Raw genomic sequence first — 54990 nt, 5'->3', positions numbered from 1 at the left:
GAGAACCGGCCGGTGACCCTCGACGAGATCCCGAGCCTGTGAAGGGATGGACCCCGTGACCCCCGCAACCCCCTCCTCCGACACCCCCGACACGCACACCTCGCCCGGGGGCGCGGGGCCGCGCGTGCCGGCATACGACGTCGTCGCCATCGGGCGCACCGGCGTCGACATCTACCCGCTCCAGCACGGCGTGGGCCTCGAGAAGGTGCGCACCTTCGAGAAGTTCCTCGGTGGCAGCGCGACGAACGTCGCCGTCGCGGCCGCCCGGCACGGGCACCGCGTCGCCCTCGTGACGCGCACGGGGCAGGACGCGTTCGGTCGCTACGTCCACGAGGCGCTGCGTGACTTCGGCGTCGACGACGCCTTCGTCTCCGCCGTGACCGGCCCGCCGACGCCCGTCACGTTCTGCGAGGTCTTCCCGCCCGACGACTTCCCGCTGTGGTTCTACCGCTACCCGACCGCGCCCGACCTCATGATCGAGGCCGACGAGATGCCGCTCGACGCCGTGCGCGACGCGGGCGTCTACTGGTCCACCGTCACCGGCCTCTCGCAGGAGCCCAGCCGCGCGGCGCACTTCCGCGGCTGGGAGGCGCGCGGTCGCCGCCGTCACACGGTGCTCGACCTCGACTACCGGCCGATGTTCTGGTCCGACCCCGCCGAGGCGAGCAAGCAGGTCTCGCGGGCGCTCGAGCTCGTCACGGTCGCCGTCGGCAACCGCGAGGAGTGCGAGGTCGCCGTCGGCGAGACCGACCCGCAGCGGGCCGCCGACGCGCTGCTCGACCGCGGCGTCGAGCTCGCCGTCGTCAAGCAGGGCCCGAAGGGCGTCCTCGCGGCCACCCGCGACGAACGCGTCGAGGTGCCGCCCTTCCCGGTCGAGGTCGTCAACGGCCTCGGGGCGGGCGACGCCTTCGGTGGCGCGCTGTGCCACGGCCTCCTCGAGGGGTGGGGCCTGCGCCGCGTCCTCGAGTTCGCCAACGTCGCCGGCGCCATCGTCGCGAGCAGGCTCGAGTGCTCGACCGCCATGCCGACCTCGGCGGAGGTCGAGCAGCGCCTCGCGGACGGCCGCGCCGCCGACCCGTCCGCACCCGTCGCCGAGGAGGCACGATGACCACCACGCCCGTCAGCACGCCCACCGTCCGGGTCGCCGACCTCACCGAGATCCGGGTGCGCGAGCCCGAGCGCATCGCGGCAGCCTGGGCGGCCCGCCGCCGACGCCCGCTCGTGCACGGCGACGGCCGGATGCTGCTCGTCGCGGCCGACCACCCGGCCCGCGGCGCCCTCGGCGTCCGCGGTGCGGGCGCCGCCATGGCGAGCCGCAGCGACCTGCTCGACCGGCTCGTCACGGCCCTGCAGCGCCCCGGCGTCGACGGCGTGCTCGGCACGCCCGACATCCTCGACGACCTGCTCCTGCTCGGGGTGCTCGACGACAAGGTCGCCATCGGCTCGATGAACCGCGGTGGCCTCCAGGGCGCCAGCTTCGAGCTCGACGACCGCTTCACCGCCTACACGGCCGCCGAGATCGCGGCGCGCGGCATCGACGGCGGCAAGATGCTGACCCGGATCTGCCTCGACGACCCCGGCACCGTGGCCACGCTCGAGGCGAGCGCCCGAGCCGTCACCGAGCTCGCCGAGCACCGGGTCATGGCCATGGTCGAGCCCTTCCTGTCGACGCGCGAAGGGGGCCGGGTCGTCAACCAGCTCGACCCGGACGGCGTCATCAAGTCGGTCCACATCGCGGCCGGTCTCGGCGCCTCGAGCGCCTACACGTGGCTCAAGCTCCCCGTCGTCGACGAGCTCGACCGCGTCATGGACGCGACGACCCTGCCGACGCTCCTCCTCGGCGGTGACCCCCAGGGCGACCCGCAGGACACGTACGCCTCGTGGGGCCGCGCGCTCGACCTGCCCGCGGTGCGCGGCCTCGTCGTCGGACGCGCGCTGCTCTTCCCGCCCGACGGCGACGTCGCCGCCGCGGTCGACGTCGCAGCCGGGCTCGTGCACGGCGGGAGCGCCGCATGACGTGGCACCGCCCCGTCGGCACGACGGCCCGCGACGGCTGGGACGTCGTCGTCGAACCCGACGCCGCGGGGTGGGAGCACACGGGCCTCTATGCCGGCCGGCTCGCCGACGGGGACGCCCGCGCGCTGGCGGCGGGCCCGCGGGAGCACGTCGTCGTCCCGCTGTCGGGCTCGGTCGTCGTCAGCGTGGACGGGCCGTCGGGCGCCCACGAGGCGAAGCTCGCCGGACGGTCCTCGGTGTTCACCGGACCGACCGACGTGGCCTACGTCCCGGCCGGCTCGGCCCTCACGGTCACCGCGGTCGGCGACGCCCGGGTCGCGGTCTGCTTCGCCGTGACCGAGGCGGCCGAGCCCCGCTTCCCGTTCCGCCACGTGGCCTCCGACGAGGTGCCGGTGGAGCTGCGCGGCGCGGGCACCGCCTCCCGCGAGGTGCGCAACTTCGGCATCCCCGGCGTGCTCGACGCCGACTCGATCATCGCCTGCGAGGTCGTCACCCCCGCCGGCAACTGGAGCTCGTGGCCGCCGCACAAGCACGACGAGGAGCGGCCGGGGCAGGAGACCCAGCTCGAGGAGATCTACTACTTCGAGGTGGCGCCCGAGGCGGGCTCCCCGGAGGCCGCCGGCGCCGACCCGGTCGGCTACCAGCGCGTCTACGGCACCGAGCACCGACCCATCGAGGTGCTCGCCGAGGTGCGACCGGGCGACGTCGTGCTCGTGCCGCACGGCTGGCACGGGCCCGCCATGGCGGCCCCCGGCTACGACCTGTACTACCTCAACGTCATGGCCGGTCCCGGTGAGGAGCGCGCCTGGCTCATCTGCGACGACCCGGCGCACGGCTGGGTGCGCGACACGTGGTCCGACCAGCCGGTCGACCCCCGACTCCCCCTTGGAGGTGCTCGATGACGAGCGACACGCACGCGGCCACGACGGTGCGCCTCACGGTGGCCCAGGCCGTGGTCCGCTTCCTCGCCCACCAGTGGAGCGAGCGTGACGGCGAGCGGCAGAAGCTCTTCGCCGGCTGCTTCGGCATCTTCGGCCACGGCAACGTCGCGGGCATCGGCCAGGCGCTGCTGCAGAACGAGCTCGCCGACGGCGAGGAGCACCTTCCCTACGTGCTCGCGCGCAACGAGCAGGCGATGGTCCACACCTCCGTCGCCTACGCCCGGCAGAAGGACCGCCTCCAGACGTGGGCGTGCACGGCGTCCGTCGGCCCCGGCTCGACGAACATGCTCACCGGCGCTGCGCTCGCGACGATCAACCGGATCCCCGTGCTGCTGCTGCCGTCGGGCACGTTCGCGACGCGCGTCAGCGCGCCGGTGCTCCAGGAGCTCGAGCAGCCGTATGCCGGCGACGTGACGGTCAACGACGCCTTCCGCCCGCTGTCGAGGTTCTTCGACCGGGTCAGCCGCCCGGAGCAGCTGCCCTCGGCCCTCCTCGGCGCGATGCGGGTGCTCACCGACCCCGTCGAGACGGGCGCCGTGACGATCTCGCTGCCGCAGGACGTGCAGGCCGAGGCGCACGACTGGCCCGTCGAGCTCTTCGCGCCGCGGGTGTGGCGCGTGGCGCGACCGCTGCCCGAGGCCGTCGACGTCGAGGACGCCGCCGCGATCATCCGGTCGGCGAGGCGCCCGATGGTCGTCGCCGGTGGTGGCGTGCACTACTCGGGCGCCGAGTCGGCGCTGCAGGCGTTCTGCGAGGCGACCGGCATCCCCGTCGGGGAGTCGCAGGCCGGCAAGGGCTCGCTGCCGCACGGCCACCCGCAGCAGATGGGCGCCGTCGGGTCGACGGGCACGACGGCGGCCAACGCGCTCGCCGCCGAGGCGGACGTCGTCATCGGTGTCGGCACCCGCTGGAGCGACTTCACCACCGCGTCGCGAACGGCCTTCCGTGCCGAGGGGGTCCGCTTCGTCAACATCAACGTGGCGCGGTTCGACGCCGGCAAGCACGCGGGGCTGTCGGTCGTCGCCGACGCCCGCGAGGCCCTCACGGCCCTGACGGCGGCGCTGCAGGGGTATGCCGTCGACGACGCCCACCGGTCGCGCCAGGCCGCGCTCTGGTCGGCGTGGGACGCCGCGGTCGAGGGAGCCTTCCACCCGTCGACCGACGTCACCGACCGGCTCGCCGACGGGCTGCTCACGCAGGGCCAGGTGCTCGGCGCCGTCAACGAGCTGAGCGACCCGCGCGACGTCGTGCTCTGCGCGGCCGGCTCGATGCCCGGCGACATCCACAAGCTGTGGCGGGTGCGCGACCGCAAGGGCTACCACGTCGAGTACGGCTACTCCTGCATGGGCTACGAGGTGCCGGCGTCGATCGGCATCCGTCTCGCCGACGAGTCGCGCGACGTCTTCGCGATGGTCGGGGACGGCGGCTACCTGATGATGCCGACCGAGCTGGTCACGGCGGTGCAGGAGCGCGTCAAGGTCGTCGTCGTGCTCGTGCAGAACCACGGCTTCCACTCCATCGGCTCGCTGTCGGAGTCGCTGGGGTCGCAGCGGTTCGGGACGTCGTACCGGTTCCGGGGCGAGTCCTCCGGGCGGCTCGACGGCGACGTGCTGCCCGTCGACCTCGCGGCCAACGCCCGCTCGCTCGGCGCCCACGTCATCGAGGTGCACTCGCTCGACGAGCTGCACCAGGCGATCAAGGAGGCCAAGGCCTGGCCGGCCGACGGCGGACCCGTCGTCATCCACGTCGAGACCGACCCCCTCGTGCACGCGCCGGACAGCGCGTCGTGGTGGGACGTCCCGGTCTCGGAGGTCAGCGACCTCGACACGACGCGGACGGCATACGCCGAGTACCGCGACCACAAGACCACACAGCGACCGCTCGTCGCACCGACCCGACCGAACCCCTCTGAGTCAGCGGAGTCCACCTCATGAAGCTCGCCCTCGACCCGTACATGTTCCGTGGGACGCCCCTGCTCGAGCTGCCCTCCGTCGTGGCCGAGCTCGGCTACGAGTGGATCGAGCTGTCGCCACGCGACGACTTCATCCCGTTCTTCAACCACCCGCGCGTCGACGACGCGGGCGTGGCGGCGTTCCGCACCGCCCTGCGGTCGGCGGGTGTCGGGGTCTCGTCGGTGCTGCCGCTCTTCCGCTGGAGCGGGCCCGACGAGGAGGACCGCAAGGCGGCGGTGCGCTACTGGACGCGGGCCATCCGGATCGCCTCGCTCCTCGGCGTCGACACGATGAACTCCGAGCTCAACGGCAACCCGCGTGAGGCTGCGGTCTGCGAGCGGATGTTCTGGCGGTCGATGGAGGAGCTGCTGCCCGTCTTCGAGAAGGAGGGCATCCGGCTCGTGCTCGAGCCGCACCCCGACGACTGGGAGGAGGACGGCAAGCGCGCCGTCGACATCATCAAGGGGATCAACAGCCCGAACGTCAGCTTCCTCTACTGCGCCCCGCACACCTTCCACCAGGGCAACGACTGCGACGGGATCCTCGACAAGGCAGGCGATCTCGTGACGATGGTCCACGTCGCCGACGCCTACGACCACACGGCCTCGTCGGGGTTGCGCTACATCGTCAACCCTCCGGGCTCGCAGGTCACGGTGCACCAGCACCTCGACATCGGCCAGGGCGAGGTGGACTTCGACCAGCTCTTCGCCGGTCTCGAACGCATCGGCTTCGACGGCATCGTCACCTCCTGCGTCTTCGCCTGGGAGGACCGGGCCCGCGAGTCGAGCACCTTCATGCGCGACAGCATCCGCTCGCACCTCGGCCGGTGGTCCGCCCCGCCCACCCTCGTCTCCCCCTGAACCCGAAGGACAACGCCATGAGCACGCCCACCCGCATCACCCACCTCATCGACGGCCGGCCGTGGGCCGGCACCGCCGAGCGCACGTCCCCCGTCTTCAACCCGGCCACGGGCGAGCAGACCGGTGTGCTCGACCTCGCCTCGGCCGCGCTCGTCGACGAGGTCGTCAAGTCCGCCGCCGCTGCGTGGGACGAGTGGGCCGACGCCTCGCTCGCCCGGCGCTCGGGTGTGCTCTTCGCCTTCCGCGAGCTGCTCAACGAGCGCAAGGAGGAGGTCGCGGCGCTCATCACGGCCGAGCACGGCAAGGTGCTCTCCGACGCGCTCGGCGAGGTGACGCGCGGCCTCGAGGTCGCCGAGTTCGCCTGCGGCATCCCGCACCTGCTGCGGGGCGGCTTCTCGGAGAACGCCTCGACGAACGTCGACGTCTACTCGATCCGCCAGCCCCTGGGGGTCGTCGCCGTCATCTCGCCGTTCAACTTCCCGGCCATGGTGCCGATGTGGTTCATCCCGGTCGCCATCGCGTGCGGCAACGCCGTCGTGCTCAAGCCCTCGGAGAAGGACCCGTCGGCGGCGTTGGCGGTGGCGGCGCTGTGGAAGGAGGCCGGCCTGCCCGACGGCGTCATGCAGGTCGTCAACGGCGACAAGGAGGCGGTCGACGCGCTGCTCGAGCACCCCGACGTCAGGTCGGTCTCGTTCGTCGGCTCGACGCCCATCGCGAAGTACGTCTACGAGACGGGCACCGCGCACGGCAAGCGGGTGCAGGCGCTCGGCGGAGCCAAGAACCACATGCTCGTGCTGCCCGACGCCGACCTCGACCTGGCGGCCGACGCGGCGGTGAACGCCGGTTTCGGCTCAGCGGGGGAGCGCTGCATGGCGATCTCGGCGCTCGTCGCGGTCGAGCCCATCGCCGACGAGCTCGTCGGCAAGATCAAGGACCGCATGGGCAAGCTCGTCACCGGTGACGGCACCCGCAGCTGCGACATGGGCCCGCTCGTGACCGCTCAGCACCGCGACAAGGTCACCTCCTACCTCGACGCCGGGGTGGCCGAGGGGGCGACGCTCGTGGTCGACGGGCGACAGGACTCCTACGACTCCGACGGCGAGGGCTACTTCCTCGCGCCCACCCTCTTCGACGACGTCAAGCCGGGCATGTCGCTCTACGACGACGAGATCTTCGGTCCGGTGCTGTCGGTCGTGCGGGTCCACTCCTACGACGAGGGGCTGGAGCTCATCAACAGCAACCCCTACGGCAACGGCACGGCCATCTTCACCAACGACGGTGGCGCGGCCCGCACGTTCCAGCGCAACGTCGAGGTCGGCATGGTCGGCGTCAACGTGCCGATCCCCGTCCCGGTGTCGTACTACTCCTTCGGCGGGTGGAAGAACTCGCTCTTCGGTGACACCCACGCCCACGGCCTGGAGGGCGTGCACTTCTTCACCCGCGGCAAGGTCGTCACCTCGCGCTGGCTCGACCCCAGTCACGGCGGCCTCAACCTCGGCTTCCCCCAGAACGACTGACCGCTCCCGACCCACCACCCTCCCGAGAGGAACGACCGACGATGGCCGAGTCCAAGGCCCGCAACACCGACGAGCGCTACAGCAAGCTGACGATCGGAGTCTGTCCTGACCAGTGGGGCGTGTGGTTCCCCGAGGACGACAAGCAGATCCACTGGGAGACCGCCCTCGACGAGATGGCCGAGGCCGGCTTCTCGGTGATGGAGACGGGGCCCTTCGGCTACTTCCCGAAGGACCCGAAGCGCCTGCAGGAGGAGATGGACCGGCGCGGCTTCCGGGTGGTCGCCGGCACCGGCTGGGGCATCCTGCACAAGCCGGAGGCGTGGGCCGACACGGAGAAGACGTTCCGCGAGATCGCCGAGACGCACGCCGCCGTCGGTGCCGAGTACATCGTGCACCTGCCCCCGCTCTTCCGCGACGACAAGACGTGGGAGTTCACGGACGACCGCGTCCTGTCCACCGAGGCCTGGAACACCTACATCCGCAACGCCGATCGGCTCGGACGCATCATGAAGGAGGACTACGGCCTCAGGATGGTGCTGCACCCCCACGGCGACAGCCACATCGAGACGCCCGAGGACATCGACCGCGTCTTCTCGGCCACCGACCCCGACTACGTCGGCTTCTGCCTCGACACCGGCCACATCGTCTACGGAGGCGGCGACCCGATGGAGCTCTGCCGCACGTACCCCGAGCGCATCTCCTACGTCCACATCAAGGCGATGGACGAGGGTCTGGTCAAGCAGGCCCACGACGAGGACTGGCCGTTCGGCCTGGCCGTCGCCAAGGGCTGCTCGGTCGCGCCGCCTGCCGGTGCCCCCGACATGCCGGCCTTCGTCGAGGCCCTCACCGACCTCGACAAGGAGCTCTACGTCGTCTGCGAGCAGGACATGTACCCGTGCGACCCGTCCTACCCGCTGCCCAACGCCATCCAGACCCGCGAGTACCTCGCCTCCATCGGCCTCGGCCTCAAGTGACGAAGGAGTCACACGACATGACTGTTCGCATCGGGATGATCGGGCCGGGCGGCATGGGCCAGGCGCACATCGACCGCATCCACACGGTCATCGCCGGCGGCCGCGTCGTCGCGGTCTCGGACGTCGACCCGGCCCGCGCGGCCGAGGTGGCGGCGCGGATCGACGGCACGGCCTACGCCACCTCGGCGGAGCTCATCGCGGCCGACGACGTCGACGCCGTGATGATCTGCAGCTACGGGCCGGCCCACGAGGTCGACGTCCTGGCCGCGATCGAAGCCGGCAAGCCGGTGTTCTGCGAGAAGCCGCTGACGCCGACCGCCGAGGCGGCGTTGCGCATCATGGAGGCCGAGCAGGCCGGAGGGCGACGCCTGGTCACCGTCGGCTTCATGCGCCGCTTCGACCGCAGCTACCGCCAGATGAAGGCGCTGCTCGACTCCGGTGAGCTCGGCGAGACGCTCATGGTGCACTGCGCGCACCGCAACCCGACCGTGCCCGAGCACTACACGTGGGACATGGCCATCAACGACACCGCGATCCACGAGATCGACACGATGCGATGGCTGCTCGGCGAGGAGTTCGTGTCGGCGCGCGTCGACAAGCCGAAGCGGACGTCGCTCCGCTTCGAGCACCTGCAGGACCCGCTCGTCCTCGTCCTCGAGACGGAGTCGGGGGTCCGCGTCGACGACGAGATCTTCGTCAACTGCCAGTTCGGCTACGACATCCGGTGCGAGGCCGTGGCCGAGAAGGGCACGGTGAGCCTCGCGGACCAGAACGCCGTGGAGGTGCGTGACGGCTCGGGCCACCGCAACTCGGTCGCACGGGACCACAACGACCGCTTCTGGGGCGCCTTCGTCACCGAGGTGCAGGAGTGGATCTCGGCCGTCGCGCGCGGTGAGCACACGGGCTCGACCGCGTGGGACGGGTATGCCGCCGCGTGCGTCTGCGACGCAGGTGTCCGCGCGCTGACCGACGAGGGTGTCGTCAAGGTCGAGATGATCGCCAAGCCCGACTTCTACGCCTGAGCGACACTGCGCCCGGCGGCGCCCCGCGCCCGGGCAGGCACGGGACGCCGGGCCCTCTGCATTGCGTCGTCCGGTGACGCAGCTCCCGATCGGAAGGCTGCGTCAGCCGGGGACGCAATGCAGATCGTCGAGGGGCATACCTGCTGGCGGCTCAGTCGGCGGTCTGGAGCGCCTTCACCTCGTCGCGGGCGGCGACGACGGCAGCGTGCTGGCGGCTGACGACCTCGCGGAAGCCGGCGCTCAGGTCCTGCTCGAGGCCCTTCTCGTACTCCGACACGGCGTGGTCCTCGCCCGTGGCGGCCGCGCCGAGCACGCTCCCCGCGTCGTCGCCGGTCAGGGCGTCCTTGAGGGAGATCCAGCCGCGGTGCAGGGTCGCCGCGACGGAGCCGCTCTCGTCGACGTCGTCGCCGTACTCGTGGCCCATCTCGACGATCTCGCGGCGGAACCCGGCGCGCTGCTCGGCGAGCCGCTGCAGGGTGGTGGCCCACTCGGCACGGTCGCTGTCACGCAGCTTCTCCGCGGCCGAGGTGAAACCGCGCTCACCGTCCTTGAGGGTCTCGACGAGCTCCTTGGCGACCTTCGCGTCGTCCGACATGTGCACTCCTTCGATCCAGGGTCTTCGGTCCCCGTGCTCCTACCCGGCGCGGCCCGGCCGGCAACGCCGCGACCCCGCCGCAGGGCTGGCGTAGCGTGGCGAGCATGAGCGACTGGAACGACAAGGTCATCGCCGAGTTCCGGGCGAACGGGGGCCGGGTCGGGGGCAACTTCGAGGGGGCGCCGCTGCTGCTGCTCCACACGACCGGCGCGAGGTCGGGCGAGGCGCGCATCAGTCCGATGATGTACCAGGCCGTCGACGGGGGGTGGGCCGTCTTCGCCTCCTACGCCGGCCTCGACGTCAACCCGGCCTGGTTCCACAACCTCCGGGCCCACCCCGACGTCGCCGTCGAGATCGGGGTGGACGGTGTCGTCGAGACGATCGACGTGCGCGCCCGCACCCTGTCGCCCGAGGAGCGCGAACCGGTCTGGCAGGAGCAGAAGCGCCGCTACCCGGGATTCGCCGAGTACGAGAGGAAGACCGACCGGGTCATCCCCGTCGTGCTGCTGACGCGCCGCTGAACCCGCGCGGGCCCGGTCTCAGGCGGCGAAGCGGACGTCGCCGAGCCACGGCTCGAAGCCGTCGGACGGCCGGTTCCACGACGGTCCGTGCGGGCCGAGCTCGGCGTCGGTGAGCAGGCTCCGCTCGAAGGCCGACCGGATCGCGTCGCGCTCGGCCTCGCTCGTCAGCGAGCAGAGCCCGGTGACGACGAGTCGGGTGTGCACGCGCGAACGACCCCACGAGCCGAGGGCGCCGATGCTGACCTGCCCACCGGCGCCGTCCCAGCCGAACGCCTGCCCCGGCCGGGTGGGCAGCCAGAAGCAGCCACGGGAGCGGTGCGGACCGTTGCCGATCAGGGCGAGGTGCGCGTGGAGCCGGTCGGGATGGAACGGCCGGTTCGACCGGAGGTCGAGCCGCCACACGGCGGGTGAGGCGGTCGGTGGCAGGGCGGCGGACCGGGTCTCGGACACCCACGCCTCCGTCTCCCGGTGGTCGTGCAGGCCGTCCACGAGGAGGGCCGTCGGCACGGCCTCGCCGTCGGCCGCGACCACGGCGGAGGGCCTGGCGAGCGCCCGCACCAGGTCGAGCGCCTCGTCGTCGGCGTCGCCGTGCACCGTCACCACGTCGGCATACTCCACCAGGGCGCCGGCGGTCTCGGCGAGCCCGCGGCGGTCGTCCTCCGCAGTGTGCCGCCCCAGCTCGGCGAGCAGCGCGTCGCTCGTGAGCGTCCCGACGAGAGAAGGGCCGTCGAGCGCAGCGATCACCGCCGCCACGCGCACCGCCGCGCCGACCGGGCCGTCATCGTCGAGCCCGACGGCGCGGCACACCTGCAGCGCCTCGGTGGTCAGCGGAAGGTGCGCGACGATCGCTGCCCAACGGTCGAGCTCGGCCAGCCGGCGGAGGGTCGGCACGATGTCCTCCCGGATCGCGCAGCTGGTGCACGCGTGCGCGAGGTCGAGCGACTCGCGCTCGAGCACGCCCGTCACGTCGCTGATGACACGGTGCAGGCGCCGGGTCCCGATCTCGATGCGGTGCGAGACGACGACGGCGTCGGGCAGGTCCCACTGCAGAGCGATCGTCGCCGCCGCCGCCGTGGCGACCTCGTCGACACCGGTCACGAGGTAGGTGCGCGTGCCGGCTGGAGCCGTCATGGGCAGTCCTTCGTTCTCGATACCGATAACCGTTCTCAGTATGGCGTGAGGTCCGCCCGCCGGCAAGCGGCGCCCACCCACCCGTATCTGCGGTCGCCCCCGACGCACCTATGAGGGTGACGCGACCGCGCCACCCACGCGGGCCGATCCGGCCCACGACGGCACCACCGAAGGGCGAGCACGATGTCTTCCATCCTTTCCTCCACCATGTCCCGCACGAAGAAGCGCGCCATCGGCGCGGGGGCCGTCCTCGCGGTCGCCGCGGGCGTCTCGGCCACGATGCTGGCGCCGGCCCAGGCCATCCCCGGCGTGCAGAAGGCCTGCGCCTTCGACGTGTCGACGAACACGGCCGTCAACGGCTGGCGTCCGGTGAACTCGGTCGTCAGCGTCAACGACGGGCCCACGTCGCGCTACATCCTCGTCAACTTCAACGCCGACGCCGGGGTCGACACCCTCGCCGAGATCCGAGTGGGCTACAGCATCGACGGGGGGCCGGTGCAGATCTTCGGTGCGCAGAACTTCGCCAACCACACCGAGTACTGGCAGACCCGCCACAACATGGTCGTCATGGTGGTGCCGTCGGGCACCCACACCATCCGGCCCTACTGGCGGATCAGCGGATCGGTCGGCAAGAACGGCGTCATGGGCGCTCGCTGCCTGACGGCGGAGGCGTACACCTCCTGAGCCCCGCCGCCGCGTAGACGGCGTCGACGAGCTCGGCGTTGCCGACGGCCCAGCCGGCGTCGGTCGTGACGGCGCGGCCGTTGCGGACGGCGCTGGCCAGGGCCTCGAGCTGGTAGGTGTAGCTCGTCCGGGTGCCGAGGTGCTCGACCACCTCGGGCTCGCCGTGGCGCCGGATGACGAGGGAGTCGTCCTCGTGCGGCACCGGGAACATCGGCACGACGATCTGACCCCGGGAACCCGTCACGGTCAGTGCCATGTCGCGCTCGGGGGCGTCCATGTCGCTGCCTCCCGCGCAGGTCGCCCCATCGGGGTAGACGGCGTCGAAGAACAGCCGTTCGTCGACCCCGGGGTGGCCGGACCGCTCGGCGCCGCGCGCCGCGACGACGCGCGGCTCGCCGCCGACGAAGCGGCCCAGCAGCCGGAGCGCAGCGATGCTGTAGCACCCGAGGTCCATGGTGGCGCCGCCCCCGAGCGCCCCGGACCAGCGCGGGTCGCCGTCGGGGGGTGCCGGCATCCGCAGCACCGCCTCGACATGGCGGACCTCGCCCACGGCGGACTGGTCGAGCAGCGCGCACAACCGTCGCACGAGCGGGTGGTACGGGAAGTGGAACGCCTCCATGAAGACGACGCCGGATGCCGCCACGGCATCGCGAACGCGGCGCGCGTCGGCCGGGTCGGTCGCGGACGGCTTCTCGGCGAGCACGTGCTTGCCCGCCTCCGCTGCGCGGGCGTTCCACTCCGCGTGGAGCGAGTTGGGCAAGGGGTTGTAGACGACCTCGACGTCGGGATCCGCCAGGACGGCGGCATACGACTCGACGACGCGCTCGACGCCGTGCTCGTCGGCGAAGCGCCGGGCCCGGGCGACGTCGCGCGCCGCGACCGCCACGAGGCGGTGCCCCGTGGCCGCCGCCGGCTCGACGACGCTGAGGGGCGCGATGCGGGCGGCGCCGAGGATGCCGATGCGGAGCGGCTGCGTCACCACCGTCGCCATGCGCTCAGATGCCCCTCTCGGCCTCGATGAGGGTGTCGGCGGCGAAGCGCAGGCCCTCGAGCTGGTCGAGCTCCTGGTCCTCGTGCTCGATGTTGACCGGCATGTCGGGGTCGACCTCGTGCAGCGCGCGGAGGAACTCCGTCCAGTAGGCGGTGTCGTGGCCGCGGCCGACCGCGACGAAGTCCCACGACGGGCTCTTCGGCCAGCCGCTCAGGGTCGTGCCCCCGCCGAGCGGGAGGTAGCCCTTCTCTCCCTCGGCGACACGGTGGAAGCTGTCGTCGATGACGCCGTTGACCTTCGCGGCCTCGTTGATCCGCGTGTCCTTGGCGGCGGCGACGAAGACGAGCTCGCCGAGGTCGGCGACGGCCAGCACGGGGTCGATGCCCTGCCAGAACAGGTGGCTCGGGTCCATCTCGGCGCCGACGTGGGTGGCGCCCGTCTCCTCGACGAGCCGGTGCAGGGTGCGCGGGTTGAAGACGATGTTGCCGGGGTGCATCTCGATGGCGACGCGGACGTCTGCGGCCGCGGCGCGGGCCTGCACGTCCTTCCAGTAGGGCACGGCCACGCTCCACTGGTGGTCCTGGACGTCGAGGAACGGGCTCCACCAGGGGAGCGGGTTCCACACGGGGACGGACGTGCCGGGCTCGCCACCGGGGGCGCCGGACATGGTGATGACGCGAGGCACGCCGAGCAGGGCTGCGAGCTCGATGGACTCGAGGAGGTCCTGCGAGTGCGGGAAGCCGGCCGCGGGATGCAGCGGGTTGCCGTTGCAGTTGAGGGCCGTGAGGGTGAGGCCGCGCGAGCTGAACTCCCCGAGATAGTCCTGCCGGGCCTGCTCGCTCGCGCGGAGGTCGATGACGGGCAGGTGGATGGGCGGCAGGAAGCCGCCGGAGTTGATCTCGACACTCGTCAGGCCGAGGCCCTTGATGATGTCGAGGGCCTCGCCGAGCGGCCTGTCTCCGAGGCAGGCGTTGTAGGCACCGAGCTGCATGGGATCGTTCCTTCTTCGTCGGGACGTGCTTGGGGTGGTGGGGAACTCAGCTGAGGAGCACTCGGGCGCCGTCGGCCGCGGCAGACCGCGCGACGGCGTCGATGACGGTGAGGTCGCGCACCCCGTCGTCGAACGCAGCGACCTTGGGCAGGCCGCCCTCGATGCCGGCGACCTGCTCGAGGAAGGCGCGCGCCTGGTAGCCGAAGAGATCACCGACGCCGTAGGAGCAGCCCGGGAAGTCCATCGGCAGACCGCCTTTCACGTAGGGATGGGCCGGGCCGGCGAGCACCTGGTTGTAGCCGTCGAGCCCGTCGTCGCGCAGCTGCCGGATGACGGAGAACTCCGCGGGCCGGTCCATGTCCCACTTGGCGGCGCCGTGCTCGGCCATGAGGTCGAAGGCGAGGGAGTTCGCGTGGCCGGGAGCGATGCGCGAGATGGAGAAGGTGCCGACGGCGCCCGACGCGAAGTGCGCCGTGAAGGTGGCGACGTCGTCGTTCTCGACCGGCTCACGCACGTCGGACAGCTCCGCCTTCGCGTGACCGTAGGTCGTGCCGAGGGGCACGGCCCGCTCGGTCACCTTCGTGGTGAACGCCCCTCCGCTGACGGAGGTCATCGGGCCGCAGACGAACTCGGCGAGGTCTATGAGGTGGCTGCCGATGTCGGCGAGGGCCCCGGTGCCGGGGCCGCCCTTGTAGCGCCAGGCCATCGGGGTCTCGGCGCTGCGCGCGTAGTCGCACCAGTAGCGCCCGTTGAAGTGCGAGACCTCACCGAGCTCGCCGACGACGAGGTCGCGGATGGCGGCCACCGCGGGCTGGCGGCGGTAGACGAAGCCGACGCCGCTGACGAGCTCGGGGTGGGCCTCGGCCGCGGCGACCATCGCGCGGGCGTCCTCGAGGCTCGCGGCGAGCGGCTTCTCGCACAGCACGTGCTTGCCGGCGGCGAGCAGCGCCTCGACGATCTCGCGGTGCAGGTGGTTGGCGACGACGACGCTGACGACCTGGACGTCGTCGGCATCGAGCAGCTCGCGCCAGTCGGTGCCGTGCCGCTCGTAGCCGTAGCGGCCGGCCGCGTCCTTCGCGACGTCCTCGTTCGCGTCGATGACGGCGACGTGGCGGACGGGCGGCAGCGGCGGGTCGAAGAGCGTGGGGGCGGTGCGGTAGCCGGCGCAGTGCGCGCGGCCGGCCATGCCGGCGCCGACGACGGCGACGCCGATGGGTGGCTGCGTCATGGGATGTGCCTCTCTGGACATCTCGGTGGGGTCGCAGCCGTGTCTTAAAGCGCTTCAAGGCTACGATGGTCCCAGTGTGCGGATCCGCATCCCCCGCTGTCAACACTTTGTCCTGACAAACTCTCGAAAGCATTCACGAGGAGCCCCGTGCCGCCCCGCCCCCCGCGCCCCCGCCTCGACGACGTCGCCGCGCGGGCAGGCGTGAGCACGGCGTCGGTGTCGCTCGTGCTGCGGGGGCGGCCGGGCCCCAGCGCGGCGACGAGGGAGGCGGTGCTCGAGGCGGCGCGCGACCTCGGCTATCGCGCCGACCGCACGGCGAGCCTGCTCGCCCGACGCCGCACCCAGCTGCTCGGCGTGACGATGGACGTGCGCAGCACGTTCCACGCCGAGCTGCTCGAGGACCTGCAGGCCGCGGCCGACGAGCGCGGCTACGACCTCGTCGTGAGCCCACTGACCCGCACGCGCGACGAGCGCCGGGCCGTCGAGACGCTGCTCGACTTCCGCTGCGAGGCCCTCCTGCTGCTCGGCCCGCGCCTGACCGACCCCGAGCTGTCGGCCCTCGCCGAGGAGCACCACGTCGTGGCCATCGGCCGGCGCGCCCGAGCCGCCGGGGTCGACGTCGTGCGCGCCGCCGACGACGTCGGGGTCGTCCTCGCCGTCGAACACCTTGCCGGCCTCGGCCATCAGGAGATCGCCTTCGTCGACGGACCAACCGGACCGATCGCCACGCTGCGCCGCCAGGGCTACCGCCGGGCCCTGCGCCGCTTCGGTCTCGCCGATGGCGCCGACGTCGTCGCGGGCGGCGACGACGAGGAGTCGGGCGTCGCCGCGGCCGAGTCCCTCCGAGCCCGCCGGACCCCGATGCGCATGCCGTCCGCGGTCGTCGCGTTCAACGACCGCGTCGCGCTCGGGCTGCTCGACCGGCTGCGCCGCGACGGGCTCGACGTGCCGGCCGACGTCGCGGTCGTCGGCTACGACGACAGCCCCGTCGCCCGTCTCGCCACCGTCGACCTGACGAGCGTCAGCCAGGCCCCTCAGGCCATGGCGGTCGCCGCCGTCGAGGCGGCGACCCAGCGTCTCGACGACGGGCGCACGGATGCCGTCGACGTCGTCCTCGAGCCCCACCTCGTCGTGCGTGGCACGACGGCACCGCGCGGGCCACGCGACCCGGGATGACGGCATGCGCGAGCGGCGACGGGCTGCCGTCCGTCGGCGCGGCGGGCTACGGTCGGGCCATGGCCGACAAGCTCTCCCGTCGGGCGGCGTCCGACGCCCTGCCCGCGTGGCGGTTCCTGCTCCAACGCCTGCACCTCACGGTTCGCGCGCCCGATGCGGCGGCCGCCTTAGGGTTCGTCGGGCGGGTCGGGGAGGTGGCCGCCGCGCTCGGTCGCGGTCCGGACGTCGACGTGCGCGGTGACGTCGTGCACCTGGCGGTGTCGACCGCGTCCGTGGGAGGTGTCACCGACGACGACGTCGCGGTCGGGCGCGCCGTGGACGCCGTCGTCGCGGAGCTGGGACTCGCGTCGGAGCCGGGCACGCTCACGGTCGTCGAGATCGCGATCGACGCCATGGACATCGACGCGGTGCGGCCCTTCTGGGACGCCGTGCTCGGTTGGGACGTCGTGGCCCGCGACGACCTCCAGGACCCGCTGCGGCTCGGCCCGGCGGTGTGGTTCCAGCAGATGGACGAGCCACGGCCGCAACGCAACCGGATCCACCTCGACGTCACCGTCGCCCACGACGAGGCGCCGGGCCGCATCGAGCGGGCCCTGGCCGCGGGCGGGCGCCTCGTGTCCGACGACAGCGCCCGGCCTTCTGGATCCTCGCCGACCCCGAGGGCAACGAGGCGTGCGTCTGCACGTGGCAGGGGCGCGACCCCGCCCCGGCGGACTGAGGCCCGGCGTCACGCCCCGGATCGCGTCGCGTCGTCGGCGGCGAGGACGACGAGGTCGGCGACCGCGTCGGGGTGGGTGAAGAGGTTGTTGTGCGACCCGCCGAGCAGCGAGGTGCGCACGGCCGGGGCGCGGCGGGCCGAGCGGGCCAGGCGGTCCAGCCACGAGACCGGCACGAAGGCGTCGTGCACCCCTGCGGTCACCGTCAGCGGCACCGGGAGGTGGCCGACGCGCTGCTCGGGCGCGTCACGCAGTCCCGAGCGCAGCATCGCGACGATGCCCGTCCGGCCGCGGTAGAGCTCGGCAACGTCGACCTCCGCCGGGCCGTCGTCGCGGTAGGCGAGGGGAGTGGCGCCCGCCAGGCGCCACAGGCGGCGCTGCTCGGGTGCGAACGTCGTGCCGGCGAGCACGACCGAGAGGGCGCGCCGCCGGGCGCTGAGGGCGAGTCCGGCGGTCAGTGCGGCCTGCCCACCGGTCGAGTGGCCGAGCACCACGACCGGCCGCCCGCTGGCCGTCGCCTCGACCCAGCGGGCCGCGGTGAGCCCGACGGCGTGGATCGAGGGGCGCGTCGGCCACGGGAGGCTCGAGCCGAAGCCGGGCAGGTCGAGCACGGCCACGTCGAGCCCGCGCGCGACGAGCGCGCGAGCCGTCGGCACGGTGTAGAACGGCAGCCCCAGTCCCGGCACGATGACCACGAGCGGGCCCGTGCGGGAGCGCTGCTCGCCGACGGTCAGCGACCGCACGACCCGGCCCCGCACCGTCGTCAGGTGCTCGCAGGTGTCCGGGTCGGCTCGGCCGCGTCTCATGGCAGGTCCGGTCGGGGCCTCGGTGACGCAGCGTGCGCCGGTCGTGCGGTGCTGGACCGGACGACCAGCCCGGGCTCGACGACGACGCGTGCGGGGGCGACGGTGGTCGCGGCCGACTCGTCGAGCCGGTCCGCGAGGGCGCGGACGGTCTCGGCCCCGAGTCGTTCGGCATCCTGGCGCACCGTCGTCAGCGCCACGTGCGGGTAGCCGGCCTCGGTGATGTCGTCGAAGCCGACGACGGAGACGTCGTCCGGGACCCGGAGTCCGTGCTGACGCACGACGTCGACGAAGCCGATGGCGCACCGGTCGTTGAAGGCGGTGACGGCCGTGGGTCGCTCGCGCGGCGAGAGGTCGAGGAAGGCGCGTGCGGCAGCGGCTCCCTCGAGCTCGCTCAGCCCGCCGGGGAGGACGGTCTCCGCCAGGGCGGGGGAGCTGCGCAGGGCCGAGCGGTAGCCGCGCCGCCGCTCGGCCGCTCCCGCCGTGCGACCGCCGTCGAGCAACGCGATGCGGGAGTGGCCGAGGCCGCGCAGGTGCTCGACCGCGAGGCGCAGCCCGGCGGCGTCGTCGGTGCGCACGACGCCGACGTCTGCGCCCGGGGCGGGGCGCAGGACGCTGACCACCGGCACGCGCTCGGCCAGTCGCGTGAGCTGCGCCGGGGACTGGCTGCTGCCGAGCAGGACGATGCCCTCGCACCGCTCCGCGAGGAGCGTCTCGACGGCCGCCTCCTCGGACCGGGTCGGCGTGACGCCGCTCAGGACGAGCTCGTAGCCGGCGCCGTCGGCCTCGCGGTAGAGGCTCTCGAGCAGGTCACCGTGGAAGGCGTGGCCGACGCTGAAGGTGACGCCGAGCGTGCGGGTGCGACTGCTGCCGAGCCGGCTCGCCCGGGTGTCGGGGCGGTAGTCGAGCTCGCGCGCCGCCGCCAGGACGCGCTCGCGGGTGGCCTCGGACGCCCCCGGGACCCCGCGGAAGACGATCGACACGAGGGCGCGCGAGACGCCGGCACGTCGGGCGACGTGCTCCATCGTGACCCTCTCGCGTCCCACGCCGCGACTCTAGAGCGCTCCACAAGATGTGGCCAACCTCTTGACGGCCTGTGTGGCGGGCGGTTTCACTGGTGCAGCACTAGAGCGCTCTAGTCGACGATTTGCGAAGGAGCAGCCATGACGTGCACCGACCCCGTCCGGTTCGGGCTCATCGGAGCCGGACGCATCGGCACCCACCACGCCACGACCCTGGCCCGCCGGCTCGGCGAGGCCGAGCTCGTCGCGGTGGCCGACCCGCAGGAGGCGGCGGCCCGACGGCTCGGCGAGCACCTCGGCGTCGACTGGCTCACCGACCCCCAGGCGCTCATCGACGACCCGCGCGTCGAGGCCGTCGCGATCACGTGTGCGAGCACCGCGCACACGGCGCTCGTCGTCGCGGCCGCCGTGGCCGGCAAGGCGGTCTTCGTCGAGAAGCCGATGGCGATGACGCTCGCCGACGCCGACCGCGCCATCGCCGCGGCGCGCGCCGCCGGCATACCTCTGCAGGTCGGTTTCAACCGACGCTTCGCGCGTGACTTCGCGGCCGCGCACGCGACGGTCGCGGGCGACGGCGTCGGCACGCCGCAGCTGCTGCGCTCGCTGACCCGCGACCCCGGTCTCGCGAACCCGGCCGGGGTGCCGCCGTGGACGATCTTCACCCAGACGCTCATCCACGACTTCGACGCGCTCAACTGGTTCAACCCCGGCGCCAGGGCCGTCGAGGTGTCCGTCATGGCCGACGCGCTCGTCGCCCCGGACTTCAGGGACGCCGGCCTGCTCGACACCGCCGTCGTGACGATCCGCTACGACAACGGCGCCATCGCGGTGGCCGAGGCGAGCTTCTCGGCAGCCTACGGCTACGACGTGCGCGCCGAGGTCTTCGGCTCGGCGGGCATGGTGACGGCCGGCAGCCCTGCCCATCTGTCCACCGCCCACTGGAGCGCCGCCGGCGTCGTGAGCCCGACGGCCCGCGCCAACACCGACCTGTTCGCCGACGCGTATGCCGCCGAGCTCGCGGCGTTCTGCAGCGCCGTGCGCAGCGGGTCGCCGACGCAGGTCGGCGGTGAGGACGCCCGGGCCGCCCTGCGCATCGCGCTGGCCTGCATCGAGGCCGTCGAGACGGGCGGGACCGTCGCGGTGCGCGACCGCGACCGCGCGTCCGCCGGGGCCGGTGCCTGATGGGCACCCCCTTCACCCTGGCCGTCAGCTCCGAGATGGTCTTCGTCGACCTGCCCGTCGTCGAGCGGATCCGCCGGATCCACGCGCTCGGCTTCGAGGTGGAGATCTGGGACTGGACCCGCCACGACGTCGACGCGCTCGTGGCGCTGCGCGAGGAGGGCGTCGTCTTCTCCTCGATGACGGGCTACGTGCGTGGCCGGCTGACCGACGACGAGGGCGCGGACGAGCTGCTCGCGACGGCGGCCGAGTCGGTCGCCGTCGCCCGGCGTCTGGGCATCCCGCGCCTCAACCTGCACGGCACCGGCCTCGACGACCGCGGGCTGCCGGTGCGCCCGGAGCCCGTCGCCACCGGGCCGATGTGGCTGGCGGCCGAGCGCACGCTGCGCCGTGTCGCGGCGCTGGGGGAGCGCGAGGGCGTCACCTTCGTGCTCGAGAACCTCAACACCGCCGTCGACCACCCCGGGGTGCCGTTCGCGACGGCGGCCGACTGCCTCGCCCTCGTCGCGGGCGTCGACAACCCGCACCTCAAGCTGATGCTCGACCTCTACCACGCCCAGATCGGCGAGGGGAACCTCATCCAGCTCTGCCGGAGCGCGCTGCCGCACCTCGGTGAGGTGCAGGTGGCCGACGTCCCGGGCCGCTGCGAGCCCGGCACCGGCGAGATCGCCTACCCCGCCGTCGCGCGGGCGCTGGCCGAGATGGGGTATGCCGGCACCGTCGGTCTCGAGGCCTACGCGTCGGGCGACCCCGAGGTCGCGCTCGAGCGCTTCCGGGCCGCCTTCAGCCCGGAGGGGGCGGTCCGGGAGCTCAGCGCTCGAGCGTGAAGTCGGAGGGCAGGCCGTCGACGGCGACCGTGCCGTCGGCGGCGACCTCGACGGTCACGACGGCATCGCCGACCCGCAGCCCCGCGACGCGCAGCGCGCCGAACGGCGGACGTGCCGGGGGCCGCACGCGCACCGCGCGGTTCGGCACGTCGACGCTGATCCCCAGCGCGACCGTCAGCATCGCGACCGACGACGCGGCCGCCCACGCCTGCGGGCGGCACGACGCCGGGTAGGGCGCCGGGCGGCCGAAGACGGCGTCGTCGGCGAAGAGCTCGGGCAGGCGGTAGTCGAACGCCTCGCCGACGTCGAGCAGGCGCCGGGCCACGGCCGCCGCCTCCGTCGCGTGGCCCTCCCGGGCCATGCCGAGGGCGCAGATGGCCGTGTCGTGCACCCAGACGGAGCCCGTGTGGTAGCCGATCGGGTTGAAACCGCCGTTGTCGTTCGCGAGCGTGGCGATGCCGAAGCTGCCGAGCATCGTCGGCGCGGTCAGGGTCTCGGTGACGCGCCGGGCCTCGTCCGGCGTCAGGGCCCCGGTGCCGAGGGCGTGGCCCATGTTCGAGCCGACGCCGTCGACCGGCCGGCCGTCCCCGTCGATGGCCATCGCGAGGTAGCGGTCGTCCGGCCCGCCGACCCAGAAGCGGGACCTCATGCGGTCGCGGAGGGCCTCAGCCCACCGCTCGAGCGCGTCCGCGCGGGTGCCGTCCTCGCCGTCGGCGGTCCCGAACGTGCGCAGCAGGGTGGCGGCGGCGACGGCGGCCTCGACGGCATACGCCTGTGCCTCGACGAGCGCGATGGGCGACGCGGCGAGCGAGCCGTCGCGGAAGCGCATCGAGTCGCCGGAGTCCTTCCAGCCCTGGTTGACGAGGCCGTGACCGCTCTCGTCGACGTACTTGATGAGGCCGTCGTCGTCCGGGGTGGCCAGGTCGGTGAGCCAGCTCGCCGCGGAGCGCAGCGCCGGCAGGAGGTCGCGCACCTCGCCGTCGGGCAGGCCCCAGCGCCACGCGTCGTGCAGGAGGCAGATCCACAGCGCCGTCGCGTCGACCGTGCCCCAGTAGACGGGCGGCAGGTGGAAGGAGTCGGCGTCGTGGGCGTGCGACGTGCGGCGCAGCTCGTGCGGGATCTTGCCGGGCGCCTCGGCCGTGCTCGCGTCGTGCCTCGTGCCCTGGCGGCGGGCGAGCGCGCGCAGGGTGCCGCCGGCGAGGTCGGTCCCCAGCGGCAGCGCCATGCGGGCCGCCCAGAGCGAGTCTCGGCCGAACAGCGTCAGATACCAAGGGGTTCCGGCTGCGGCGAAGACGTCACGCAGGTCGGCGGGGTCGCGCAGGAGCAGGCTGCGCAGGTCGGTCAGGGAGGTCTCGAGGAGGCGGCCGAGGCGCGGGTCGCCCGCCTCGACCTCGAGCCGGTCGGGCCAGTCGACGGCATCCGACCCGGCGTCCGCGGCGAACATGCTCTCGCCGCGTCGCTCGGTGCCGACGACGACCTCGACCACGGCACGCGTGCCCGGCTCGATGCGGAGCGGGAAGGAGGCGCGCACCCCGTCGTCGCCGGTCGTGAGGGCCGCCGGCGCGGGGGAGAGCTCGACCCGCGTCGTCAGCTCGTCGCTCTGCCAGCCCGCGGAGGCGTCGCTCTCGCGCCGCGGGTCGAGCAGGTGCCCGGTCGCGAGCCCGGACTTGACGACGCTGATGTCGGCGCCGTCCCCACCGAGACGGACGACGAGCTCGGTCTCGACCGGGGCGGACGCCCGGGAGGTGACGACGACCTGCTCGCGGAGCACGCCCCCCGCCAGGTGGCGGCTGCGGTGCACCTCGACCGTGGGGTCGGCGCCGGGGTCACCGACGCCGCGCGCCGACGTGAGGAACTCGCCGCGCGCGCCGCGGGCGGCGTGCGCCACGTGCACTAGGTCGGCGCCGCCGAGTCCGACGACGAACTCCGAGACGACGCGCTGGTCGTCGACGAAGAAGCCGTGGGCGCCGCTGCCGCGCATCGCGCCGTCGGCGTCGCTGAGGGCCGTGCCGTTGCCGTCGACGCAGACGACGAGGTCGTGCAGCCACGGCTGGCGGCCCGCGACGTCACCGGGGGACGCCGGGAGGCCGGAGCCCGGGGAGTCGGGGGAGTCGGTGACGTCCGTGGAGTCCGTGGAGTCCGTCGCGTCACGGACGTCCTCGGCGTCCTCGATGCCCTCGACGTCCTGGGTCTGGTGCCTGCTCATCGGGCTCCTCCTCGTGCGTGCGCGGCGGTCGGGCTGTCCTGCGAAAACTACCGCGCCCCTCTTGACACCCCTGCCGCGAGGACTGAGTATGCGGTGAGGGATATGAACGTTCAAATGTCTGGGTTAGAACGTTCCACTCCGAGAGGACGGCGTCAAGGGTGACATCGAGTTCTGCGGCCAGGAGGCGTGCGACGATCAACGACGTCGCACGCGCTGCCTCGGTCTCGCGCCAGACGGTGAGCAACGTCGTCAACGCCCCCGAGCGGGTCGCGCCCGACACCCTCGCCCGCGTGCAGGCCCAGATCGAGCTGCTCGGCTACCAGCCGAGCCGCGCCGCGCAGACCCTCAAGCAGGAGCGCGCCGGAGCGTGGGGCATCGAGCTCAACTCCGCCGGGTTCGGCCGCCTCGGCGCCATCCTCGACACCTTCCTCATCGAGCTGACGACCGGTGCGGCGAGCCACGGCTCGCACGTCGTCCCGTTCACGGCATCCGACCCGCTCGACCCGATCCCCGCCTACGAGCGGTTCGTCGCGAGCCGCGTGGCCGACGGCTTCGTGCTCACCGACACCCGCACCTCCGACCCGCGCCCGGCCTGGCTCGACGCCCACCACGTGCCGTATGCCGCCTTCGGCCGCGTGTGGGACGACCCGGGCGTCACGTCGTGGGTCGACGTCGACGGCGCCGCCGGCATCGACGCCGCCGTGCGCCACCTCGCGGAGCAGGGCTACGAGCGCATCGGCTACCTCGGCTGGCCCGAGGGTTCGCCCGTCGGCGACGACCGGCGGTCCGGCTGGGCGCGCGCGACGGCCGACCTCGGACTGGCCCACCCCGAGTGGCAGGCGACGACACCCCAGGTGATCGACGCCGCCTCGTCGGCGGCCGCAGGCCTCATCGACGCCGTCGGCACGGGCGGCGCGCTCGTCTGCGCCTCCGACGCCCTCGCGCTCGGCGCGTGGCGCGTCCTCGTCGAGCGCGGCCTCGAACCGGGCGTCGACGTCGGGCTCGTCGGGTTCGACGACACGGACATCGCCGAGGCCCTCGACCTCAGCAGCCTCCACCAACCCCTCGACCAGGTCGCCGAGCGCGTGCTGCACGTGCTCGGCACCCGTGCCGACTCCCGCGACCCCGCGGTGGGTGGCCTCCTGCTCGACCCCGAGCTGGTCATCAGGTCCAGCTCGAAACCTGCGGGCGACCGCACGAAACGGAAAGAGAAGTGACATGAGTGCACGTACCACGCGTGGTGCAGCCGCCCTCGCTCTGGCCGCCACCGGCGCGCTCGTCCTGAGCGCCTGCGGCGGGGGTGGCTTCGACAACGGGTCGAACAGCGCCCCGCAGGAGACGGCCAAGGGTCCGGTCAAGCTGACGATCATGATCGGCAGCTCCGGCGACGCCGAGACGAACGCCGTCAAGGCCGCGGCCGACGCCTGGGCGAAGAAGTCCGGCAACACCGTCGAGGTCATCGCCGCCGCGGACCTCGGCCAGCAGCTCGGCCAGGCGTTCGCGTCCACCACGCCGCCTGACCTCTTCTACACGGACGCGTCCAAGGTCGGCACGTTCGCCAAGGCGGGCAACCTCTACGCCTACGGCGACCAGGTCAAGGACGCCGGCTTCCTGCCCGCCCTCGTCAAGACCTTCACCTACGACGACAAGTTCTACTGCGCGCCCAAGGACTACTCGACGCTCGCGCTCGTCATCAACACCGACCTCTGGACGAAGGCCGGGCTGACCGACGCCGACGTGCCCAAGGACTGGGCCGGCCTCGAGGCGGTCGCGAAGAAGCTGACGTCGGGCAAGGTGACCGGCCTCGTCATCGGCAACGACATCAACCGCAGCGGCGCCTTCATCAAGCAGGCCGGCGGCTGGATCGTCTCCGAGGACGGCACGGCCATGACGGCCACGAGCGCGCCGGCCAAGGAGGGCCTGGCCGAGGTGCAGAAGCTGATGAAGGAGGGCGTGCTCAAGTTCAGCACCGACACGTCCCCCGCCACCGGGTGGGGCGGTGAGGCGCTCGGCAAGGGCGTCGGCGCGATGACGATCGAGGGCAACTGGATCAGCGGCGCGAAGAAGGACTTCCCGAACCTCAAGTACAAGGTCGTCGAGCTGCCCGAGGGCCCGGCCGGCAAGGGCACCCTGCTCTTCAGCAACTGCTGGGGCATCGCCGCCAAGTCGCCGAACCACGCCCAGGCGGTCGACCTCGTGAAGTCGCTGATCACGACCGACCAGCAGATGGCCTTCGCCGACGCGTTCGGCGTCATGCCGTCGACGGAGGAGGGCGCCAAGGCGTTCGCCGCGAAGTTCCCGGACTCGGCGGCCTTCGTCGCCGGTGGGCAGTACGCCCAGGGCCCGGTCAACCTGCCCGGCTTCGACGAGGTCATGGCCAAGTTCAACTCGCAGCTGGCCACGCTCAGCAAGGGCGGCGACCCGAATGCCTGGCTCGAGGAGCTGCAGAAGAACGGCACCGCGGCGCTCGCGGGCTGATCCCTCGGGTGGCGCCCTGGTGGCGTCCGAGTGGCGTCCGCCGGCCCGTACCGGCGGACGCCACCCCACGGCCGCCACCTGACGGACCCGACCTGCACCCGCCCGCACGACCCCGATAACCCACGAACCGACGACCGACGAACCGACCCGCACGAGGAGCATCCAATGGCGCGCACCGACGAGCGTCCGGTGACCGAGCACGTCGCCGCCACCCCGGCCCCCTCGCGGGCCGGGGGCGGCATCCGGGGACGGGAGGGCATCGCGGGCTGGATCTTCATCGCGCCGATGATCGTCATCATCGGCCTCTTCCTCATCATCCCGATAGGGATGGCGCTCTGGGTCAGCTTCACCAACTGGCAGGGCAACACCAACCCGTTCGCGGTCGGCCAGGGCACCGACGTCGTCGGCCTGAAGAACTACACCGACCTCTTCGCGCGGGACGGCCTCACCCGCGACAACTTCATGCAGTCGATCGGCAACACCTTCTACTACGTGCTGCTCGTCGTGCCGCTGCAGACGGTGCTCGCGCTGGGGCTCGCGCTGCTCGTCAACAGCACGATGCTCAAGGGGCGCAGCTTCTTCCGCACCGCGTTCTACTTCCCGTCGGTGACGAGCTCGATCGCGATCGCGACCGTCTTCCTCTTCCTCTTCTCCAACACCGGGGCGGTCAACGCCTTCCTCGGCTTCTTCGGCATCGACGGCCCGCAGTGGTTCAGCGACAGCCGTGGCCTCCTGCACCTGGCCTTCAACGCGGTCGGTGTCGACAACCCCGGCTGGGCGCAGGGCGAGATCCTCGGCCGCAGCATCTGGGACTGGCTCTCCGGGCCGTCCGTCGCGATGTTCGTCATCATCTTCCTCGTCATCTGGACGACGTCCGGCACCTTCATGCTGATGTTCATCGCGGCCCTGCAGGACCTGCCCGTCGAGATCGACGAGGCCGCCGCCCTCGACGGCACGTCGCGCTGGCAGAAGCTGCGGCACGTGACGCTGCCGATGATCAAGCCGGCGCTCTTCCTCGTCATCACCCTCGGCCTCATCGGCACGTGGCAGGTGTTCGACCAGATCTACGTCATGGGCAAGGGCGCGCCCGCGGGCACCACCCTGAGCCCGGCGTTCCTCTCCTACCAGCAGAGCTTCGGCAACTTCCGCTACGGCTCCGGTGCAGCCATGGCCTTCGTCGTCTTCCTCATCATCGTCGTCCTCACCCGCATCCAGCGCTACGTCCTGACGGACAAGGACGAACGCAAGCCGCTCCTCCGACGTGGAGGTCGCTCGTGAACGCCCGCAGGTCCAACCCGGTCAAGACGATCGTGCTCTACGCGGCGCTGCTCGCCTTCGCGGTGCTCTTCATCTACCCCTTCCTCATCCAGATCTCGACGTCGTTCAAGACCGACCCGGATGCCGCGAACAACCCCCTCTCGCTCGTGCCCAACCCGGCGACCCTGCAGGTGTGGCAGCGCATCTTCGGCCAGACGGGCGACTCGTCGGTGCCGGTGACGACGTGGGTGCAGAACTCGGTGCTCGTCACCGTCGTCGTGACGGCCGGGCGGGTGTTCTTCGACTCCCTCGCGGGCTACGCGCTCTCGCGGCTGCAGTTCCGTGGCCGCAAGGCGGTCTTCGGCGGGCTGCTGGCCGTCATGGCGGTGCCGGGGGTGGCCCTGCTCATCCCGAAGTTCCTCATGGTCAACTACCTCGGCATCTACGACACCTACACCGCGATGATCCTGCCGCTCATCGTCGACGCCGCCGGCGTCTTCATCATGAAGCAGTTCTTCGACTCGGTGCCGGTCTCGATCGAGGAGGCCGCCCGGCTCGACGGCGCGAGCATCTTCCGCACCTTCTGGTCGGTCGTGCTGCCGATGGCCAAGCCCGCCCTCATCACGCTGACGATCCTGTCGTTCCAGGGGTCGTGGAACGAGTTCTCGCACTTCCTCGTCGTGACCCGGGGCACCCCCGAGCACCAGACCCTCGTCACCGGTCTCGCGAGCCTGACGAGCGGCCAGCTCGGCGCGGGCACGCAGTACCCGCTCAAGCTCGGCACCGCGCTGCTGACCACGATCCCCGTCGCGCTCCTCTTCTTCGCGCTCCAGCGCTACTTCATCCGTGGCGCGAACGAGGGCGGCGTCAAGGGCTGACTCAGCGCACGACGAGGGCCAGCGCCGACACGACCGTCGCGGCGAGCACCGCCTGGTCGAAGCGCGCCTGGCTCAGCCGGCGCGCGGTGTGCAACCCCACCCAGGCGCCGAGCAGCACGACGGGCGCGAGCAGCACGGTGCGCCAGACGGTCTCGCCCGCGAAGAGTCCGAGTCCCGCGCTGAAGGGCAGCTTGCAGAGGTTGACCCCGAAGAAGAAGAGCGCGCTCGTGCCGAGGAAGCGGCGTTTCTCCACGCCCTGCGCGACGAGGTAGAGCGTCATGACGGGCCCGGCGGCGTTGGCCGTCATGGTCGCGAGTCCCGCGGCCGCCCCCGTGGCGACCGCCGCGGCCCGCGACGACCCCAGCCGCCTCGGCACCGGGGCGCGAGCGAGCACGAGCTGCAGGACCGCGAGGACGAGCAGCAGGCCGCCGATCGCGCGGCGCAGCGTCTGGTCGTCGACCCGGGCCAGGACGACCGCACCGAGCGCGAGACCGGGGAGCACGGCCGGGATGAGCCGAGCGAGCAGGGCCCGGTCGGCGTGGTGCCGGTAGTGCCACACCGCGACGACGTCGCCGACGAGCAGCAGGAGCAGGATGGCCGCCGTCGACTCCTTCGTGGGCAGCACGAGGGCGAAGACGGCGACGGCGATGCTGCCGACACCGCCGATGGCCGTCTTCGCGAAGCCGATGAGCAGCGCCGCGAGCCCGAGCAGCACGAGCGACGTCACGGTCATGGAAGCGCAGCGTAGGCCCCCGGCCCTTCCGCGCAGGCGCCGCGCAGGTCAGGCTGTGCGCATGGCTACCGACAACGACCACACCTTCGACGTCATCGTGATCGGCCTCGGGCCGGGAGGGGAGCACGTCGCCGGCAGGCTCGCCGAGCGCGGGCTGCGGGTTCTCGGCGTCGACCGCCGCCTCGTCGGGGGCGAGTGCCCGTACTGGGGCTGCATCCCCTCGAAGATGATGATCCGCGCGGCCGACGCGCTCGCGGAGGCCCGCCGCGTCGACGGCCTCGCCGGGACGGTCGAGGAGGTCACGCCCGACTGGTCGCTCGTCGCGAAGCGGATCCGCGAGGAGGCCACCGACGACTGGGACGACCAGGTGGCCGTCGACCGGCTCACCGGTACGGGCGCGACGTTCGTGCGCGGCACCGGTCGCATCGCCGGCCCGGGACGGGTGGACGTCGACGGCACGGCCTACACGGCCACCCGAGGCATCGTCGTCAACACGGGCACCACCGCGGCGGTCCCGCCGGTCGAGGGGCTGGCCGACACCCCCTACTGGACCAACCACGAGATCATCGAGACCGCCGAGCTGCCCTCCAGCCTCATCGTGCTCGGCGGCGGAGCCATCGGGTGCGAGCTGAGCCAGGTCATGGCCCGCTTCGGCGTCGACGTGACGGTCGTCGAGGCGGCCGACCGCATCCTCGCCCTCGAGGAGCCGGAGGCGTCCGAGAAGCTCGCCGCCGCGCTCGAGGCCGACGGCGTCACGGTGCGTGCGGGCGTCGGCGCGCAGCGGGTGGCCCACGACGGCTCGGTCTTCACCGTCACCCTCGCCGACGGCTCGACACTCACGGCGGAGAGGCTGCTCGTGGCCGCGGGCCGGCGGGCCGACCCCGCCGGCGTCGGCCTCGACACCGTGGGGGTGGCCCGCGACGCCCGCACCGCACCGGTCGACGAGCGCTGCCGTGTCACCGGCGGCGTCTGGGCGGTGGGCGACATCACCGGCAAGGGGGCCTTCACCCACGTCTCGATGTACCAGGCCGGCGTCGTCATCCGCGACGTGCTCGGCGAGGACGGTCCGCCGGCCGACTACGACGCCCTCCCGCGCGTCACGTTCACCGATCCCGAGGTCGGCGCCGTCGGCCTGACGGAGGCACAGGCGCGGGATCGCTTCGCGAACGTCCAGGTGGGGCTCACCCCGCTCGGCGAGACGACCCGCGGCTGGATCGCCGGCGCCGACGGGCTCATCAAGGTCGTCGCGGACGCCGACCGGGGGGTCCTCGTCGGGGCCACGACGATGGGTCCGGCCGGCGGTGAGGTGCTCGGCGCGCTCGCGGTGGCCGTCCACGGCGAGGTCCCCGTCGACCGGCTCCGATCGATGATCTACGCCTACCCCACCTTCCACCGCGGCATCGAGGACGCTCTCGGCCGACTCGCCTGACACGACGCGCAGGTGACGCCCCGGCGACGGGTCGGTGGCGGGGGGCGACGACGCCCCGGCGCCGCCGGACGACACCGGGGCGGACGATACGGTGAGCGCATGGCCCAGCGACTGCTCGCCCTCGACCTCGACGGAACGACCCTCAACCACATGGGTGAGCTCTCCGACCGCGTCCGCGAGGCCGTGGTGGCCCTGCCCGACGACGTCGCCGTCGTCGTCGCGACGGGCCGCTCGATCATCGCGACGATGCCGGTCCTCGAGGCGCTCGGGCTGCGGGAGGGCTACGCCATCTGCTCGAACGGCGCCCTCACCCTGCAGCTCGACCACACACGACCCGAGGGCTACGCGATCATCGACATGGTCACCTTCGACCCGCGCGCGGTGCTCGAGAAGATGCGGGGAGCCCTGCCCGACGCGCTGATCGCCGTCGAGGAGCCCGGCGTCGGCTTCAAGGTCAGCAAGCACTTCCCCGACGGTGAGCTGATGGGCCGGTCGCGCGAGGTCGAGTGGGACGAGCTCGTCGCCAACCCCGTCACGCGCGTCACCCTCCGCCAGCCCGAGGCCACGGCCGAGGAGTTCATGGAGCTCGTCGAGCGCGCCGGCCTGCACGGGGTGTCGTATGCCGTCGGCTGGTCCGCGTGGCTCGACATCAACCCCGAGGGGGTGTCCAAGGCGAGCGCCCTCGAGCTCGTGCGCCGCCAGCTGCGCGTCGAGCCGATCCACACGGTCGCCTGCGGCGACCAGCGCAACGACCTCGAGATGCTGCACTGGGCCGCGTGGGGCGTCGCCATGGGCAACGCGCCCGACGGCGTCAAGGCGGTCGCCGACGAGGTCACCGGCCACGTCGACGAGGACGGCCTCGTGCCGATCCTCGAGGGCGTCGCGCAGGCCGCGCGCGACGGCGTGCCCTTCCGCGAGGGCGTCGAGTCCGCCGCCGTCGCCCGCCTCGAGCTCTGAGCCGCCCGATCGTCCCGGGACGGGTGTCGAGAACGGGCGCTCCCGTTCGACGAAGGGGTGGGGCGGGCGCCACCGCCCGCACCGACACCACGAGGAGGGCACCATGCGCTTCATGATCATCGTCCCCGGCAGCCCCGAGACCGAGGACGGCGTCACCGGCACCGAGCAGCAGTTCGCCGACATGCATGCCTACAACGAGGAGATGTTCAAGGCCGGCGTCTTCGTCGACGGACAGGGCCTGCACCCGACCTCGAAGGGCGCGCGCCTCACCTACGACGACGGCGAGTGGACCGTCACCGACGGGCCGTTCGCGGAGGCGAAGGAGCTCATCGCAGGCTTCACGATCATCGACGTCAGCTCGCGGGAGGAGGCGATCGAGTGGCTGCGCAGGTGGCCGGCCTCCTGTGCGCCGGAGCCGGGTCAGGCCCTCGAGCTGCGCCAGGTCTTCGCGGCCGAGGACTTCGGTGACGAGTACACCCCGGAGCTGCGGGCCCGCGAGGAGAGGATGCGCGCCGAAGCCGCGCGCAACGCCGCCGGCGGCTGACCCCGCTGCTCGACCACGGCGACCGCTCCCGCCGTGCCAGAGTGTCCGGGTGCCACCGACCACCGGACCGCAGACCGCCACGCCCGACGTGCAGCGCACGCTCGAGGCGGTCTGGCGCATGGAGGCCGCCAAGGTGACGGCGGTCGTGGCCCGCGTCGTCGGCGACGTCGGCCTCGCCGAGGACCTCGCCCAGGACGCGTTCGTGCAGGCGCTCGAGCAGTGGCCGCGTGACGGCATCCCGACGAAGCCGGGTGCCTGGCTCACGGCCACGGCGCGGCGCCGGGCCGTCGACCGCATCCGGCGCGACGTCAACCTCGCGGCCAAGCTCCAACAGCTCGGGCACCTCGAGGAGCTGCGCGTGGCCGAGCTCGCCGAGGGCGACTTCGACGCGGCGCTCGCGGACGTCGACGACGACGTGCTGGGCCTCGTCTTCGCCGCCTGCCACCCGGCCCTGACCGCCCAGGCGCGGATCTGCCTGACGTTGAGGATGATCGGCGGACTGACGACCCGCGAGATCGCGCGCGCGTTCCTCACGACCGAGTCGACGGTCGCGCAGCGCATCTCGCGGGCGAAGAAGACCCTGAGCCAGGACGGCGTCACCGTCGAGGTCCCCTCGGGCGCCGAGCTCGCGTCCCGCCTCGCGTCGGTGCTCGAGGTCGTCTATCTCGTCTTCAACGAGGGGTATGCCGCCACCACCGGGCGGGACTGGGTGCGGGGCGACCTCATGGAGGAGGCGGTCCGGCTCGGTCGCGTGCTCGCGGCCCTCGCCCCCGCGGAGCCGGAGGTGCACGGTCTGCTCGCCTTGATGGAGATCCAGGCCTCGCGGACCCGCGCCCGCATCGGCCGCGGCGGCGAGCCGGTGCTCCTTCTCGAGCAGGACCGCTCGCTCTGGGACCAGGCGCTGATCCGGCACGCCCTGTCCGCGCTGGACCGGGCCGTCGCGCTGCTCGAGGCCGCGCGCAGCCCTGCCGGGCCCTACGTCCTGCAGGCCGCGATCGCCTCGTGCCACGCACGGGCGCGCACCGCCGACGCCACCGACTGGGCGAGGATCGCCGGGCTCTACGCGCAGCTCGGGGCCCTGCGTCCCTCGCCGGTCGTCGAGCTCAACCGGGCCGTCGCGCTCTCCTACGCCGAGGGACCCGAGGCCGCGCTCGAGGTCGTCGACGCCCTCGCCGCCGCCGGCGAGCTGTCGGACTACCACCTCCTGCCGAGCGTGCGCGGCGACCTGCTCGAGCGCCTCGGTCGCGACGAGCAGGCGCGGGCCGAGTTCGCGCGCGCCGCCTCGATGGCGCAGAACGACGTCGAGAAGGCGCTGCTGCTGCGACGTGCCGGCGGCACGACCGGCGCAGACGGGCCGACCGGAACGCCGGCGTCGGGCTGAGCGAAGCGCCGACGGTCGGCACGTATCAGGACTACCGTCGAGACACCCTGCACTGACGTCGGTTCCGATCGGGTGGAGGTCCGTCATGGCCGTGGTGCACCAGAGCTGTCCGGGCTATGTCGCCGAGCCCTTCGCCTCGCTCGTCGCCGAGCATCCCGGCGAGGACGTCTACCCGCAGGCCGACTTCCGCACGGAGTGGGGGCCGATCTTCCACCGCGGCCGCCTCGACGGCAGCGCCCGCGTCCTCGTGCTCGGTCAGGACCCCGCGACGCACGAGTCCGTCTCGCGGCGCATCCTCGTCGGTGAGGCCGGCCAGCGCGTGCAGGGGCTGCTCGCGAAGATGGGGATCGACACGGCATACGTGATGGTCAACGTCTACCTCTACAGCGTGTTCGGCCAGGCGGCGGGCAGCCGGCACGTCACCGACGAGGCGATCACCGCCTACCGCAACCGCTGGCTCGACGCGCTGCTCGTCGGCACCGACGTGACGGCCGTCCTCGCCCTCGGTGACCTCGCGGCGAAGGCGTACGCCGCCTGGGCGCCCACGCGCGCCGCGACGTCGTCGGCCCTCCACCTCGCCGCGATCCGGCACCCGACGTATGCCGAGGGTTCGGCCCGCGCGTCGGGGAAGCCGCTCGCCGAGACGACCGCCGCCCAGCTGGCGAACTGGAACGCGCACCTCGACGCGTTGGCGGCGCACGTGCAGCCCGAGGGCCCGACCGACCTCACGCCGTACGCCGCGACGTGGGGACCCGCCGACCTCGTCGGCATCCCGGAGGGCGACCTCCCGCCCGGGGCCCCGGCGTGGTGGCGGGGCGTCGACGCGTGGGCGGCCCGCAGCGGCGCCGACGCGCAGACCAAGCGCGCGACGATCACCGTCACCGTGCCCCGGGGAGCGCGGTCGTGGCCGCCGCTCTGAGCGGGGCGTCCCCCTCCCGCGGACCGTTCGCGCGGGCCTACCGCCGCGGCATCCCCGACGAGCTGCCCGAGCCGGCCCGTCGCCCCCGCGCCCTGCCGCCCGCGCCGTTCGCGCTGCACGGCGCGGTCGTCACGCCGGACGGCGCCTGGTCGAGCGGCTACGTCACCGTCGCGAACGGGCTCGTCGACCGGGTGTCGAAGCGGCGCCCCGGCGACGTCGCGGTGCTCGAGACCGACGGCGTCATCCTGCCGGGGCTGCTCGACCTGCACGGCCACCCCGAGTTCAACGTGTTCGCCGCGTGGGAGCCGCCGAAGCTCTACGCCAACCGCTACGCGTGGCGCCGGTCCGCGCCCTACCGGGCGCTCGTGCGCGACCCGCAGAACCTCCTGCTGACGCAGGTGCCGCCGAGGACCCAGACCCGCTACGCCGAGGTGCGAGCGCTCGTCGGCGGCGTCACCGGCATCCAGGGCGCGTCGGGGGCGAGCAGCGCCACGTCGGAGCCGCTCGTGCGCAACCTCGACCAGTGGGCGTTCGGGTCGCACCGCGCGCGGGCCATGATCGACCTGCCGTCCGGCTCGTTCGGGCTGCCGACCTATGAGCGCATCAAGGACCGGATCACGGCCGGGGAGGTCGACGCGTTCTACCTGCACCTCTCCGAGGGGCGGCGGGGCGACGAGGTGAGCGCCAAGGAGTTCCGGCACTTCCTCGACCTCGGGGCCGCCACCCCGGCGACGAACATCATCCACGGGAGCGCGCTCGGCGTCGACGACCTGCACACCGTCGCCGAGGCCGGCTGTCGGCTCGTGTGGTCGCCGCAGTCCAACCTGCGTCTCTACGGCGAGACGACGCTCGCCGGCGAGGCGCTCGCGGCGGGCATGCCGGTCGCGCTCGGCGCCGACTGGCTGCCCTCCGGCTCGACGAGCCTGCTCGCCGAGCTGAAGGTGGCCCGCCGGGAGCTCGCGCGGCAGGGCCACCCGGTGGCGGCGGCAGACCTCGTCGCCATGGTGACGTCGGTCGCCGCGCGCGTGGCCGGGCTCGCCGACCACCTCGGTGCGCTCGCCCCGGGGCGGCCCGCCGACCTGCTCGTGCTCGAGCGCCACCATGCCGACCCCTACGAGAGCGTCTGCCTCGCCGACCCGTCGTGGGTCGAGCTCGTCTGCATCGGCGGCGACGTCACCTACGGCCGGGCGGACTGGTTCGACCGCCTCTCGGGGCAGGCGACGGGCACGACGATCGAGGACCTCCTCGCGTGGGGCAGGCCGATGCGCCTCGACACGGGCTTCCAGGGCGGGGGCGACGTGCCGTCGCTGTCGACGGTGCGGTCACTGCTGACCGCGGCGTACCCCGCCGTCGGCCCGATCTTCGCCTGACGTCACCCGGCCGCGGCGCCGGGGCCGGGCAGGACGTCGACGTCGTCGGCGTGCATCGGCTCACCGCACCGGCTGCACCGCGGCTCGACGGTCGCGACCTCGCCGCAGGCGTGGTGGCGGTAGAGCACCGGTGGGCCGGCCTCGCCCGCCAGCCACCGGTCGCCCCACCGCGCCATGACCATCAGCATCTCGACGAGCTCCGTGCCCTTCTCGGTGAGGCGGTACTCGAACCGCGGCCGGGCGTCGTAGGCGTGCCGCTCGAAGACACCCTGCTGGACGAGGTGGTTCAGCCGCTCGGTCAGCACCTTGCGCGAGATGCCGAGGTCGGCCTGGATCTGCTCGAAGCGGCTGCGCCCCACCCACACGTCGCGCAGGACGAGCGGCGACCACGGCTCGCCGATGACGTCGAGGGTGCGGGCGATGGAGCACGCCATGTCGGCGAACTGGGTGCGTTGCATGCCACGAGCATAGCTTTTGGGGTTCCCTCAGGGAACGTGGTCCGCTACCGTGATGGGGTCTCCTCAAGGAACTGTGGGGACCCGGAAGGCGTGAGCGCCTACCGGTCGACCCGCTCGGAGAAGAGGACCGCCATGCTCGACCACGACGTCCGCACCGCCCTCGACGGCACCCCGATCGCCCACCTCGCCACGACGCTCCCCGACGGTTCGCCGCACTCGGTGCCGCTCTGGGTCGGCACGGTCGGCGACCGGGTCGCCTTCCTCACCGGCCCCGGGTCGCGCAAGGCGCGCAACCTGCGCCGCGACCCCCGGGTGGCCATCTCGCTGACGCCCGTCGGCGAGCCGTTCACCCCCGTCGTGCTGCGCGGCCGCGTCGTCGAGTGGGTCGACGGTGAGCCGGGGTGGGCCCTCGTCGACGCCATCGCGACGAAGTACACGGGTGGCCCCTACGGGCGCGCCCACGAGCGGGTCGTCGCGCTCGTCGAGGTCGAGCACCAGACGGTGGGGATGTGAGCCCGATGACCCCGGACGTGACCGACGAGCAGATCCGCGCCCTCGCCGCGACGGCGCGTCCCTTCAGCCTCGCCGTGCTGCGGTGGGCGCCGGGCCGGGGGCAGGACGGCGCCGACGCCGTCGAGCTCGAGCACCAGCGCCGGATGGTGGGGCTGCGCACGAGCGGCACCATCGCGGTCCTCTGCCCCGTGCTGTCCGACGACGTCGCGGGCGTCGCCGTCATGACGGTCGACCCCGAGGGCGCCCGCACCCTGATGGCCGACGACCCGTGCGTGCGGGCCGGGATGATGACGGTCGAGGTGCTGCCCTGCGTCGGGTTCCCGGGCGACGCCCTGCCCGGCTAGCAGCGCCGGGTGCCGCGCCCCGAACACGATCCGAACACGATGCGCACCCCGGCTTCACGTGGGGGCGCGAGCCTCGGGTCATGACCACCGACACCCGCCGGCCCACCGGCCTCCTGCGCACCTCCACCGCCCTCACCGGGGCCGCCCTGCTCCTCGGCAGCCTCACCCTCGGCGCCTGTTCCTCGACCGACGCCTCCGCGGTCGCCCGGCCCGGGCCGGCCCAGGCCCAGCCGGCCGCCGTGGACGGCGACACCGTCGACCTCGTCGCGGCAGCCGTCGGCATCCCCGCGGCCGACGGCGCGACGGGGAGCGCCACGACCAAGGCGGACCGCAAGGGGCTCCGGGCCCGGCTGCTCCGTGCCCTGCACGCCACCTGGGTGACCCGCGGCGGCAAGGCCGGTCCCGTCACCCACCAGGCCGTGCGGGGCGAGGTCACGGCGGTCAGCGCCACGGCGATCACCGTGCGCGCCAAGGACGGCTTCTCGCTGACGTATGCCGTCGGCGCGGACACGAAGGTGCGTGAGCGCCCGCAGGCGAAGGGCCAGGGCAAGGCGTCCGCCTCGACGATGTCGGCCGTGCGGGTCGGCGCCAAGGCGCTCGTCACCGGCATCGGCGCGACGAAGCCCACCGCCCGCGTCGTCGTGTTCAGGGACGCGCCGGCGGCGGCATCCGGCAGCACCCCGACGCCGAGCGCGACGAGCTGAGCCAGCGGCTCGTCCGTCCGTGGCGTGGCACGGCGAGTGCCCGGCCCCCGTCGGGAGCCGGGCACTCGTGCGGTGCGGCGGTGGTGCGGGGCGCCCTGCTCAGGCGCGCGGCACCGACTGCTCGTCCGAGGCGTCCGAGGCACCGGAACCCTCGACGACCTCGGCGGCCTCGGCCTTCCGGTTGGCGAGCAGGCTCGTCAGGGTGACGACGACGAGGATGCCGATGATGACGCCGAGCGAGAGCAGGGTCGGGATCTCGGGGACGCCCGGCCACACGCCGTGGGCCCAGTGGAGGACGAGCTTGACGCCGATGAAGGCGAGGATGAGCGAGAGGCCGTGGCCCAGGTGCACGAGCTTGGCCAGGGCGCCCTCGAGCACGAAGTAGAGCGCGCGCAGGCCGAGCAGGGCGAAGGCGTTCGTCGCGAAGACGAGGTAGGGGTCGCCGGTGATGCCGTAGACGGCGGGCACCGAGTCGATGGCGAAGACGATGTCGGTGCCCAGGATCGCGACGGCGACGAGGGCGAGCGGCGTGAGGGCGCGCTTGCCGTCCTTGCGGACCGTGAGGTTCGTGCCCTCGTAGGTGTCGGTGACCGGGTAGAAGCGGCGGATCAGCTTGACGCTGCGCAGCTGGTCGACGTCGATGCTGTGGTCGGTGTGCGACAGGGCGTCACGGCCGACCTTGACCGCGGTGGCGAGCAGGATCGCGCCGAAGAGCAGGAAGGTCCAGGCGAAGCTCGCGATCATCTGCGCGCCGAGAGCGATGAAGATGCCGCGGAGCACGAGCGCGCCGCCGACGCCGATGAGCAGCACGCGCTGGCGCAGCTCACGAGGCACGGCGAAGGCCGAGAGCAGGATGATGAAGACGAAGAGGTTGTCGACCGAGAGCGACTTCTCGACGAGGTAGCCGGTGTAGTACTCGACGCCCTGCTGGGAGCCGTACTGCCACCACAGCCAGCCGCCGAAGACGACCGGGATGGCGATGTAGAAGGCCGACCAGCCGATCGCCTCGCGCATGCTCGGGTCGTGCGGGCGACGGGTGATGAGGAAGTCGATGACGAAGAGGGCGGCGACACCGGCGATCGTCGCGATCCACAGCGTCGGCGAGCCGATCGACTCGGTGGGCGGCGCCGGGGTGGCGGCGTACAGGGCAGTGAGCATGGGTCTCCTCAGAACGTGGTGTCTGAGGTCTCCTTCACCGACTGCCGTCGGCCGCGAACCGGGGTGGTCGTCGGACCACCGTACTGACCGGAGCGCGCGAGGAAGTACTCCCCTCGTTGCCAATTGTAGGTGCAGTCCGTCGGCGGCTCAACCGCGCTGTCGAGGGTCGGGCAGCCGACGGGTGACCCGTCAGGCCTGGCGCGTGGCCGAGGCGGCGAGAGCGGCCAGCTCGTCGCTGCCGACCCGCCGGGCACCGGCCGTCCAGTCGGCGGCGTCGGCGGCGTAGGGCGTGCCGTAGGTCGGCTGGCCCGGCTGGGTGCGCCAGCCCTCGGCGAGCGGGCCGAGGTCGAGGGCGTCGTAGCCGAGCGCGTCGAGCGCGCGGCGCACCGCCCCCTTGGCCTCGGGGTCGTCGCCGGCCACGGCGAGGGCGCTCCGCTCGTCCGAGCCGGCATCGAGGCCGGGCCGGGCCAGGTCGAGCAGGTGCTGGAAGAAGATGTGGTTGAAGGCCTTGACGACGCGCGCCTGCGGCAGGTGCGCCTGCAGCAGCTCGGAGCTCGTGGTGGAGCCGTCGTCGAGCGCCTCGAGCTGGCCGTCGCGCTCCGGGTAGTAGTTCATCGTGTCGACGACCACGGCGCCGGCCAGCGCGTCGACGGGCACGTCGCGGTAGGCCTTGAGCGGGATCGTCACGACGACCAGGTCGCCGGCCGCAGCCGCCTCGACCGGCGTCGCCGCCCGGGCGCGCGGACCGAGCTCCGCGACGAGGTCGGCGAGGGTCTCGGGCCCCCGGCTGTTGCTCAGCACGACGTCGTGGCCGGCCGCGATCGCGAGCCGGGCGACGGTGCTGCCGATGTGTCCGCTGCCGATGAAGCCCCAGGTGGTCATGCCCGGTGCAACGAGCGCGCCGGGCGGCCCATTCCGTCGGCGAGGGACGGTGCTGCGGATGGTGCTGCGTGCGGTGGGGTGATCACCCCGTCGGCCGCAGCACCAACCGCAGCACCAACCGCAGCGCCCATAGGTGTGCCGCGGGCCGTCGTCGCCGTTGCCGCCGCCGTGGGCCGGTCAGCGGCCGGCTCGCCGGGGCAGGCGCAGGGTGAAGCGGGCTCCGCCCTCGGCGGCGTGCCCGGCCTCGACGCTCCCGCCGAGCATCTGCGCGAGCCGCCCGACGATGGCCAGCCCCAGGCCCGTGCCGACGGGCCGCAACCCGCGGTAGCGCTCGTGCAGCACCGACGGCTCGAAGGCGACGGCGAGGTCGTCGTCGGTCAGGCCGGGCCCGCCGTCGCGCACCTCGACGACGACCTCGCCGGCGACGAGGCCCCCGGCAGAGGCCGACTCGGCGCCCTGGGCGGCGGAGCCCGACTCCTCGCGGACCTCGACGACGATCGGCCGGCCCGACGGCGTGATGCGCAGGGCGTTCTCGAGCAGCCCGTCGACGAGCTGGCGCACGCGCGCCGGGTCGGTGACCGCCCACGCCTCGGCCACGGCCGGGACGAGCGTGAAGGGCACCCCGACGGCTGCGCACCGGCGCGACCAGACCGCCTCGACCTCCCGCCCGAGGGCCACGAGGTCGGTGCGCTCCGGGGTGAGGCCGGGGCGCTCGGCGCCGAGCCGGGCGAGGTCGAGCAGGTCGCCGACGAGCCGCTCGAGCCGCTTGGCCTCGCCGAGCACGACGCCACCGACCCGGGCGGTCTCCTCGGCTGGCACGACCCCGCTCGCGAGCGACTCGGCGTAGCCGCTGATGCCGGTGAGCGGCGTGCGCAGGTCGTGCGACACGGAGAGGAGGAAGTCGCGCTGGCGGCCCTCCGACCGCGACAGCGAGCTCGAGAGGGAGTTGAGGGCGCTCGCCACCTCGGCGACCTCGTCGGGGCCCTCGACGGGCACCCGGACGTCGCGCTGCCCGGCGGCGAGGGCGTGCGCGGCGTCGGCGGTGCGACGCAGCGGCCGGGAGAGGCGCCGGGCCACCGCGACGCTGACGAGCACGGCGACGGCGGTGGCGAGGGCCAGGGCGAGCAGCACGCGGCGCACGAGCCGGTCGGAGTCGGCCGTCGCGTCGGAGCGGCGCTGGACCAGGACGATGCCGCCGGCGTCGGTGGGCCGCCCCTCGACGAGCACCGGGGTGCCGCCGAGCTCGTCGGCCGCGGACACCGTGCCGCCCGCGAGCAGGACGTCGCGCCTCGCCGGCGTCAGGGCCGCGCGCGCGAGCGGGCTCGTCGACGTCACGGCCCCGCGTCGCGCGACGCTGGCGGACTCGATGCCGAGGGCCCCCAGCGTGCGCACCGCCCGGTTCTGCGACACCCGGGCGGTCGTCACCCCGGCGTCGGCGCGCTCGGCGGCGGCGTCGGCGATGCGCGCGAGGGTGCTGCGCGCGGCGTCGTCGACCGAGGTCCGGGTCAGCCCGACGGCGAGCAGCCCCGCCAGCAGGGCCGTCAGCACGGCCACCCCGACCCCCAGCACGACGACCCGTCGCGACAACGACCCCCGGGAGACGGTCACGGTGGCGGCCCGCCGAGGTCGCGCGGGGCCGCGAGGGGGGCGTCGCGCGGCGCCCGCTCGGCGGCATACCCGACCGAGCGCACGGTGCGGATCGGGCTCGCGGGCCCCAGCTTCGCGCGCACCTGCGCGACGTGGACGTCGACGGTGCGCGCGCCGGCGGTCGCGGCATACCCCCACACGTCGCTGAGCAGCTGCTCACGCGTGAAGACGACGCCGGGGCGGCGCAGCAGGTGCGCGAGCAGGTCGAACTCCGTCGCGGTGAGGGCGATCTCGCGACCGTCGACGCTCACCTCGTGACGGGTCAGGTCGACGCTGAGCCCACCGGCACGCAGCACCTCGGGGCCGGAGACGTCGCCGCGGGTGCGGCGCAGCACCCCGCCGAGCCGGGCCACCAGCTCCCGCGGGGAGAAGGGCTTGGTGATGTAGTCGTCGGCGCCGAGCTCGAGGCCGACGATGCGGTCGACCTCGTCGTCGCGTGCGGTGACGAAGAGGACGGGGGTCCAGTCGCCGCGCCCACGGAGGCGGCGGCACACCTCGATGCCGTCGAGCACGGGCAGGCCGATGTCGAGCACGACGGCGCTCGGGCGCAGGTCACGGGTCGCCTCGAGCGCGCTCGCGCCGTCACCGACCACCTCGACGCCGTAGCCGGCCGCCCGGAGGTTGAGCCGCAGCACGTCGGCGATCGCCGGCTCGTCCTCGACGACGAGCACGAGGCCGCGGCCGCGCCCGGGGTCCGGCGCGGGGCCGGAGGCGGGGGTGGCGGCGCTCCCGTGGTCGGGGCCGGCCGTGGGCGCGGGGGACACGTTCGCAGCGTAGTGAGCGCGGGCGGCGTCCTCGTCACACCCGTGTTCGGGTCGTGTCAGGACGTCGGGCGACCGAGCGAGGACGCCGGGTGCCCGCCGGAGGGGGCAGGCCGCTTGCCGGGGCGGAACGACGGCGGCGTCGGGCGACGAGCGCGGCGACGGTCGCGGCCACGACGAGCCCGGCGACGGCGACGCCCCACCACGACCCGGCCTCCGCGGCGAGCCAGGCCTGCACCACGGCGAGCCCGACGGTCGCGTAGAGCACGGCCCAGAGCGCCGAGCCGACGACGGCCGCCGGCACGTACCAGCGCAGCGACATCCGCATCACGCCCGCCGTGAGGTGCACGGCCGTCTGGATGCCGACGGTGAGGTAGGAGAGCGTCACCGCGACGGGTCCGAGGCGGGTCAGCAGCGTCTCGGCCCGCGCGCTCGGCCCGCCGTGCGCTCCCCGGTAGCGGCCCCACCCGGCGACGGCGCCGCGGCCGACCCAGTAGGTGCCGTTCGAGCGCACCATGGCAGCCGCGAAGAGGGCGAGGAACGCCTGCCAGAACGGCAACGCGGCCAGGGCGTCGAGCATGCTCCCAGCCTAGGCGTCGCCCCTCCGTGCGCGCCCGGCGGCCGGGTCCTCAGCGGGGCCCGAAGTCGACGTCGGCGGCGGGCACGACGTCACCCGTGCGGCCGGGGGCCTCGGACCACGACCAGTACGTGTTGGTGTGGGCGATGACCTGCTCGGGGGAGACCGGCACGCCCCACTCCCGGAGGTCCTCGGTGGTGTGGGCGTCGCCGACGAGCGTCGCGTCGTAGCCGCGGACGAGCGCGCCGTGCAGGGTCGAGCGGATGCAGGCGTCGGTCTGAGCGCCCGTGACGACGAGCCGGCCCACCTGCCGCTCGGCGAGCCGCGCCTCGAGGTCGGTGTCCTCGAAGGAGTCGCCGTAGCGCTTGTGCACCACGGGCTCGGACTCCTCGCGGGGCAGCTCGGCCACGTATTGCCAGCCCTCGGAGTCGACCGGCATGTTCTCGTCGGAGTGCTGCACCCACACGACGGGCACCTGCTCCGCGCGTGCCCGGTCGACGAGCGCGCGGATCCGCCCGACGACGCCGTCGCGGTCCCAGGCCTGCGCCACGACCTGGTTCTGCACGTCGACGACGAGCAGCGCGGTGTTGGGCCGGCCTTCGAGGGTCGTCATCGTCCTCGCACCTCCGGGTCTCGCCGGCGGGTCCTGCGTGCCGGTCCCACGTCCTGTCCCACCGAACGTACGCCTGCCCGCGGGGTTACGGTGCCGGGATGGAGGTGCCGATCGACCGGACCTCGTCGTGGCGCCCGGCGGTGGCCGGTGTCGCCGAGGTCTTCCACGCCGCGTGGCACGACCACGCCTACCCGGCGCACACCCACGACACGTGGACGCTGCTCGTCGTCGACGACGGCGTCATCGGCTACGACCTCGACCGCCACGACCACACGGCCGTGCGCTCGGGCGTGACGCTCCTGCCGCCCCACGTCGTCCACGACGGCCGGGCCCTGACCGCCGGCGGGTTCCGCAAGCGCGTCGTCTACCTCGAGGAGCAGGTGCTGGCGCCCGAGCTCGTCGGTCGCGCCGTCGACGCCCCCCTCGTGCCGGATGCCGCGCTGCGCCTCGCCGTGTCGCGCCTCGACCGCGCCCTCGAGGCACGCGACGACCTCGAGGCCGAGTCGCGCCTGGCCCTCGTCGTCGAACGGCTCACCGCCCACCTCACCGCCGGGAACGACCCGCCCCCGCCCCGGCGGGACCACCGAGGTCGACCGGGCCGTGGCGTGGCCACCCTCGCGCGCGAGCGCTTCGACGCCGACCCGGTCGGCACGCCGGGCATCACCGCAGTGGCGGCCTCGCTCGGGGTCACGACCCCGCACCTCGTGCGCTCGTTCGTGGCGGCATACGGCATCGCGCCGCACCAGTACGTCGTGGGGCGCCGGCTCGACCTCGCCCGCCGGCGGCTGCGCGACGGGGCACCTGCCGCGATGGTGGCGACGGAGGCGGGGTTCTACGACCAGGCACACCTGACCCGGCACTTCCGCCGCTTCCTCGGCACGACCCCGGGCCGCTACCAGCGAAGCGCCCGCTGACGCCCCCTTGCCGCAACACACCGAGAAGGATGCAACGCACCGGGATCCGATCCCGGTGGGTTGCGACTTCCTCGGTGTGTTGCCGGGGGAGGCGTGGGCGTGGCGGGCGGGGGATCAACGGCGTACAAGACGGCGGCCCTCGCGCCCGCCGAGGATCGGGGCATGGACGACCTGCTCACCCCGCCCTTCGACACCAAGATCGCGGTGCTCGTCCGCGACGACCTCGAGCCCTGGCAGCGGCTCAACGTCACGGCCTTCCTCGTCAGCGGCGTCACGGCCGCGCACCCCGAGCTCGTCGGGCAGCCGTATGCCGACGCCGACGGACACGCCTACCTGCCCCTCCTCGGCATGCCCGTGCTCGTCTTCGAGGGTGACGCGACGACGGTGCGCACCGCCCACGAGCGCGCGCTGCGCCGCGGCACGGCGCTCGCGGTCTACACCCGCGAGATGTTCGCCACCGGGCACGACGCCAACAACCGCGCCGCCGTCGCCGCCGTGCCCGCAGCCGACCTCGACCTCGTCGGCCTCGCCCTGCACGCCCCGAAGAACGCCGTCGACCGCATCCTCAAGGGCGCGCGCCTGCACCCGTGACGGCGGTGGGTGGGATGCTGGCCCTGCCATGACGAACCCCACGCACCCCGCCCGCGAGCTGACGATCACCTCGGCGGCCAACCCGCGCCTCAAGGCCCTGCTCGGGCTGCGCCGCCGCCGCACGCGCGAGGAGACCGGCCACACCCTCGTCGAGGGCTACGAGGAGATCGACCTCGCCCTGGGCGTCGGGGTGCGGCCCCGCGCGGTCTTCGTCTGCGAGGAGCTCTTCAGCCCGGCCGGCCGGGCCGGGTCGCAGGACATCGGGCAGCAGGACGACCTGCTCGCCCGGCTGCGGGCCGAGCGGGTCGAGGTGGTGCACCTGAGCCGCGGCGCGTTCGATAAGGTCAGCTACCGCGAGGGTCCCGACGGACTGCTCGCCGTCGTCGACCGGGTCGGGGTCGCGCTCGCCGACCTGCCGGCCCCGGGCCCGAGCCACCTCACCCTGCTCAGCCAGGGGGTCGAGAAGCCCGGCAACCTCGGCGCCATGCTGCGCACCGCCGACGCGGCCGGGGTCGACGCCGTCGTCGCGGCCGACCCGGTCACCGACTGGGGCAACCCCAACGTCGTCCGGGCGAGCAAGGGCACCGTCTTCGCCGTGCCGGCCGCCAGCGCCACGACGGCCGAGGTGCTCGACTGGCTGCGAGCGCACGAGATCAGCCTCGTCGTCACGACCCCGGAGACCGACCTGCTCCACACCGACGTCGACCTGACCGGCCGCGTCGCGATCGCCGTCGGGAGCGAGAAGCACGGCGCCGACCGCGTGCTGCTGGAGGCCGCCACGCACCGGGTGCGCATCCCCATGGCGGGAGCCGCGAACAGCCTCAACGTCGCCGCGTCCGCCGCCATCGTGCTCTACGAGGCGGTGCGCCAGCGCGGGGTCCGCTGACCCGGACCCCGTCCCGTCGGACCCCGGGCGGCGGCGCACGGCCCTCGCGACAGGCGGCCGACGGCATACCTGATGACGCTCAGGTTGCGGGCGTGTGACGGTTGTGGCGAGCGCTAGCGGGTAGGGGCGGGGGTGGTCAAGAGCACCCCCGCGCGTGTGTCACGATGTTCTGTATGCGAGTTGACCACGTCTCCTATGCAGCAGAGGCCGGTGGCCTGAAGGCCACGGCCGCCCGGCTGTCCGAGCTCATCGGCGTCGCGCCGGTCGACGGCGGGGTGCACCCCCGTTTCGGCACGCGCAACGTGATCTTCCCCCTGGCGAAGGATCACTACCTCGAGGTCGTCGAGGTGCTGGACCACCCGGCCTCCGACAAGGCCCCCTTCGGCCAGGCGGTCCGCGCGGCGTCCGAGGCCGGCGGCGGCTGGCTCGGCTGGGTCGTCGCCGTCGACGACATCCACAGCGTCGAGGAGCGCCTCGGCCGCGAGTCGGTCCCGGGCAACCGGCACCGCCCCGACGGCACCGAGCTCAAGTGGCGCCAGCTGGGGATCAAGGGCCTGATGGCCGACCCCCAGGTGCCCTACTTCATCGCGTGGGACGACATGACGGTCCACCCCTCCGCGGGCGCCGACACGGCCGTCTCGATCGACAACCTCCAGATCGCCGGTGACCCCAAGCGCGTGCGCGAGTGGCTCGGCCCGGAGGACACCTTCGACAAGGGCGGCATCGACTTCACCTTCGTCGCCCCGCACGGCACGCCCGGCCTGCTGTCGGTCACCTTCGACACCCCGGCCGGCAAGGTCACCATCTGACCGACCCCTCGACTCGCACCGCGACGGCGGTCACCCCTCCCCGGGGTGGCCGCCGTCTCGTCGTCCGGGTCCGTATGCCGGGTGGGCGCCTGACGCTGCCGGCGCCGTGCCGTTGCGGTCGGGGACGCGGTCAGGCACCGTGGTCGCACACCCGCGGAGCTCGCGTCCGTGGCGTCCGGGACGGGGTCGGGAGGGGCGGATGGACGAGGCGCACGACGACGTCGTGGTGAGCGGCGTGACGCCCGGGGACGCGGGCACGCACGTCGTGGCAGGGGACGACGGGTCGACCGAGCCGCTCGTCGCGGGGCACCCGGCCCGGGCCCCGCTGCCGCCCGAGGCAGCGCTCGTGTACGCGCGGCTGCTCGAGCGCGCACCGGTCGACGCGAAGGTGCTGCTGGGCTCCTTCGACGACCCGGCCGACGCAGCGCGATGGCTCCGCCACTTCGAGGAGCTCGGCCACGTGCGGTGCGGCGCCGACGGCCGGCTGCACGTGGCACCCCCTCGCACGGCGTTGGCCGGGTGGGTCACCCCGCGCGAGCTGGAGGTGGACGCCGCTCGCCGCACCTTCGACAGCGTCGCCGCGCTCTACGCCGAGCACCATGCGGCCCGAACGGGTTTCGTGGAGCTCGTGGAGGGGCGGGAGGCCACCCGGAAGGTCTTCTACACCCTGCTCGCCTCGGCGCGTGACGAGGTGCGGGGGCTCGACCGCGGGCCGTACCCTGAGGACGTCGACGGCGAGCCTCCCGAGGTCGAGGTGGCAGGCCTCGATCGTGGCGTGCGCTACAGCGTCGTCTACGACACCGGGGTGCTGCAGACCCGAGTCGGCATGCTGAGCGTCGGGTCGAGCATCGCCGCTGGTGAGTCGGCGCGGGTCTTCCCGGGGGTCCCGGTGCGGATGATGCTGTGCGACCGGGACCGCGGCATCGTGGCGCTGCCCCGCCGCGGGGGCGACGAGTTCGACGCCCTCGTCGTGTATCCGTCGACGCTGCTCGACGCCCTGTCCGACCTCTTCGAGATGTTCTGGCGCCTCGGCGTTCCCCTGCAGGACCTGGGCACGGGTGACGGCCTTCACGGCCTGGATGCCACGCACGAGCCGACTCGGGAGACGCAGCACCTGCTCGCGCTCCTCACGGCCGGGCTGGCGGACGAGGTCGTGGCGCGAGAGCTCGGCATCAGCGAACGCACCGTGCAACGCCGGATCCGTCGGTTGCAGGACCTCTTGGGGGCGAACACCCGTTTCCAGCTGGGGGTCCAAGCCGCTCGGCGCGACTGGCTGTAGCGGGCGGGTGCCACCACGGCACCGGGCAGCGCTCTGCTCCACGGACGACGACGCCCCGCCCGAGAGGGTCGAGGCGTCGTCGCGCGGGCTGGCGTCACTGCGGGATGGGCTGGCCCGTCACGGGGTCGATGACCTGTCCGCTGAGCATGTCGCGGACGAAGCGGTTGATCTGGCGCTGCTCACGGCTCATCGCCTTGAGACGCAGCGTACCGCGAGGCCCCATCGTGCCGGCGACGTCGTAGGTCTGCTGCTCGCCCGGCAGCGGCACGGCTCCGCACACGGTGTACCTGTGGTCGGGCAGGATGCCGGTGAGGAAGTAGCGCTGGACGGGGTCGTCGACGCACGTCGTGCCGTACGGGAACACGCCGTGCGACCCCTCGTTGTCGACGCTGATCATGTGCGCGCCGGGCAGGTGTCGGGACGACGCGAGGGCACCTTCGTAGGCGGTCGCGACGTCGAGCTCGGCCTGCGCGATCATCACCTTCGGGAAGGTGCGAGCGTCGACCCGCGGCATCCGGTTGGTCGTCGGCCAGGCGGCGCAGGTCGGGGTGTAGCCGAGCCACGTCACCAGCGGCCCGTAGAAGGGCGCGGTCCGGTTGATGCGCTTCTCCTCCTCGAGCCAGAACCGCGCGCTCTGGTTCCATTGTCCGTCCTGGCAGCGGATGAGCTCGAACAACATGTCGGCCTGTTCCGTCGTCACGCCGGTGGCGGACACCCGCCCGAGGGCACGATCCAGCGGTGAGCGCGCCAGCCGGTCCAGCGCCACGAGGGCGTTGTCGCGCCCCTGTTCCCAACGGGACCTCTCGTCTGCGGTGAGCGTGCCGTCGCGGAGCTGTCGGGCGACGATGCCGCGGATCGCGGCTGCCACGACCTCCCGCGACGGTGAGCTGCCGAGCTCCTCCCCGGCTTGCACGACGGCGGCGACGACGGTGGCGGCCGTCGGGTACTCGGTCGTGTCGTACATCGCGGGAAGGATGAAGATGGCGGACATCACGCTGCCGAGCACGCCTCTGGTCCCGCCCGCGGTCTCCCACCGCTTGCGCACGGCGACCGGGTCGGTCCCGAGGTGGTAGGCGTCGTCGTGGCGCGCGACGTAGGCCATCAGCTGCTCCTGGAACGCGCGCTCACGGCTCATGGGCTGCAGGTCCCAGGTGTGCTGCAGGGAGCGAGTCGACACGTCGGTGGCCGAGTCCAGCAGCATCCGGTGGACCCGACGGGGGAAGGTCGCGGCGTACCACGTGCCGAGCCACGTCCCGTACGAGTATCCGATGAAGCTGGTGCGCTGCTCGCCGAGCAGGACCCGGATGAAGTCCATGTCGTAGGCGGTCTGCTCGGTGGTCATGAACTGGGTGTCCGGGGACCTGCGGCACCCGTCCGCGAAGACCTTCGCGACCTCCCACTGCGAGGTGGGGGGCCGCGCGTCGTCGACGGTGATGGTGCAGGGGGTGTGGCTGCTCTGCCCGACGCCGCGCGGGTCGAAGCCGATGAAGTCGTACCTCTTGGCCAGCTCCGGTGCACGGAGGGCCATCGCGGCCCCCCACGGAAGTCCCTCGCCACCCGGTCCGCCGGGGTTGACGAGTGCGATGCCCTGGCGTCCGGGGCCCGGCTCCGCCGTGCGGGTCTTGGAGATGCGCACGTCGAACGTCTTGCCGTTCCTCGGGTGGTGCCAGTCGCGTGGGACCTTGATGGTCGCGCAGGCCAGACCCGGCGTGGCGAGCAGCAGGTCGAGGGTCGCCTGACCCGAGGTCACGCTCGGGAACTCGCAGGTCTCCCATCGGATGCGTTGGTGGACCAGGGGTCCGGCCAGCCGGGCCGTGTCGGGTTCGGGCGCCACCTGGTGCGTCGTGTGACCGGGCGCCGCGGCCGCCGGCTGCACCGACGACCCGGACAGGGTGGCCGCCACCACGGCCACCGCGGTGAAGGCGCGGGCGGCGTCGGTCAGGGGCCTGCGTCGGCGACGACAGGGGGCGGAGGGCGATGAGGCGAGACGGGGCACGGTCTTCCTTTCGTCGAGGTGCGGGAACACACCTCGAACTGTCGCCAACCCGCAGCGCCCGCAACAGGCTTCCGGGTGGCGAAGACCCGTCATGGCGCCAACTCGTCGACGGGCCCACCGGCCGTGACGCATGCCGTGGACCGCGGTTCAGCGGCTCAGCGGCTCAGCGGCTCAGCGGCTCAGCGGATCAGCGGGTGTCGGGCGACGAGTGACTCGCACCCGACCCCGGGCGAGGAGCGTGCGTGCCGCTCCCACTGCCACGGCCACCACGATCGCCACCACGACGGCGAGCACGGGCGGCGCGGGCGGCGCGCCCCAGGCCGTCAGGGTGGCCCGGAACGAGCCCTCGAGCACCTGAAGGCCGTCGCGCACGAGCTCCTCGGCGGCGTCCGCGCTCACCGGGGTGCGGCGGAGCGACTCGAGCACGTAGCGCGACGCCGTGAGGACGGCCGGGGTGGCGACGAGCAGGGCGAGGGCGCCGAGCCACGCGACGACGCGGGCAAGCGGCCGCGCCGGGCGGGTGGCCGCGAGGGCCAGGCCGGTGCCGGTCCCCGCCAGCACGGCGAGCACGGTCGGCAGCCAGCCCGGGGCGGCGTCGCGCCCCGCGCCGAGCACGAGCTGGCCGAGCCAGTCGGCCGCGAGCACCGCGACGGGAGCGGCCGCGACCGCCCGCAGCGCGCTGCCGCCGAGGGAGACGAGCAGCCCCAGCACGAGACCGACGAGGGCGGCCGCCGCGGTCAGGGCGACGAAGGCGAGCCGGACCCGGTCCGCGGTACTGCCGGAGCCACCGAGGTCGGGCTCCGGTGCGAGCGTCTGGGCCACCGACCACCCCGCCGCGACGACCGCCCCGAGGGTGCTCAGGGCGGCGAGCAGCAGGCGCCGGGACCGGCGCCGGGGGGCGCACCACGGGGCCGACCCGGCCAGCATGCCGGCGGTCGCTGCGACGACGACGAGGAGCGGCAGCAGCTGGGGCGCGTAGGGCAGCAGGGCGTCGCGGAGGTCGTTGCGCGGGTTCCACGGCGTGCCGAAGGTGCCCTGGTTCGACCGGCGCACGAGCCAGGGCAGCAGCCCGACGAACCAGCCGAGCACCGCCGCGAGTGGCGTCCCCCACGGCCTCGACCAGAAGCCCGACCCGATCCCTCTGCGCTGGTCCGGCGGTGCCCGATGTGGTCCTGTCGTCGTCGACGTCACTGTCTGTCCCCTGTCGTGACCGCCGGCGGGTCCGCCAGTGGTGAGAAGAGCCCACCAGAGCGCGACGGGTGCGTCAAAGTGCGGATGCGACCCGGCTCAGGTCGGGTCGGCGATCGACGACGCGTCAGGACTCGACGCAGAACTCGTTGCCCTCGGGGTCGGCCATGACGACGACGTCGCCGTCGCGGCCGATGACGCGCGCCCCGAGCGCCTCGAGGCGGGCCACCTCGTCGGCGACCGGCCCCACCGCCCGCAGGTCGAAGTGCTGCCGGTTCTTGGCCGTCTTCGGCTCGGGCACGGGCTGGAACCAAAGCGTGGGCCCGCCCCACCCGGCCGGCTCGACCCACGCGCGGCGTGGGGTGCTGTCCTCGTCGACGTCGGACCCGAGGGCCGCGGCCCAGAAGGCCGCGAGCGCCATCGGGTCCGTGCTGTCGAACGTCACCGACTTGACGAAGGCCACCATGCCCCAAACCTAGAATGGGGCGAGCGCGGGTGGGGGCTCAGCGTGGTGGGTGACTCAGCGTGGTCGGTGAGTCAGCGTGGTCGGTGACTCAGCGCGGCCAGCGCTTGAGGCGCAGCGAGTTGCCCACGACGAGCACCGAGGAGAGCGCCATGGTCGCGCCGGCGATCATCGGGTTGAGCAGGCCGAACGCGGCGAGCGGGATGGCGGCCGTGTTGTAGCCGAAGGCCCAGGCGAGGTTCTGCTTGATGACCCGCAGCGTCTCGCGCGAGAGGCCGATCGCGTCGCCGACGGCGTCGAGGTCGGAGCGGACGAGGACGATGTCGGCGGAGTCCATGGCGACGTCGGTGCCCGAGCCCATGGCCAGACCGAGGTCGGCCTGCGCGAGCGCCGCGGCGTCGTTGACGCCGTCGCCCACCATGGCGACGACGCGGCCGGAGCGCTGCAGCTCGGTGACGACCTCGTGCTTCTGGGCCGGCAGCACGTCGGCGCGCACGTGGGCGGGCTCGATGCCGACCTGCTCGGCGACGCTGCGGGCGTTCGCCGCGTTGTCGCCGGTCACGAGGTAGGGCGTGAGGCCGAGCGCGCGCAGCCGGGCGACGGCGGCCGCGGACGTCTCGCGGACGGTGTCCTCGACGGTGAGCGCCGCCTGGGCGACGCCGTCCCAGCCGACGAAGACCGTCGTGCCGGCCTGGCGGGCCGCGTGGTCGAGCAGGTCCCGGTCGACGCTCTCGAAGAGCACGGCCTTGCCGACGGTCACCTCGGTGTCGCGGATGCGGGCGGCGGCACCCTCGCCGGGGTTGGCCTGGAAGTCGCGGATGGCGGGCAGGTCGATGCGGGCGAGTCGGGCGCCGGCCACGACGGCCTGCGCGATCGGGTGCTCGCTGCCCTGCTCGACGGCCGCCGCCGCGGTGAGCGCGGCCTTCTTCGAGAGCTTGCCGCGCACGGCGATGCTCCGCAGCCGCAGCTCCCCGGTCGTCACGGTGCCCGTCTTGTCGAGCACGACGGTGTCGACGCGGCGGGTGTCCTCCAGCACCTGCGGGCCCTTGATGAGCGTGCCGAGCTGGGCGCCGCGGCCGGTGCCGACGAGCAGCGCCGTCGGCGTCGCCAGACCCAGCGCGCACGGGCAGGCGATGATGAGGACGGTGACGGCGACCGAGAGCGACCGCGCCACGTCGTGCCCCGTCGCGAGCCACGCCACGAGCGTGACGAGGGCGACGGCGAGCACGACGGGGACGAAGACCGCCGAGACGCGGTCGGCGAGGCGCTGCACGTCGGCCTTGCCGGTCTGCGCGGCCTCGACCAGTCGCTGGATGCCGGCGAGCATCGTGTCGGCGCCGACGCGGCGGGCCTCGACGACGAGGCGCCCGGTCGTGTTGATCGTGCCGCCGGTGACCTCGTCACCCGGCGCGACGTCGACGGGCGTCGACTCACCGGTGACGACGCTCGCGTCGACGGCGCTCGACCCGTCGCGCACGACGCCGTCGGTCGCGACCTTCTCACCGGGCCGCACGACGAACTGGTCGCCGACGACGAGCTGGTCGACGGGGATGCGGGCCTCGCTCGTGACCCGCGTGCGGGGGTCGATGCGCAGCACCGAGACCTCCTTGGCGCCGAGGTCGAGCAGGCTGCGGAGCGCGTCCCTGCCCGAGTCCTTGGCGCGGGCCTCGAGGAAGCGGCCGAGCAGCAGGAAGGTCGTGACGACCGCGGCCACCTCGAAGTAGAGGTGCCGGCCACCGGCCAGCAGCTCGACGACGGAGTAGCCCCACGCGGCGAGCACCCCGATCGAGACGAGCGTGTCCATCGTCGAGGCGAGGTGGCGCGCGTTGACGGCCGCCGCGCGGTGGAACGGCCAGGCGCACCAGACGACGACGGGGGTGGCGAGGAGGAGCTGCAGCCACGGGCTCGCGCCGAACGACGGGAGCACCATGGCGAGCAGGAAGACCGGGACGGTCAGGGCGGCCGCCACGAGCAGCCGCTGCCGGATGCCCGCCGCGGCGGCGACCGGTGCGGGGGCGTCGCTCGGCTCGGGAGGTGCATCCGTGGTGGCACCGGGCGTCGCAGCGGGCGTCGCAGCGGGCGTGGCGACCGGCGTGGTGACCGACGCGCCCTCGGGTGCGTCGCTCGGCGCGGGCGACCCCGGAATGGACCCCGGAGTGGCCGGGCGCACCTTCTGGCGGGCGAGCTCCTGCGCGCGGAGCTTGTCGAGCAGGGCGCCGGCGGCCGGGAGGGCCGGCCGGCCGGCATCCGGCGTGGGGGTGCCGGTGGCCGACGACGGGCGGGCGTCGTCGACGACGGTGGCGCCGTAGCCGGTCCGGCGCACCTCGGCGACGATGGCCTCGACGGTCACGGGGGCGGTGAAGCGCACCTGCGCCTTCTCGGTGGCGAGGTTGACGGTGGCCGACTCGACGCCGGCGACCTTCGCCAGCTTGCGCTCGATGCGTGCGGAGCACGAGGCGCACGTCATGCCGGTGATGGCGAGGCGCACCTCGTCCGGCGGGCGCGTCGCGGAGGGGGTCGTGGTGGTCGTGTCGCTCATCGGAGGGTGTAGCCCGCCTCGGTGACGGCCGACTCGACGGCCGCGCGCTCGAGCGGGGCGGCGCTCGTGATGGTGACGGGGGAGTCCTCGCCCGCGTGCAGGTCGACGGCGACGTCGACGACGCCGGGCAGGGCGGTCAACTCCTCGGTGACGGCGGCGACGCAGTGGCCGCACGTCATGCCGGCGACGGTGACCTCGGTCTGGACGGTCTGGCTCATCGGTGCCTCCTCGGGCGTCGGTGCGTGGGTGGGTGGGTCGGAGCGGTCGGGCGGGTGGGGCGGGTCGAGCGGGATGGCCACGCGTCAGCTCCGCACGAGCCGGGCGATGGCCTCGCTGGCCTCGCGCACCTTCTCGGCGGCGGCCTCGTCGGACTCGCGGGCCGCGTCGACCACGCAGTGCGACACGTGGTCCTCGAGCAGCCCGAGGCTCACGGCCTGGAGCGCCTTGGTGATGGCGCTGACCTGGGTGAGGATGTCGATGCAGTAGGTGTCGTTGTCGACCATCTTCTGCACGCCCCTGACCTGCCCCTCGATGCGGCGCAGGCGCTTCAGGTAGTCGTCCTTGCTCCCGGTGTATCCGGCCACGGCACCTCCTTCGTCGTCGACGACAACGAGGGTACCCCCTTGGGGTATTCCGCGCGCGGTGGGACCGGCCTAGGCGGACGGGCCGTCGCTGCCCTCGAGGTAGGCCCTGGCCAGCCGCTTCGGCGCCTTGGCGAGCCAGGCGTCCGTGACGACCTCGCGCAGCTCGGCCACCGTGAGCCGGCCGAGGTCGCGCTCGAGCAGCAGCACCGCGTCGTAGCCGTTCCAGTGCGGGGTCGTGAACCACGGGGAGCCGGGGTCGGCGACCATCGACTCCTTGTCCTCGGCCGTGCACGCGAAGACGAGCACGTCCTCGTAGGGCTCGCCCGTCGCCGGGTCGACCGCGTCCTTGCGGGGGCCGCGCGCGAACGCGAACGCCCTGCCGTGCACCGCGAAGCCGGGGCGGCCGCCGCTCGGCGGGTCACGCGTGACCTCGGGCAGCCCGAGCGCCAGCTCGTCGACGTCGGCGAGCCGGGCGCGGCGGGAGCGGACCATGCCCCGACGCTAGCCCCCTGCGGTTGCCGCAGGGGGCGTATGCCGTCAGCGCAGGTAGTCGTCGACGAGCCGGCTCGCGAGGGCGGTGTAGGTCTGCGGCGTCAGGGCGACGAAGCGGGCCTCGACGTCGGCGGGCAGGCCGAGGCCGCGGACGAACTCGCGCAGGTCGTCGCCGTCGATGCGGCGGCCGCGGGTCAGCTCCTTGAGCCGCTCGTAGGGCTCCTCCATGCCCGGGACGCCCTGGGCGCCGAGGGCCCGCATGGCCGACTGGATCGGCTCGCCGAGCACCTCCCA

General features: G+C 73.5%; 56 protein-coding genes and 1 pseudogene (2 of these 57 running past the window's edge). 33 read left to right on the top strand and 24 right to left on the bottom strand.

Translation table 11 applies throughout. The features are described 5' to 3' along the window. From ABT295_RS13740 to ABT295_RS13700, 9 genes are all read left to right on the top strand, one after another. On the top strand, window positions 1-42 hold the end of the coding sequence (locus ABT295_RS13740) for a Gfo/Idh/MocA family protein (protein WP_352394964.1). 963 nt of this gene lie to the left of the window's left edge; the window shows 42 of its 1005 coding nt (coding positions 964-1005); its start codon lies off the left edge, out of view; it ends in the stop codon at window positions 40-42. A gap of 82 nt (window positions 43-124) precedes the next feature. Continuing rightward, window positions 125-1108: a 5-dehydro-2-deoxygluconokinase gene (gene iolC / locus ABT295_RS13735; RefSeq protein WP_352395400.1), complete on the top strand. Its 984-nt coding sequence runs from the start codon at window positions 125-127 to the stop codon at window positions 1106-1108. After that, window positions 1105-2016, top strand: a complete 912-nt coding sequence (locus ABT295_RS13730; RefSeq protein WP_352394963.1) for a Cgl0159 family (beta/alpha)8-fold protein — start codon at window positions 1105-1107, stop codon at window positions 2014-2016. The genes iolC and ABT295_RS13730 overlap by 4 nt, the downstream gene beginning before the upstream one ends. Further along, a complete protein-coding gene (gene iolB, locus ABT295_RS13725) occupies window positions 2013-2918 on the top strand; it encodes a 5-deoxy-glucuronate isomerase (protein ID WP_352394962.1) in 906 nt (301 codons plus the stop codon). Before ABT295_RS13730 ends, iolB begins: the two co-directional genes overlap by 4 nt. Further along, complete coding sequence (gene iolD / locus ABT295_RS13720; RefSeq protein WP_352394961.1) at window positions 2915-4891, top strand: 3D-(3,5/4)-trihydroxycyclohexane-1,2-dione acylhydrolase (decyclizing); 1977 nt, start codon at window positions 2915-2917, stop codon at window positions 4889-4891. The genes iolB and iolD overlap by 4 nt, the downstream gene beginning before the upstream one ends. Continuing rightward, window positions 4888-5769 carry a sugar phosphate isomerase/epimerase family protein gene (locus ABT295_RS13715; RefSeq protein ID WP_352394960.1) on the top strand — a complete coding sequence of 294 codons (882 nt, stop codon included), beginning with the start codon at window positions 4888-4890 and terminating at the stop codon, window positions 5767-5769. Before iolD ends, ABT295_RS13715 begins: the two co-directional genes overlap by 4 nt. Window positions 5770-5786: 17 nt before the next feature. Then, complete coding sequence (locus ABT295_RS13710) at window positions 5787-7286, top strand: CoA-acylating methylmalonate-semialdehyde dehydrogenase (protein ID WP_352394959.1); 1500 nt, start codon at window positions 5787-5789, stop codon at window positions 7284-7286. Window positions 7287-7327: 41 nt separating this feature from the next. Further along, on the top strand, window positions 7328-8260 hold the full coding sequence (locus tag ABT295_RS13705; RefSeq protein ID WP_352394958.1) for a TIM barrel protein: 933 nt from the start codon (window positions 7328-7330) through the stop codon (window positions 8258-8260). Between the two features lie 17 nt (window positions 8261-8277). After that, window positions 8278-9282, top strand: a complete 1005-nt coding sequence (locus ABT295_RS13700; RefSeq protein WP_352394957.1) for a Gfo/Idh/MocA family protein — start codon at window positions 8278-8280, stop codon at window positions 9280-9282. A gap of 151 nt (window positions 9283-9433) precedes the next feature. On the opposite strand, the gene ABT295_RS13695 is transcribed toward ABT295_RS13700, so the two are convergent. Beyond that, window positions 9434-9877 carry a ferritin-like domain-containing protein gene (locus ABT295_RS13695; RefSeq protein WP_352394956.1) on the bottom strand — a complete coding sequence of 148 codons (444 nt, stop codon included), beginning with the start codon at window positions 9875-9877 and terminating at the stop codon, window positions 9434-9436. Window positions 9878-9981: 104 nt separating this feature from the next. Between ABT295_RS13695 and ABT295_RS13690 the strand changes: the two genes are divergently transcribed. Further along, complete coding sequence (locus ABT295_RS13690; RefSeq protein ID WP_352394955.1) at window positions 9982-10398, top strand: nitroreductase family deazaflavin-dependent oxidoreductase; 417 nt, start codon at window positions 9982-9984, stop codon at window positions 10396-10398. A gap of 18 nt (window positions 10399-10416) precedes the next feature. On the opposite strand, the gene ABT295_RS13685 is transcribed toward ABT295_RS13690, so the two are convergent. After that, entirely contained in the window at window positions 10417-11529 is a 1113-nt protein-coding gene (locus ABT295_RS13685) for a GTP-binding protein (RefSeq protein WP_352394954.1), read from the bottom strand. Window positions 11530-11712: 183 nt separating this feature from the next. On the opposite strand from ABT295_RS13685, the gene ABT295_RS13680 reads away from it, so the two are divergent. Further along, on the top strand, window positions 11713-12213 hold the full coding sequence (locus ABT295_RS13680) for a hypothetical protein (RefSeq protein WP_352394953.1): 501 nt from the start codon (window positions 11713-11715) through the stop codon (window positions 12211-12213). Here ABT295_RS13680 and ABT295_RS13675 read toward each other — a convergent pair. The 3 genes from ABT295_RS13675 to ABT295_RS13665 are packed head-to-tail and all read right to left on the bottom strand — an operon-like array spanning window position 12170 to window position 15423. Beyond that, window positions 12170-13192, bottom strand: a complete 1023-nt coding sequence (locus ABT295_RS13675; protein WP_352394952.1) for a Gfo/Idh/MocA family protein — start codon at window positions 13190-13192, stop codon at window positions 12170-12172. The two genes, ABT295_RS13680 and ABT295_RS13675, sit on opposite strands and share 44 nt — an antisense overlap. Before the next feature lie 16 nt (window positions 13193-13208). Further along, window positions 13209-14195: a sugar phosphate isomerase/epimerase family protein gene (locus ABT295_RS13670; RefSeq protein WP_352394951.1), complete on the bottom strand. Its 987-nt coding sequence runs from the start codon at window positions 14193-14195 to the stop codon at window positions 13209-13211. Window positions 14196-14241: 46 nt separating this feature from the next. Then, window positions 14242-15423 (bottom strand): Gfo/Idh/MocA family protein, encoded by a 1182-nt coding sequence (locus ABT295_RS13665; protein ID WP_352394950.1) that lies wholly within the window; start codon window positions 15421-15423, stop codon window positions 14242-14244. Between the two features lie 147 nt (window positions 15424-15570). On the opposite strand from ABT295_RS13665, the gene ABT295_RS13660 reads away from it, so the two are divergent. Both ABT295_RS13660 and ABT295_RS13655 read left to right on the top strand, forming a co-directional pair. Then, window positions 15571-16599 carry a LacI family DNA-binding transcriptional regulator gene (locus tag ABT295_RS13660; RefSeq protein ID WP_352394949.1) on the top strand — a complete coding sequence of 343 codons (1029 nt, stop codon included), beginning with the start codon at window positions 15571-15573 and terminating at the stop codon, window positions 16597-16599. Continuing rightward, window positions 16596-17177 (top strand): annotated as a pseudogene (locus ABT295_RS13655) (4a-hydroxytetrahydrobiopterin dehydratase); the annotation flags it as partial. The gene ABT295_RS13660 and the pseudogene ABT295_RS13655, both read left to right, overlap by 4 nt. A gap of 149 nt (window positions 17178-17326) precedes the next feature. On the opposite strand, the gene ABT295_RS13650 reads toward ABT295_RS13655, so the two are convergent. Then, window positions 17327-18121 (bottom strand): alpha/beta fold hydrolase, encoded by a 795-nt coding sequence (locus ABT295_RS13650; RefSeq protein ID WP_352394948.1) that lies wholly within the window; start codon window positions 18119-18121, stop codon window positions 17327-17329. Further along, complete coding sequence (locus ABT295_RS13645) at window positions 18118-19164, bottom strand: LacI family DNA-binding transcriptional regulator (RefSeq protein WP_352394947.1); 1047 nt, start codon at window positions 19162-19164, stop codon at window positions 18118-18120. Before ABT295_RS13645 ends, ABT295_RS13650 begins: the two co-directional genes overlap by 4 nt. 117 nt (window positions 19165-19281) lie before the next feature. On the opposite strand from ABT295_RS13645, the gene ABT295_RS13640 reads away from it, so the two are divergent. After that, a complete protein-coding gene (locus tag ABT295_RS13640) occupies window positions 19282-20322 on the top strand; it encodes a Gfo/Idh/MocA family oxidoreductase (protein WP_352394946.1) in 1041 nt (346 codons plus the stop codon). Next, complete coding sequence (locus tag ABT295_RS13635) at window positions 20322-21146, top strand: TIM barrel protein (protein ID WP_352394945.1); 825 nt, start codon at window positions 20322-20324, stop codon at window positions 21144-21146. The genes ABT295_RS13640 and ABT295_RS13635 overlap by 1 nt, the downstream gene beginning before the upstream one ends. Here ABT295_RS13635 and ABT295_RS13630 read toward each other — a convergent pair. After that, on the bottom strand, window positions 21130-23352 hold the full coding sequence (locus ABT295_RS13630) for a glycogen debranching N-terminal domain-containing protein (protein ID WP_352394944.1): 2223 nt from the start codon (window positions 23350-23352) through the stop codon (window positions 21130-21132). The genes ABT295_RS13635 and ABT295_RS13630 overlap by 17 nt on opposite strands. A 158-nt stretch (window positions 23353-23510) precedes the next feature. On the opposite strand from ABT295_RS13630, the gene ABT295_RS13625 reads away from it, so the two are divergent. The 4 genes from ABT295_RS13625 to ABT295_RS13610 all read left to right on the top strand — a co-directional run bounded on the left by ABT295_RS13625 (window position 23511) and on the right by ABT295_RS13610 (window position 27965). Beyond that, entirely contained in the window at window positions 23511-24569 is a 1059-nt protein-coding gene (locus tag ABT295_RS13625; RefSeq protein ID WP_352394943.1) for a LacI family DNA-binding transcriptional regulator, read from the top strand. 1 nt (window position 24570) lies between these two features. Beyond that, window positions 24571-25830, top strand: coding sequence for a sugar ABC transporter substrate-binding protein (locus ABT295_RS13620; RefSeq protein WP_352394942.1), 1260 nt, complete (start codon window positions 24571-24573; stop codon window positions 25828-25830). Between the two features lie 165 nt (window positions 25831-25995). Beyond that, on the top strand, window positions 25996-27108 hold the full coding sequence (locus ABT295_RS13615) for a carbohydrate ABC transporter permease (RefSeq protein WP_352394941.1): 1113 nt from the start codon (window positions 25996-25998) through the stop codon (window positions 27106-27108). Continuing rightward, window positions 27105-27965, top strand: coding sequence for a carbohydrate ABC transporter permease (locus ABT295_RS13610; RefSeq protein ID WP_352394940.1), 861 nt, complete (start codon window positions 27105-27107; stop codon window positions 27963-27965). Before ABT295_RS13615 ends, ABT295_RS13610 begins: the two co-directional genes overlap by 4 nt. A 1-nt stretch (window position 27966) precedes the next feature. On the opposite strand, the gene ABT295_RS13605 is transcribed toward ABT295_RS13610, so the two are convergent. Then, the gene (locus tag ABT295_RS13605) at window positions 27967-28698 is read right to left on the bottom strand and encodes a sulfite exporter TauE/SafE family protein (RefSeq protein ID WP_352394939.1); all 732 of its coding nucleotides are present in this window, start codon (window positions 28696-28698) and stop codon (window positions 27967-27969) included. 61 nt (window positions 28699-28759) lie between these two features. Here ABT295_RS13605 and ABT295_RS13600 point away from each other — a divergent pair, with 61 nt between their 5' ends. The 6 genes from ABT295_RS13600 (at window position 28760) to ABT295_RS13575 (ending at window position 35298) form a co-directional block, all read left to right on the top strand. Continuing rightward, window positions 28760-30127, top strand: a complete 1368-nt coding sequence (locus ABT295_RS13600; RefSeq protein ID WP_352394938.1) for a dihydrolipoyl dehydrogenase family protein — start codon at window positions 28760-28762, stop codon at window positions 30125-30127. Window positions 30128-30226: 99 nt separating this feature from the next. Further along, window positions 30227-31084 carry an HAD family hydrolase gene (locus ABT295_RS13595; protein ID WP_352394937.1) on the top strand — a complete coding sequence of 286 codons (858 nt, stop codon included), beginning with the start codon at window positions 30227-30229 and terminating at the stop codon, window positions 31082-31084. A gap of 103 nt (window positions 31085-31187) precedes the next feature. Then, window positions 31188-31628, top strand: a complete 441-nt coding sequence (locus tag ABT295_RS13590) for a YciI family protein (protein ID WP_352394936.1) — start codon at window positions 31188-31190, stop codon at window positions 31626-31628. A 118-nt stretch (window positions 31629-31746) separates the two neighbouring features. Beyond that, complete coding sequence (locus tag ABT295_RS13585; protein WP_352395399.1) at window positions 31747-33009, top strand: RNA polymerase sigma factor; 1263 nt, start codon at window positions 31747-31749, stop codon at window positions 33007-33009. Between the two features lie 85 nt (window positions 33010-33094). Beyond that, entirely contained in the window at window positions 33095-33928 is an 834-nt protein-coding gene (locus ABT295_RS13580; protein WP_352394935.1) for a uracil-DNA glycosylase family protein, read from the top strand. Beyond that, on the top strand, window positions 33913-35298 hold the full coding sequence (locus ABT295_RS13575; protein ID WP_352394934.1) for an amidohydrolase family protein: 1386 nt from the start codon (window positions 33913-33915) through the stop codon (window positions 35296-35298). The genes ABT295_RS13580 and ABT295_RS13575 overlap by 16 nt, the downstream gene beginning before the upstream one ends. 2 nt (window positions 35299-35300) lie before the next feature. Here the strand turns inward: ABT295_RS13575 and ABT295_RS13570 are convergent, their stop codons facing one another. Next, complete coding sequence (locus tag ABT295_RS13570; protein WP_352394933.1) at window positions 35301-35756, bottom strand: winged helix-turn-helix transcriptional regulator; 456 nt, start codon at window positions 35754-35756, stop codon at window positions 35301-35303. A gap of 132 nt (window positions 35757-35888) precedes the next feature. On the opposite strand from ABT295_RS13570, the gene ABT295_RS13565 reads away from it, so the two are divergent. From ABT295_RS13565 to ABT295_RS13555, 3 genes are all read left to right on the top strand, one after another. After that, window positions 35889-36269 carry a TIGR03618 family F420-dependent PPOX class oxidoreductase gene (locus ABT295_RS13565; protein ID WP_352394932.1) on the top strand — a complete coding sequence of 127 codons (381 nt, stop codon included), beginning with the start codon at window positions 35889-35891 and terminating at the stop codon, window positions 36267-36269. A 5-nt stretch (window positions 36270-36274) separates the two neighbouring features. Further along, entirely contained in the window at window positions 36275-36613 is a 339-nt protein-coding gene (locus tag ABT295_RS13560) for a hypothetical protein (RefSeq protein WP_352395398.1), read from the top strand. Between the two features lie 80 nt (window positions 36614-36693). Continuing rightward, window positions 36694-37317 (top strand): hypothetical protein, encoded by a 624-nt coding sequence (locus tag ABT295_RS13555; protein WP_352394931.1) that lies wholly within the window; start codon window positions 36694-36696, stop codon window positions 37315-37317. A gap of 99 nt (window positions 37318-37416) precedes the next feature. Here ABT295_RS13555 and ABT295_RS13550 read toward each other — a convergent pair whose 3' ends face one another. From ABT295_RS13550 to ABT295_RS13525, 6 genes are all read right to left on the bottom strand, one after another. Next, entirely contained in the window at window positions 37417-38475 is a 1059-nt protein-coding gene (locus ABT295_RS13550) for a TerC family protein (protein WP_352394930.1), read from the bottom strand. Window positions 38476-38664: 189 nt separating this feature from the next. Continuing rightward, window positions 38665-39357, bottom strand: a complete 693-nt coding sequence (locus ABT295_RS13545; protein WP_352394929.1) for an NADPH-dependent F420 reductase — start codon at window positions 39355-39357, stop codon at window positions 38665-38667. Between the two features lie 177 nt (window positions 39358-39534). Next, a complete protein-coding gene (locus ABT295_RS13540; RefSeq protein WP_352394928.1) occupies window positions 39535-40965 on the bottom strand; it encodes a sensor histidine kinase in 1431 nt (476 codons plus the stop codon). Then, window positions 40962-41768, bottom strand: a complete 807-nt coding sequence (locus ABT295_RS13535; protein ID WP_352394927.1) for a response regulator transcription factor — start codon at window positions 41766-41768, stop codon at window positions 40962-40964. The genes ABT295_RS13540 and ABT295_RS13535 overlap by 4 nt, the downstream gene beginning before the upstream one ends. Before the next feature lie 34 nt (window positions 41769-41802). Beyond that, entirely contained in the window at window positions 41803-42345 is a 543-nt protein-coding gene (locus tag ABT295_RS13530; RefSeq protein WP_352394926.1) for a DedA family protein, read from the bottom strand. Between the two features lie 49 nt (window positions 42346-42394). Continuing rightward, window positions 42395-42955, bottom strand: a complete 561-nt coding sequence (locus ABT295_RS13525; RefSeq protein ID WP_352394925.1) for an isochorismatase family protein — start codon at window positions 42953-42955, stop codon at window positions 42395-42397. Between the two features lie 98 nt (window positions 42956-43053). Here ABT295_RS13525 and ABT295_RS13520 point away from each other — a divergent pair, with 98 nt between their 5' ends. From ABT295_RS13520 to ABT295_RS13500, 5 genes are all read left to right on the top strand, one after another. Next, complete coding sequence (locus ABT295_RS13520) at window positions 43054-43869, top strand: AraC family transcriptional regulator (protein WP_352394924.1); 816 nt, start codon at window positions 43054-43056, stop codon at window positions 43867-43869. 162 nt (window positions 43870-44031) lie between these two features. Further along, window positions 44032-44460, top strand: a complete 429-nt coding sequence (locus ABT295_RS13515; protein WP_352394923.1) for a DUF2000 family protein — start codon at window positions 44032-44034, stop codon at window positions 44458-44460. 28 nt (window positions 44461-44488) lie between these two features. Continuing rightward, window positions 44489-45346, top strand: a complete 858-nt coding sequence (locus tag ABT295_RS13510; protein ID WP_352394922.1) for a TrmH family RNA methyltransferase — start codon at window positions 44489-44491, stop codon at window positions 45344-45346. 173 nt (window positions 45347-45519) lie between these two features. Continuing rightward, window positions 45520-46155 carry a VOC family protein gene (locus tag ABT295_RS13505; RefSeq protein ID WP_345507916.1) on the top strand — a complete coding sequence of 212 codons (636 nt, stop codon included), beginning with the start codon at window positions 45520-45522 and terminating at the stop codon, window positions 46153-46155. Between the two features lie 199 nt (window positions 46156-46354). Beyond that, window positions 46355-47434 (top strand): helix-turn-helix domain-containing protein, encoded by a 1080-nt coding sequence (locus ABT295_RS13500; RefSeq protein WP_352394921.1) that lies wholly within the window; start codon window positions 46355-46357, stop codon window positions 47432-47434. Between the two features lie 94 nt (window positions 47435-47528). Here ABT295_RS13500 and ABT295_RS13495 read toward each other — a convergent pair whose 3' ends face one another. From ABT295_RS13495 to purB, 8 genes are all read right to left on the bottom strand, one after another. Then, window positions 47529-49184, bottom strand: coding sequence for an alpha/beta hydrolase (locus tag ABT295_RS13495; protein ID WP_352394920.1), 1656 nt, complete (start codon window positions 49182-49184; stop codon window positions 47529-47531). 417 nt (window positions 49185-49601) lie between these two features. Then, window positions 49602-50519, bottom strand: a complete 918-nt coding sequence (locus ABT295_RS13490; RefSeq protein WP_352394919.1) for a hypothetical protein — start codon at window positions 50517-50519, stop codon at window positions 49602-49604. Between the two features lie 226 nt (window positions 50520-50745). Next, window positions 50746-51084: a VOC family protein gene (locus tag ABT295_RS13485; protein WP_352394918.1), complete on the bottom strand. Its 339-nt coding sequence runs from the start codon at window positions 51082-51084 to the stop codon at window positions 50746-50748. Window positions 51085-51172: 88 nt separating this feature from the next. Further along, a complete protein-coding gene (locus ABT295_RS13480; protein ID WP_352394917.1) occupies window positions 51173-53620 on the bottom strand; it encodes a heavy metal translocating P-type ATPase in 2448 nt (815 codons plus the stop codon). Next, window positions 53617-53838, bottom strand: coding sequence for a heavy-metal-associated domain-containing protein (locus tag ABT295_RS13475; protein WP_345507920.1), 222 nt, complete (start codon window positions 53836-53838; stop codon window positions 53617-53619). The genes ABT295_RS13480 and ABT295_RS13475 overlap by 4 nt, the downstream gene beginning before the upstream one ends. 84 nt (window positions 53839-53922) lie before the next feature. Continuing rightward, window positions 53923-54204 (bottom strand): metal-sensitive transcriptional regulator, encoded by a 282-nt coding sequence (locus ABT295_RS13470; RefSeq protein WP_345507921.1) that lies wholly within the window; start codon window positions 54202-54204, stop codon window positions 53923-53925. A 69-nt stretch (window positions 54205-54273) separates the two neighbouring features. Continuing rightward, window positions 54274-54696 carry an MmcQ/YjbR family DNA-binding protein gene (locus tag ABT295_RS13465; RefSeq protein WP_352394916.1) on the bottom strand — a complete coding sequence of 141 codons (423 nt, stop codon included), beginning with the start codon at window positions 54694-54696 and terminating at the stop codon, window positions 54274-54276. A gap of 45 nt (window positions 54697-54741) precedes the next feature. Further along, window positions 54742-54990 carry the end of an adenylosuccinate lyase gene (gene purB / locus ABT295_RS13460; RefSeq protein WP_352394915.1) on the bottom strand. Its footprint extends 1164 nt past the window's final position, so 249 of the gene's 1413 nt are visible here — the last part of the coding sequence; its start codon lies beyond the right edge, outside the window; the stop codon is at window positions 54742-54744.

The organism is Terrabacter sp. NPDC000476 (assembly GCF_040300125.1).
Lineage (GTDB): Bacteria > Actinomycetota > Actinomycetes > Actinomycetales > Dermatophilaceae > Terrabacter.
Note: the sequence above shows the minus strand (reverse complement) of the source record. Positions and strands in the feature narration are given on the sequence as shown.

Excerpts from the sequence above, each read along its gene's own strand:
- ABT295_RS13550 (WP_352394930.1), bottom strand. The coding sequence starts at position 38,475 with ATGCTCACTGCCCTGTACGCCGCCACCCCGGCGCCGCCCACCGAGTCG.
- ABT295_RS13665 (WP_352394950.1), bottom strand. The coding sequence starts at position 15,423 with ATGACGCAGCCACCCATCGGCGTCGCCGTCGTCGGCGCCGGCATGGCC.
- ABT295_RS13500 (WP_352394921.1), top strand. The coding sequence starts at position 46,355 with ATGGACGAGGCGCACGACGACGTCGTGGTGAGCGGCGTGACGCCCGGG.
- ABT295_RS13485 (WP_352394918.1), bottom strand. The coding sequence starts at position 51,084 with ATGGTGGCCTTCGTCAAGTCGGTGACGTTCGACAGCACGGACCCGATG.
- ABT295_RS13565 (WP_352394932.1), top strand. The coding sequence starts at position 35,889 with ATGCTCGACCACGACGTCCGCACCGCCCTCGACGGCACCCCGATCGCC.
- iolB (WP_352394962.1), top strand. The coding sequence starts at position 2,013 with ATGACGTGGCACCGCCCCGTCGGCACGACGGCCCGCGACGGCTGGGAC.
- ABT295_RS13700 (WP_352394957.1), top strand. The coding sequence starts at position 8,278 with ATGACTGTTCGCATCGGGATGATCGGGCCGGGCGGCATGGGCCAGGCG.
- ABT295_RS13615 (WP_352394941.1), top strand. The coding sequence starts at position 25,996 with ATGGCGCGCACCGACGAGCGTCCGGTGACCGAGCACGTCGCCGCCACC.
- ABT295_RS13590 (WP_352394936.1), top strand. The coding sequence starts at position 31,188 with ATGCGCTTCATGATCATCGTCCCCGGCAGCCCCGAGACCGAGGACGGC.
- ABT295_RS13635 (WP_352394945.1), top strand. The coding sequence starts at position 20,322 with ATGGGCACCCCCTTCACCCTGGCCGTCAGCTCCGAGATGGTCTTCGTC.
- iolD (WP_352394961.1), top strand. The coding sequence starts at position 2,915 with ATGACGAGCGACACGCACGCGGCCACGACGGTGCGCCTCACGGTGGCC.
- ABT295_RS13530 (WP_352394926.1), bottom strand. The coding sequence starts at position 42,345 with ATGCTCGACGCCCTGGCCGCGTTGCCGTTCTGGCAGGCGTTCCTCGCC.
- ABT295_RS13600 (WP_352394938.1), top strand. The coding sequence starts at position 28,760 with ATGGCTACCGACAACGACCACACCTTCGACGTCATCGTGATCGGCCTC.
- ABT295_RS13580 (WP_352394935.1), top strand. The coding sequence starts at position 33,095 with ATGGCCGTGGTGCACCAGAGCTGTCCGGGCTATGTCGCCGAGCCCTTC.
- ABT295_RS13620 (WP_352394942.1), top strand. The coding sequence starts at position 24,571 with ATGAGTGCACGTACCACGCGTGGTGCAGCCGCCCTCGCTCTGGCCGCC.
- ABT295_RS13680 (WP_352394953.1), top strand. The coding sequence starts at position 11,713 with ATGTCTTCCATCCTTTCCTCCACCATGTCCCGCACGAAGAAGCGCGCC.
- ABT295_RS13475 (WP_345507920.1), bottom strand. The coding sequence starts at position 53,838 with ATGAGCCAGACCGTCCAGACCGAGGTCACCGTCGCCGGCATGACGTGC.
- ABT295_RS13710 (WP_352394959.1), top strand. The coding sequence starts at position 5,787 with ATGAGCACGCCCACCCGCATCACCCACCTCATCGACGGCCGGCCGTGG.
- ABT295_RS13695 (WP_352394956.1), bottom strand. The coding sequence starts at position 9,877 with ATGTCGGACGACGCGAAGGTCGCCAAGGAGCTCGTCGAGACCCTCAAG.
- ABT295_RS13650 (WP_352394948.1), bottom strand. The coding sequence starts at position 18,121 with ATGAGACGCGGCCGAGCCGACCCGGACACCTGCGAGCACCTGACGACG.
- ABT295_RS13585 (WP_352395399.1), top strand. The coding sequence starts at position 31,747 with ATGGAGGCCGCCAAGGTGACGGCGGTCGTGGCCCGCGTCGTCGGCGAC.
- ABT295_RS13730 (WP_352394963.1), top strand. The coding sequence starts at position 1,105 with ATGACCACCACGCCCGTCAGCACGCCCACCGTCCGGGTCGCCGACCTC.
- ABT295_RS13670 (WP_352394951.1), bottom strand. The coding sequence starts at position 14,195 with ATGCAGCTCGGTGCCTACAACGCCTGCCTCGGAGACAGGCCGCTCGGC.
- ABT295_RS13595 (WP_352394937.1), top strand. The coding sequence starts at position 30,227 with ATGGCCCAGCGACTGCTCGCCCTCGACCTCGACGGAACGACCCTCAAC.
- ABT295_RS13510 (WP_352394922.1), top strand. The coding sequence starts at position 44,489 with ATGACGAACCCCACGCACCCCGCCCGCGAGCTGACGATCACCTCGGCG.
- ABT295_RS13630 (WP_352394944.1), bottom strand. The coding sequence starts at position 23,352 with ATGAGCAGGCACCAGACCCAGGACGTCGAGGGCATCGAGGACGCCGAG.
- ABT295_RS13715 (WP_352394960.1), top strand. The coding sequence starts at position 4,888 with ATGAAGCTCGCCCTCGACCCGTACATGTTCCGTGGGACGCCCCTGCTC.
- ABT295_RS13690 (WP_352394955.1), top strand. The coding sequence starts at position 9,982 with ATGAGCGACTGGAACGACAAGGTCATCGCCGAGTTCCGGGCGAACGGG.
- ABT295_RS13640 (WP_352394946.1), top strand. The coding sequence starts at position 19,282 with ATGACGTGCACCGACCCCGTCCGGTTCGGGCTCATCGGAGCCGGACGC.
- ABT295_RS13465 (WP_352394916.1), bottom strand. The coding sequence starts at position 54,696 with ATGGTCCGCTCCCGCCGCGCCCGGCTCGCCGACGTCGACGAGCTGGCG.
- ABT295_RS13505 (WP_345507916.1), top strand. The coding sequence starts at position 45,520 with ATGCGAGTTGACCACGTCTCCTATGCAGCAGAGGCCGGTGGCCTGAAG.
- ABT295_RS13555 (WP_352394931.1), top strand. The coding sequence starts at position 36,694 with ATGACCACCGACACCCGCCGGCCCACCGGCCTCCTGCGCACCTCCACC.
- ABT295_RS13685 (WP_352394954.1), bottom strand. The coding sequence starts at position 11,529 with ATGACGGCTCCAGCCGGCACGCGCACCTACCTCGTGACCGGTGTCGAC.
- ABT295_RS13520 (WP_352394924.1), top strand. The coding sequence starts at position 43,054 with ATGGAGGTGCCGATCGACCGGACCTCGTCGTGGCGCCCGGCGGTGGCC.
- ABT295_RS13545 (WP_352394929.1), bottom strand. The coding sequence starts at position 39,357 with ATGACCACCTGGGGCTTCATCGGCAGCGGACACATCGGCAGCACCGTC.
- ABT295_RS13515 (WP_352394923.1), top strand. The coding sequence starts at position 44,032 with ATGGACGACCTGCTCACCCCGCCCTTCGACACCAAGATCGCGGTGCTC.
- ABT295_RS13705 (WP_352394958.1), top strand. The coding sequence starts at position 7,328 with ATGGCCGAGTCCAAGGCCCGCAACACCGACGAGCGCTACAGCAAGCTG.
- ABT295_RS13605 (WP_352394939.1), bottom strand. The coding sequence starts at position 28,698 with ATGACCGTGACGTCGCTCGTGCTGCTCGGGCTCGCGGCGCTGCTCATC.
- ABT295_RS13480 (WP_352394917.1), bottom strand. The coding sequence starts at position 53,620 with ATGAGCGACACGACCACCACGACCCCCTCCGCGACGCGCCCGCCGGAC.
- ABT295_RS13560 (WP_352395398.1), top strand. The coding sequence starts at position 36,275 with ATGACCCCGGACGTGACCGACGAGCAGATCCGCGCCCTCGCCGCGACG.
- ABT295_RS13525 (WP_352394925.1), bottom strand. The coding sequence starts at position 42,955 with ATGACGACCCTCGAAGGCCGGCCCAACACCGCGCTGCTCGTCGTCGAC.
- ABT295_RS13570 (WP_352394933.1), bottom strand. The coding sequence starts at position 35,756 with ATGCAACGCACCCAGTTCGCCGACATGGCGTGCTCCATCGCCCGCACC.